This window comes from Sphingomonas phoenicis (assembly GCF_047238005.1).
Taxonomy (GTDB): Bacteria; Pseudomonadota; Alphaproteobacteria; order Sphingomonadales; family Sphingomonadaceae; genus Sphingomonas.
Genome location: NZ_JBDFMC010000002.1, coordinates 3,230,001 through 3,287,671 on the forward strand (window position 1 = coordinate 3,230,001; position 57,671 = coordinate 3,287,671).

The following is a 57,671-nucleotide window of genomic DNA, read 5'->3' on the forward strand; positions in this document are numbered from 1 at the left end:
CGTATAGGGCCTGACGCCTGCCCGGTGCCTGAAGGTTAAGTGGAGGAGTGCAAGCTCTGAAATGAAGCCCAGGTAAACGGCGGCCGTAACTATAACGGTCCTAAGGTAGCGAAATTCCTTGTCGGGTAAGTTCCGACCTGCACGAATGGCGTAACGACTTCCCCACTGTCTCCAGGACATGCTCAGCGAAATTGAATTCTCCGTGAAGATGCGGAGTACCCGCGGTTAGACGGAAAGACCCCGTGCACCTTTACTGCAGCTTCAGAGTGGCATTAGGAAGGAACTGTGTAGCATAGGTGGGAGGCTTTGAAGCGACGGCGCCAGCTGTCGTGGAGCCATAGGTGAAATACCACCCTGTTGTTTTCTGATGTCTAACCCAGATCCATGAAACTGGATCGGGGACCCTCTGTGGCGGGTAGTTTGACTGGGGCGGTCGCCTCCTAAAGAGTAACGGAGGCGCGCGATGGTGGGCTCAGGCCGGTTGGAAACCGGCTGCAAGAGTGCAATGGCATAAGCCCGCCTGACTGCGAGACTGACAAGTCGAGCAGAGACGAAAGTCGGTCATAGTGATCCGGTGGTCCCTCGTGGAAGGGCCATCGCTCAACGGATAAAAGGTACGCCGGGGATAACAGGCTGATAACCCCCAAGAGCTCATATCGACGGGGTTGTTTGGCACCTCGATGTCGGCTCATCACATCCTGGGGCTGGAGCAGGTCCCAAGGGTTTGGCTGTTCGCCAATTAAAGTGGTACGTGAGCTGGGTTCAGAACGTCGCGAGACAGTTTGGTCCCTATCTGCCGTGGGCGTCGAAATTTGAGAGGAGTTGACCCTAGTACGAGAGGACCGGGTTGAACGTACCTCTGGTGTACCTGTCGTCGTGCCAACGGCGCAGCAGGGTAGCTATGTACGGACGGGATAACCGCTGAAAGCATCTAAGCGGGAAGCCTCCCTCGAGATAAGATTTCTCAGAGCGGTCGAAGACCACGACCTTGATAGATCGGATGTGGAAGCGCGGTGACGCGTGAAGCTAACCGATACTAATCGCTCTATTCGCGCCTGAAGAGTCCACACCCCCAACATCAGCGCTGCTGATGCCCCCAACGGGGACAAGGGTGGGATGAATGATCCCAACCAGTGCACGCATCGATTTTAACCCATCTGTCCCTGACCCATGCGCACCGGCTCCATTGCCTGGTGACCATAGCGTCGGTGTCCCACCCGATCCCATCCCGAACTCGGCCGTGAAACCCGACTGCGCCAATGGTACTACTGCTCAAGCAGTGGAAGAGTAGGTCGTCGCCAGGCATTGAAGCCCGTGCGCATGACACGGACAGAAGAACCCATCCACATGTCTCCCCTCCCCCAAGGAGGGGCAAGCCGCTGCCGCCCCCACGCCGCAGCAACAATGTCGCGGGGTGGAGCAGCCCGGTAGCTCGTCAGGCTCATAACCTGAAGGTCACAGGTTCAAATCCTGTCCCCGCAACCAAACATCACGATGCCACAACCGCCCGGGACATCCCGCGGCGGTTTTTTTGTGCGTTTTTTCCGCGCCTTGTGCCCGGTTCAGGGCGCCTCCGGTTGTCTCATCCGTACCCCTGAAATGCCAGAACGTCGGTTTGCATTCGGGGGTATTTTGAGGGGTACTGCCCGGCACTACCGCCGGAGTACCCCCAATGGCCCTGAAGGAACTCGAAGCCCGCTACGCCACGAAGCGCGCGAAGGACTACAAGCTTGCTGACGGTGAAGGGCTGTACCTGCTCGTCCGCGCGAGCGGCTCGAAGCTGTGGCGCTTCAAGTACCGCTTTGCCGGCAAGGAAGCTGCTCGCTTTTGGCGTCTGACCCGCGGTCAGTCTGGCTGCCGCGCGCCTGCGGCGTGCCGAGGCAAAGGTGACGCTAGGGCAGGGCAGGGACCCTTCGACGGGGTATCGATAATCGAGAAAGATCTACTCGTGGTTGCGGCGACCTTTATCATGCCGGTTCCTACGATCTCGGGCTGATCCGCGTCGTGAATGCGGTGGGCAGTTGCACCGCCTGCAGCGTCCACCAGCGGGATCACGAAACGAGGGCGGCAATCCTGGCCATCGCGATGACCATCGTGGATGTTGTCCTTGAACTTGTGGCGTAGAACGATCTCAATGCAAGGATTTGGCCGATCTCACACCCTTGTTACCCTGGTCGCTCATCACTCAAGGAAAATTGGTACATCCCCACGTCGGGAGATTAGCGTCCGATCACGAGGCGCAGCCAGAAAGAGGATCAGGTCATGTTGTCCAGACGCATGTTCGCAGCAGCAGGGTTGGGCGGTATGTTCGCCGGGGCCGGCCTCGGTACCGGTCGAGCAGTCCATGGCCAGACACCGGCCGCGAAACCGGTCGCTCCGACGATGCTGGTCAAGCGGCTGGAGGGTCGTGACGAGCCGATCATCGATCCTGGCTTGCCGATCATCGATGCCCACCATCACCTGTTCGACAAGGGGGCGACCCGATACCTATTCCCGGAATACATCGATGACGTGAATGCTGGCCACAACATCGTCGCATCCGTCTACATGGAGATCAAGGCGTTCGAGCGGAACTACGGTCCTGCGCCCGAGCGCATGCTGGGCGAGGTCGAATTTGCCAACGGCATGGGCGCGATCGGTGCCAGCGGCGTGTACGGGCCGTGTCGCGTCGCGGCAGGCATCGTCGGCGAGGCGGATCTGCGATCGGGCGACGCGATCGCAGACGTGCTGGATCAGGCGATCGCACGGGCGCCGGATCGGTTGCGCGGGCTCCGGCAAGTGTTGAACGACTCACCCAGTCCGCTGCCCTACCGGTTCATGACCAATCCGCCGCCGCGAGGATTGATGCGAAACCCGGCCTTTCGTCGGGGCTTGCGCCATCTCGCCGTGCGCGGACTTTCGTTCGATGCGGCGGTGTTCCACACCCAATTGCCCGAGCTTGCCGGGTTGGCAGACGATTTCCCGACCACCAGCTTCATCCTCAACCATGCCGGGATGGCCTTGGCGATGGAGGGCGGTGCCGCGGAGCGCGCGCGCGTCTTCGGCATCTGGCGATCGAACATCCGATCGATCGCGAAGCGCCCCAACATATCGTGCAAGATCGGAGGCTTCGGCCTGCCTTTCTGGGGCTTCGGGTTCAACGAGCGGGTCGGGCCGATCGGGCATCGTGTTCTCGCCGAGACGTGGCGCCCGTATATCGAGACGTGCGTGGAGGCCTTTGGCGCCGACCGCTGCATGATGGAAAGCAACTATCCGCCGGATGCTCGTTCCTGCGGGTTCGTACCGTTGTGGAATGCGCTGAAACTGGCCGTCGCGGGTGCCACATCTGCCGAGAAGACGGCGCTCTTCTCCGGCACGGCTGCACGCGTCTACCGTCTTCGCCTACCTGTGGCGGATCGAACCAGTTGAGCGGCGACGCCCGTCGTCAAGCTTCCGTTGTTGTTTTCACACCCCCAGTTCGAGAAACACCTTAGCTCGGCGTTCATGAGCCGCCAGCTATTCAGGGTGCCGAACTCCTCGCAGGGGCAGCGCCAGCGATCAGAAGGCGCGGGAGAGACGTGCCGAGAGGCGTGGTTTGCGGTCGCCGGTATCGAACCGATCCTCCCCGATAGGAAATGCCAGTTCGAGCATCGCGTCGACCCGCCCGGCGCCGCCTCGCAGCCCCGCGCCCGCTGAGGCGAGTGTGCCTCCGCCAGTTCCGCCGCGGCGATTGCCGACCGAACCGCCGTCGCCGAAACCATAAAGTTGCAAGCGATCGATCACGCCGGGCAAGATACGTCCGGCGTCAGCGCGCAGCTCCAGCGAACCCATCAGTCCATAGTCACCCGTCCGCTCCGCATAATCATAGGCGCGCGCGAACGAAGGGCCGCCGAGGCCGATCTCTGCCACGGCGAGCAGCGGTCTGGATGCAATCTGACCCGCAGAAGCGAGTGCGATGCTGAAGGGACCGGTTACTGGCACCGTCCAGTCCACCAGATAGGTCACCGCCGAATACTTGCCGCCGGCGTCGATGCGCGAGGCAAGATCTGCCACGTTCGGGATACCCCATTGGGCCGATACCTCGCCGCGGATGGTGCTGGCACCTGCTGTGGCAATCCCGTTGAGCGAGCCCGTCAGTGTCGCCAGCCGATCTCTCCGCAGCGTACGCCCGGCGAGTGCCTGACGGGTCGTCAACGCGCGCAGGTCGATGCTCGCCCAGACGCTGCTCGTCTTGCGGCGGAGCAGTGGCCGTACATAGCCTACCGATACGTCGCCGCTGCGTCCGGTCACGTCGAACCGACGGAGAGACGCACCCGGATGGGACCAGCCATAAGAGCCTGAGACCGCCAATACCGAACCCGCGGCGTCTACCGGCGCGGCATAGCGGGCACGGAGGAAGGTGAATTCGCTGACGTCGATGGGAGTCTGTGCCACGACGATGCCCAGTTCATCGCCATCCTGGACCAGACCGCGGACATTCCCGAGCAGCGTGGCGCGGACCGGGCCAACCTCGTCGGTTCCGCGATTGTCCAACTGGGCGTATGCCGATGCACGATCCTGGTCGATGGTCACCAACAGGATGCCGAAGCCATCCTGCTGCACGAAGCGGCTGTCCTTGACGCGGACGCCAGGCAGGTCGCCGACCAGCAGCAGCGCACGCTCCAGGTCGGCCTGGCGGACGGGCCGATGGGTGATCAGGGTCTTCACCAGGATCGCGTCTGCCGTCGTGTTCTGGGCACCGACGACACGAACCGCGTCGATTCGTCCGCGATCGACCGTCACGCGCAGGATGCCGTCAGCCATGGATTGCGGCGCAATGACTGCCGTGGCGAATGGATAGCCGCGCGAACGGACGATCTGCGCAATCGACGATGCAAGGCCGGCAAGCTCCTGGCGCGACAGCGACCGACCGACCACGCCGGCGATGATCCCGGCATAGGATTGTGCGGGAACGTCGTCGGCGCCCTGGACCACGACAGCGGTGATCGAGCGGACGGCGATCGTGCTTGCCACCGTGCTGCCCTCCCGCGTGACCGCAGGTGTGCTCGTCGGCGTCCGGGCAGCGTCGATCACGGGGGAAGGGAGCGCCTTCTCGGCAATCGTCGGATCGGATTGATCGAGACGGTTCTGCTCCGCCGATACGGGCGACACGATACTGCCCCCGATCAATCCGGCAATTATGGCATTTCGGCAAATCGACTGCATTTCAACCCCTTCGCCCGGCAACGACTATGCAGTGAGTGGTTGGCATCGGGTTAAGGACGCGGTGCGCAAATGAAGTCGCGATTAACCATCGGACCTAAGTGGGCGGCAATGAATCGCTGTCAGCACAAGCGGTTGAGAACAGGAGCACTGTTCATCGATCGGAGAGTTTCATGCGCAAGCCCATCCTCGCGCTATTGGCAGCAACGTGTTCTTCCGCCGCAATCGCAGGACCCGAGGGCTGGCGTCTGAGTGAGGTCAGCGGGTCTGTCCAGATCGCCCATGACGGACTGACCAAGGCAGCGGCGCGCGGGCTTGCCGTGGGACCGGGCGACGCGGTGAGTACCGGCGCATCCGGCCGTGCGGTGCTCGTTCGCGGTACCGAGTTCATGATGGTCGCGCCGAACTCGCGCCTTCGCCTGCCGGCCGCCGGCGAGGAGAAAGCGGGTTTTACCCGTATCTTCGAGGATCTGGGCAACGTCGTCTTCATGATCAAGAAGAAGATGACGCCCCATTTCGAGGTGCAGACGCCGTATCTGGCCGCGGTCGTGAAGGGTACCACCTTCAGTGTTAACGTGGCCGATCGCGGTACGGCGCTCCAGGTGCTGGAAGGCGCGGTGGAGGTCTCGACGCGGGATGGCGGCGCGAAGGACATCATTACGCCTGGAGCGGTCGCGCTGGTATCCGGTGCCAATCGTTTCCGCATGGAGGTCGAGCGCAACGGTGTCCGCACCGTCATCGATTCGCCGGCCGCCAGCGAGCAGGAGGCCTCTCCCGTCGAGCTGTCAGTCGTCGCGGCGGCACCTGAGGGCAGCAGCGAAACGATGGCGTCCGTCGCTCCATCCGCCGAGCCGGTTCTGGCGGAGGCGGTCTATGCGGCCCCGGTGTCGCTGAGCGAGACGACCGGAGGTTTGGTTCAGGGCCAGGTCGGGCAAGAGGCTGCCGTCGCGCTGACCCAGGTCGCCACGGCAGCGCGTATTGCGACTGAAGCGTCGACTTCTGTCGTCAAGACCGTCGAGGTCGCCAGTGCCATCGTGGCCGCTCGCGCCGACGAGGCGGCGAGCGCCATCGCCCTGGAAAACACCCAGGCTCAGGCAGATCAGGCCGGCGCCGTGAAGGCAGCGGCGGACCAGACAGCATCGCAGGCCACCGCCGCAGCACAGGCGTCCGCCGATGCCGCCGCTGCGGCCGAGGCCGATAGGGTCGCCAAGGTGGCCGCACAGGTCCGTGCGCAGGCGGACGCTGCGAATGCCGCCGCCGCCGCCGATGCGGCGCGCAAGGCAGCGTCGGATCAGGCTGCCGCAGAGGCGACTCGCGCTGCCGCAGCGGTCGACGCTGCTGCCAAAGCGGTCGAGGATGCGCGCAAGGCAGAGGAAGCGGGTGCCGCGGCCGACATCGAGCATGCGGCTCGGGAGGCGCAGAGGGCCGCAACCGCCCGGGCAGCCGAAGAGGGCGCCAGACTGGCAGCGCAACTTGCCGAACAGGCCGCGAGCAGCAGCGACGGCAATGTACAAGCGGCGGCTGCCCAGGCGGCACGGGATGCTGCGGCCGCTGCCGATGCGGCGGAGCAGGCACGCGGTGCTGTCGCTCAGGCGCAGGCAGACAAGGCAGCCAGGGAAGCTGCCAAGACGCTGGCGAAGCAAATAGCGGACGCTGCAAAGGACGCGGCAAAAGCAGCACGCGACCTGGCCGAGGGCGCTGCTGCGGACGCAGCAAAGCAGACCGATCAAGCGGCCAAGGATGCCGAAAAGGCTGCGAAGGAGGCGGAAAAGGCCGCCAAGGAAGCCGAACAGGCGCTGGCGGACAAGGCCGCCAAGGATGCCGAAAAGGCCGCCAAGGATGCCGAGAAGGAGGCCGCCAAGGTCGCGGCAGAGACAGCTCGCGCGCAGGAAAAGGCAGCCAAGGATGCGCAGAAAGCTGCGGAGGACCTGGCGAGGGAAGCTGCCAAGGTAGCGGCTGAGTCGACGAAGAACGCTGGCAAGCAAGCAGAAAAGGCCGTGAAGGATCTTGCAGATTTGCTGAAGGGAAAATGAGGCTGACGAACATTCGGTCTTCGACCCTGACGGTCGATGGTTCCGGTTATCGGCCAGGTCATTTGCCGCCACTCGACACGCGATATTAGTCATTGATCGCGCAGGCTTTCGCGATGAGAAGGTTCTTTCGTCCTATCCGTGTGCTGATCCTCGCAGCGGCGCTGTTGCTGGCGCTGGTCATAGGCTCGTCGCCAGCCGGCCGCTGGGCGGAGAGGGCGCTCGACCCGATCCGCTTCGCAGCGGCACTCAGACCCTCCAGCGGCCAGATCGTCATTGTCGAGATGGATGCCGCCAGCGTTGCGGCGATACATCAGTGGCCATGGTCGCGGCAGCACTATGCCGCGGTGGTCGACCGGCTGGTGCATGCGGGGGCCGCTTCGATCGCCTTCGACGTGGACCTGTCCTCCAAGTCGAATGCCGCAGACGATGCCGAACTCGCGAAGGCGCTGGCAAACGCCGGCGGCCGTGTAGTCCTTCCGACCTTCGCCCAGCGTGCGGGAGCGCACGACGTCCGCTCGATCGATACGCTGCCCTTGCCGATATTCCGTGCGCACGCGGCGCTCGCATCGGTCAACGTCGCTCCGGATGACGACGGGATCGTCCGCCGGATGCCGTTCGGAACCGTTACCGACAGCACGCCCCGTCCATCATTGGCGGCCTTTATCGGCAATCGATCGGGCGTCGCGGACAATTCGTTCAGGATCGCCTTCGGGATCGATCCGGCAACCATTCCCCGCCTCAGTTTCATCGATGTGCGCGATGGCAGGTTCGATCCCGCAGCCGTCCGTGGCCGAAACATCCTGATCGGTGCGACCGCGATCGAGATGGGCGATCGCTACGCCACCCCGGTCTGGGGCGTCATACCCGGTGTCGTCATACAGGCGCTGGCCGCCGAGAGCCTGCTGCCCGGCCTGCCATATACCGGGTCTTCCATCCTCTCGCTGATCGTCGGTTTGGCGGTGGGGGCCTTCGTTCTGCGATTGTCAAGGCTGCGCATCGCCGTTCTCGCCGCCATCATCGGGGTGACGGCGCTGCTCGGCATCGTCGTCGTCGCGCAAGTTCGCTACCAGTACTGGGCGTTGCTCGCCCCCGGGTTGGTGGTGATCGCAACGACGGTATTGGGCCGCACCGCGCTGCACCTTGCCAGGAAGTTCGATCATCAGCGCTGCACCGACGAGGTGACGGGCTTGCCCAACCGGATGGCGATGATCCGGGCACCGCTATCCGGGCCGTATACGGTGGGAGTCGCGCTGTTCGCAAACCTCGAACCGCTGCTGACCGTGTTGGGTCAGGCCGCGGAACGGGACCTGGTGATGCGCCTGGCGGAGCGGCTGCGGCTGGCCGCCGGCGACGTCGACATCTTCCGCATCGCCGACCGTCAGTTCGCGTTCACGCTGCCGGTGGAGGGCGATGGCGACGAGCTGCCCGCCCGGCTGCGAGCGATGCTGCTGAAGCCGATCGAAGTGAACGGGCGTCGGGTCGATCCGGCGATCCACATCGGGGTGACCGACGAGCAGGGACTGCTGACCGATCGACTGACCGCCGCCGCCCACGCGGCTGAACAGGCTGCGGAGGCTTCTACATTCTGGCACCATGGCACACTGGATCGTGCGATGCTGGAGCAGAAGGTATCGTTGATGGGCGAACTCGATCACGCCATTGCGACCGGCCAGATCGAGGTCCATTACCAGCCGAAACTGGCACTGGCCGCCGACCGGATCACCAGCGTCGAGGCGCTGGTCCGCTGGCGGCACCCGGATCGCGGGATGATCCGCCCGGACCTGTTCATCCCCTTGGCCGAGCAGGCGGACCGCATCGGGCCGCTGACATTGTTCGTGCTCGACCGGGTCACCCGCGACATCGCCGCCTGGAATGCGATGGGCCTGACGCTCAGCGCCGCGATCAACGTTTCGGCCCGGCTGCTGTCGGACGTCGTGTTCGGCGACGCGTTGCGGGCGGTGCTGTCCGCCGGGCGCATCAGTCCTGCCAGCCTGATTCTGGAAGTGACCGAGTCGGCGACGATCAACGCCCCCGAACGTGCCGCGCAAACCTTGTGTGAATACCGCGACCTGGGTTGTGCCATCTCCATGGACGACTACGGAACCGGCCAGTCGACGCTGAGCTATCTCCAGTGGCTGCCCCTGTCGGAGCTGAAGATCGATCGCAGCTTCGTCCAGCATGCGCACCTGAACCACGCCGATGGATTGATGGTGCGGTCGACGATCGATCTGGCGCACGGACTCGGGCTGAAGGTGGTCGCCGAAGGGATCGAGGACGAAGGCTGCCTCGCTTTCCTGCGCGATGCCGGGTGCGACATGGCACAAGGATATCTGATCAGTCGTCCTCTCCCCCGCAACGCGCTGGAGGAGTTGCTGCTTGCAGGGCGCCTAGCTGCCTGAACGTCAGCGAAAAAGTATGCCGCTTCGCGACCCGCCTTGCCGATGACGTACATGACGGCGAGACACGGCGGCGACATCGTTGATCCCGGCAAGGATCAGGGTACGCTCGAATTCCGTCCGCAATATCGTCAGGAGGCGATCGACGCCGGCCTCACCGCCGGCCGCCAAGCCGAAGAGGTAAGGTCGACCGATCGAACAGGCAGTCGCTCCCAGAGCCAGCGCCTTCACCACGTCAGAACCACGGCGAATCCCGCCGTCGCAGATGACGTCGGGTCCGTCGCCAACAGCGTTCCGCACCGCCTCGATCTGATCGATCGGAGCCGGGGCGCCGTCCAGCTGGCGCCCGCCATGGTTGGAGATCATGACGCCGGTCGCTCCCGAGGCGATCGAGCGGCGCGCGTCCTCGGGCGTCATCACGCCCTTGATCGCTAGCGGTCCGTGCCATTCGCGAGCAAGCCATTCGACATCGCGCCAATCGACGGAGCGGTCGAACTGACCGCCGATGTAATCGAACAGGCTCATCGGCCCCGCCGCCAGCGCATCGACCTTGTGGCTGACGTTCGCGAGGTCGAACTTCGACCCGGTCAGCGCGGGAAGCGACCAGGATGGATGGAGGGCGAAGCTGAGCAACGACCGGAGCGTCAGTGTCGGCGGCAGCGACAGGCCGCTGACGCGATCACGTTCCCGATTGCCGGCCACCGGCGTGTCGACCGTCAGCGCCAGACCGTGAAAACCGGCCTCCCGACAGCGCGCGACGAACTCTGCGGTGAGGCCGCGGTCCTTGAAGATGTAGATCTGGAAGACCTTCGGTCCGGCGAACGCCTGCGCGAGATCCTCCAGCCGCGTCGTACCCATCGTGGAGAGGCTGTAGAGGAGGCCGTGCCGTGCAGCCGCGCGCGCCACGGCCAACTCGGCATGTCCATGGAACATGCGTGTGAGGCCGGTGGGCGACAGCATCAGCGGCCAGCGCGACGGTTGGCCGAAAATCGTGGTTTCCGTCCGGATATCCGATACGTCGTTGAGGACGTCGGGGACCAGCTCATAGTCGGCGAATGCGGTGACGTTCCGCCGCAGCGACACCTCGTCGTCGGCACCGCCATCGATATAGTCGAAGATCGGCCGCGGCAGCCGACGGCGTGCCATCTGGCGCAGGTCGGCCACGTTGTTCGCGCGTTCGAGTCGCATCATGTGCCCCTGCTTCGTATATCGGTTATGGGTCAGTTCGTTGCCTGCATCTAGCGGCTGGGATCGTTCGCTGACAGGCGACAGTGCGGCTGGATCCGGTCTGTCGCACGCCCGGCTGGTTACTCGGTAGTCGATTCGGTTTGCCGCAAAGGGTAAGAGGCTCCTTCGATTGTCCCGGAGCATGCGTTGCCTTTCCTCTTGCGTCCGTTCTCGCTGCTGACGTTCCGCGCGATCCTTTGGCTGCTGGCGATGTTGGCGTTCGCCGGACCCGTTCAGGCACAAGCCGATGATCCGGTCGGCGGCGCGGTCAACAAGCTCGCCGCCGCATCGAACGAGGTACGCGCGGTCGAGCGGCAGGTCGATTCCGCCCGCACCCGCGAGGAGCGGGCAGCGCTGACCGACCGGCTATCGGCGGCCCGCGGTGTCGCGGCCGACATCGACGCCGTGCTGGACACCCAGATGGGGCTGGTCGATGCCAAGATCACCGAGATCGGACCGGCCACGCCGGGCATTGTCGACGCGCCCGATATCGCTGCGCAGCGTAAGCTGCTGAGCCAGCGTAGAGCGACGATCGACAGTGCGATCCGGCGCGGCAAACTCTTGTCCGTCGAGGCGCAGCAGCTCGCCGACCAGATCGCCGCCGACCAGGCCGCGGAGCTGGGACGTAGCTGGGCGACGCGCTCCCCGTCTCCGCTGACGCCGGCATTCTGGGCAACGATCGTGCAGGCGACGCCCCGCGACGTGATCAGGCTTGGTCGGTTCGTCGAGCAGGTCATGCACGACATCGGTCGGGGTCTCGTTGGTGGACGTCTGTGGCTGGCGGTCGTGGGAGCCGTCGCGGCCGTAGCGCTCGGCTGGCCGGCCCGCGTCGCCCTGCGCGAGGCCGGCCGCCGCTACGCCATCGGTGCCGCGCCCGGCCACCGCGTGCGCCGGACCGGCTATGCGATGTGGCGGCTGGTCGCCGGCACCGGGCTGCCCATCCTCGCGGCCCTTTCGCTGGTCCAGGGCCTGCGCTGGGCGGGGCTGACCGGTCCGACGGCGGAGCCGATCCTGTCGCAGTTCGTGTTCGCCGTCGGCATGGGGGGCTTTATCGGGGCGCTCGGCGCTGCGTTGCTGATGCGCAGTCAGGGATCATGGCGACTGCTGCCGATCGGTGACGAGGTCGCGCGCGCCCTGCTGCCTTGGGCCTGGATATTGGCGATCCTGACTGCCGGCGACATCCTGTTGTCGGCAACCGTTGAGACGATCCGCCTGAGCCAGACGGCGGTCGCCGCCACCGACGCGTTGCTGGCCGCAATCCGGCTGATCGCGATCGGCGGGATCCTGTTCACGCTGGGCCGCCTGCGCAGCCGGGCGCGGATCGCCGAGGAGGCGGCACTTGCGGGGCAAACCGAGGTGTCGACCCCCGCCGTCAGCAGTGCCGGCGCGGCGCGTGCCGGTGTAGGCATCGTCACCCTGTTCACGTGGCTGGTGACACTGGCCAGCGCACTGGCCTTGTTGGCGGGCTACACGGCGTTCAGCCTGTTCCTGACCCGGATCGTGATCGAGTGGCTGGCGATCGTCGTCGGCACCTTCTACCTGCTTCTCGCCTTCGTCGACGATGTCGTGACGACGGTCTTTTCTGCTGACAGCCGCGCCGGGCACCTGTTGGCGCGCGGTGTCGGCATCCGGCCGAACGCCATCGACCAGTTCGGCGTCCTGCTGTCGGGCATCCTGCGTCTGGGCCTGGCACTCGTCGCGATCGTCATGCTGCTGACCCCGTTCGGATCGGGTATCGACAGCACGGTCGAACGGTTCGGCGCCGTGGCGGATGGGATCACGGTCGGCGACGTCAACATTTCGCCCGGGGCGATCCTGCGGTCGGTAGCGGTGCTGTTCGTCGGCTTGGCGCTCGCGCGGCTATTCCTGCGCTGGCTGAACGAGCGGTACCTGCCGACGACGAGCATGGACGTCAGCGGGCGTAATTCGTTCGCGCTGATCGCCCGTTATCTCGCGGTTCTGCTCGCGGTGTTGTGGGGGCTTGCCTCGCTGGGTATCGGCATGGAGCGCATCGCCTTGCTGCTGTCGGCGCTGTCGGTCGGCATCGGGTTCGGCTTGCAGGCGATCACGCAGAATTTCGTCTCTGGCCTGATCCTGCTGGCCGAGCGGCCGGTGAAGATCGGAGACCTCGTGCGCATCGGAACCGAGGAGGGCGACGTGAAGCGGATCAGCGTGCGGTCGACCGAGATCGAGCTGGCCGATCACTCGACCCTGATCGTGCCCAACTCGGAGCTGATCACGAAGACGGTTTTGAACAAGACGATGTCGAATGCGCTGGGCCGCATGCAAATCCAGTTCTCGGTTCCGCTGGGCGTCGAACCGCAACGGGTACGCGATATCGTCCTGACCGCATTCGCCGACGAACCCGCGATCCTCGACGAACCCGGCCCGGTCGCCTTTATCGACAACATCGCGGACGGCCGCATCCTGTTCAACTGCTTCGCTCACACCTCCAGTCCGAGGACCGCATACCCGGCGCGAAGTGCCACCCTGCTCGCCATCCTCCAGCGCCTGGGCGAAGAAGGTATCGATGTCGGCACCGTTCCGCAGCAACTGCAATTGCTGCACTCCGACGAGCGTTCCGCCGGCCGTCCCAACGGAGGTCCCCAGCCAGCGTCCGGAAGCCGGCCGGGAGCAGATCCCGGCGACCCGTCCTGAGTCCGGTGGCAGGGAAGCAGAGTTAACTCGGCGCTAAATATGCAGGAGTAACGGCGACCTATGTTCGCTTCGCTTACCGCCCGTGTCGTCGGCATCGGCCTGATCGTCATCGCAGCGCTCACCTCGCTGGCAGGACTGCTGGCCGACGCTTCCTACCGAACGAGCGACAGCCTGCGCTGGGTGATCCACTCCGCCGAGGTGATCGAGACAACCGAGGAGGCGCTCGGCGATCTGCGCGAGGCAGAATCGGGTCAGCGCGGCTTCGTTCTGACCCGCAATCCCGCCTATGCACGGTCCTTTGAGGAAAGGATCGGCAGCTCGGGGCGGAATATCGCGCGAGTGGTCGCGCTGACCGCGGACAGTACGCTCCAGCACAATCGCGCCCGACGGATCGCGGCGTTGATGGCGGAACGGTCGGCGGTGCTGCGCCAGCCGCTCGACCTGGGTCGGCGGGGCGACTTCGCGGGAGCACGGACGATCATCGCGAGCGGCAAGGGGCGCGAACTGATGGATGCGATCGCCGTCCGGACGCAGGGCTTCCTCGAAGAGGAACGCATGCTCCAGACGACGCGCGGGGAAGCGGCCGCCCGACGACTGGCGCGTGGAAAGTGGCTGGCGCAGGCGGGTGCGACGCTGGTTGCGCTGCTGGTGCTGATCGGTTTCGCGCTGCTGATCCGAAGCATACGTCGACCGTTAGACACGATGATGCGGGCGATGAACGATCTAGGCAGCGGCATCGGCAAGGGCCGGATCGTAGACGCCATGGGCTCCAGCGAGTTCGCCAAGCTGGCGCAGGGCTACAACGACATGGTCGAACGGCTGGACATGGCGATCGCCGATCGTACGACGAGCGAGCAGCGGCTGCAGGTCGTCAACGTCGAGCTGCAGCGCAACGGGGAGGCGCTGCGCGAACGCGGCGACGTGATCGAACTGCTCGGCGGGATGGCGCACCGGATGCAGGCGGCGCGGACCGACGAGGAACTCGCCCAGATCATCGGCGTATTCGTTCCGCGCGTGCTGCCCGGCATCCCAGGTGCGCTGTATGCCCACAACAACTCGCGCAACATGCTGGTGCCCGTTGCAGGCTGGGCGGGGATGGAGGTCGCGCATGACGGCTTCGCGCCCGATCAATGCTGGGCATTACGCCGCGGGCAGAGCCACTGCGTCGCGGAGGCCGGTCGCGACATCGTCTGCGGCCATGCGGAGGCGGATCGGGTCTATCATTGCGAACCGTTGTTGGCCGGCGGCGAGGTGATCGGCGTGCTCTATCTGCTCGGCCGGATCGAGGCCGAGAGCCGGTTTCGGCTGGCGGTGCTGGTAGAGAACATCGCGTCCGCCATGGTCAATCACCGGCTGCAGCGGTCGTTGCGCGAGCAGACGATCCGCGATCCGCTGACGTCGCTGTTCAACCGGAGGTACATGGAAGAGGCGCTGACGCTGGAGATTGCCCGAGCGAGCCGTTCGGGAGCACCGCTCAGCCTGGTCATGTGCGACGTCGACCATTTCAAGCGGTTCAACGACGAATTCGGTCACGATGCCGGTGACGCCGTGCTCCAGACGGTGGCTGCGGAAATGAGAAGCCGCTTCCGCGAGGGTGACGTGGTCTGCCGCTACGGGGGCGAGGAGTTCACGGTGATCGCACCGGGTACCACGGCGGAAGCCCTGATGAAGCGGGTGGAGATGGTGCGCGAAGCGATCGCGGCGCTGAACGTGCGACAGAATGGCCGGTTGCTCGGGCCGGTCAGCATGTCGTTCGGGATCGCCACCTGGACGGATGCGATGGCGCGCGACGGATCCACGCTCGTCCACGCTGCCGACATGGCGCTGTATCGGTCCAAGCGGGAGGGGCGCAACCGCGCCTCGATCAGCTCGCTCGCCGCCTAGACCGTTGCCGGGTTGCCGAAGCGGCGCGTTGATGGGAAGACCGCGGCATGCGGATTTCGATAGCAGTCGGTGCGATCCTCGCCCTCTCGGCCTCGGCAGGTGCCCAGGTCGTTCCGCAGCCCTCCGCGAGGGTCTATCAGCGTGCGATCGCCGCCGGGTACAAGGCCGCGTTCTACTGCTCGGGTATCCTCAACGCCGGCCGCACGCCGGCGCAGATCGATGCCGACGAGCTCGGCGGGATCTATCCCGATTATGACGGAATCGTACCGACACTGACGGCGAAGGTGGATGGGCGCCTTCGGTCCGTGACCGTCGTCTTCGATGGCATGTTGCCACCCCGACAGGCCGTCTGGACCGAGGGAAAAGGGTGCGTCACCCTGCCGATCGGCGCGCGGCCGATGCCCAGGCGCCACCAGGCAGGGGCGGGGGCGATCCTGGGTCCCGATGCCCGACCCTGGCCGCAGGGCGATGGCGGTATAGCCCCGCGCCCGTCCGCGACGCTGGCGGGCATCGTCGACGGTGCGTTCAACGATACCTTCGGTCCCGGTACGAAGACGACGGGCGTGCTGGTGGTGAAGGACGGTCAGGTCGTGGCCGAACGGTACCGCGCCGGTTTCGGCCCCTATGTCTCCAACCGCACATGGTCGGTCGGCAAGTCGATCGCCGGCACACTGGTGGGGATGGCCGTCGCAGGCGCGGTCGATGTGCCCGCCGCCATACCGCAGTGGCAGGCGGACGATCCGCGGCGTGCCATCACCCTGAACCACCTGTTGCGCATGGCATCCGGCCTGCACAGCGACACTGCCGGCAATCGCACCGATGCGATCTACTTCGGCGGCACTGCGGTCGACGAGCAAGCAACGGGATGGCCGTTGGAGGCGGTGCCGGGCACTCGTTTCCGTTATGCGAACAACGACATCCTGCTCGCGATCTACGCGATTCGTCAGCGGATTGGGGAGGGTCGCTATCGCCAGCTGCCGGCCGATCTTTTCGGGCCGCTCGGCATGGCGCACACCGTCGCGGAAGCGGACTGGCATGGCAACTACATCCTCTCCAGCCAAGTGTGGTCGACCGCACGCGATCTGGCCAGACTGGGGCTGTTCTGGATGCAGGATGGCGTCTGGGCGGGCAAGCGCCTGCTGCCGCAAGGTTGGGTGCGGACGATGACGACGCCGAGTGGCCCGCAACCGGCGACCGGCCCCGGCTATGGCGCGACGATGTGGTTGTTCGGATCGGGGCAGGGGCTGCCCGCCGGAAGTTTCGCCGCTCAGGGGAACCGCGGCCAGTACGTGATGGTGATCCCGTCGCAACGGCTGGTGATCGTCCGCCGCGGCGAGGATCCCGGCGCGGCACGGTTCGACATCGCCCGCTTCGCCGCCGGCGTCGCCGCTGCGGCGCAGTAGAATTCGAGGCGGATCTACCGCGGCTCCGGCCGGCGGCAAAGGGAGATCGGATGATGAAGGCAATGACGAAGCTGCTCGGTGCGGTTGCCGCGCTCTCCCTCGCCACGGCCGCGCCGGCGCAGGATTACGCCAGCTACTCCGATGCCGCGATCGAGCGGGAATTGGCGCAGAAGGCGACGGTCGAGATGATCGCGATGGTGCCGATGCGCGACGGCATCGGGCTGGCGACCAACATATATCGGCCGAGGGACGCGAAGGGCGCCTTGCCCACGATCCTGTGGAAGACGCCGTACAATGAACTTGCCTATAAGGTCGCGACCAGCCGCCGTGCTCTGGAGGCGGTGAAGCGCGGCTATGCCTTCGTGGTGCAGAGCGAGCGTGGTCGGTACTTTTCGGAAGGCGCCTACGAGATACTCGGCCGTCCGCAGACCGACGGCTACGACACGCTGACCTGGATCGCGGCGCAGCCCTGGTCGAATGGCAAGGTGGGTACGCTGGGTTGCTCGTCCTCGGCGGAATGGCAGCTCGCGCTGGCGGGAATGAACCATCCCGCGCATGCCGCGATGGTGCCGATGGCGTCGGGCGCCGGCATCGGCAAGGTGGGCGCTTTCGAGGAGCAGGGTAACTGGTATACCGGCGGCGTGCCGCGGACGCTGTTCCACGTCTGGCTGTACGGTGTCGACAACCCGCTTCGGGCGCAACTGCCGACCGGGCTCGATCAGCCGGTGCGCGCGCGCATCGCCCGCTACAACGACCTGGGCGCGAAGAAGCCGGAGGTGAACTGGCCGTCGCAGATCCGCCATCTGCCCTATGCCGATCTGCTGAAGGATCTGGGAGAGCCACCGGCCACCTTCGAGCAATTCATCGCCCGTCGCGGCCCGGCCGACCCGGCGTGGCGGAGTGGGGGGCTGTATCACGACAACATGGGTTGGGGCGTCCCGGCCTTGTGGTTCAACAGCTGGTATGACGTGTCGATCGGCCCGAACATGGCGCTGTTCAACCATGCCCGTGCGGTCAGGTCGGATCCGGAAGCGAGCGCCAACCAGTATGTCGTGGTAGCGCCCAATACGCATTGTGCCTTTGCGCGGCTGGGACCGGACTTCCGATCGGGCGACCGTGATCTGGGCGACGCAAGTTTCGATGTCGACGGACAGGTATATGGGTTCTTCGACCGATGGCTGAAGGGTGATCGGGCGGCGTTTCCGTCGAGCACGCCGGCTGTTCGCTACTATAACATGGGTGCGAACCGCTGGTCGCAGGCGAAGCAGTGGCCGCCAGCCGGTGTTTCGACGATGCGGCTGTACCTGCGATCCGGCGGCCAGGCGAACGGACTGACCGGGGACGGGCGGCTCGACGGTGCGGCTCCTCCGGTCGGGGAAGCTGCGGACGGGTATAGCTACGACCCCGCGAACCCGGTCCAGACGGTCGGCGGTGGCGACTGCTGCAACGGTGGCCTCGTCACGGCCGGCGCATTCGACCAGCGTGGGATCGAAGCGCGCGACGATGTTCTGGTCTACACCAGTGACCCGATGACCCAAGCCACCGACGTGACGGGCTTCGTGCAGGCGGTGCTGAAGATCTCGTCCGACGCGCTGGATACCGACTTCGCCGTCAAGCTGGTCGACGTCGCGCCGGACGGAACGGCGTACATTCTGGGCGATACCATCCTGCGCGCCAGGTACCGCGACGGCTTCGACAAACCCGCGCCGATGGTGTCGGGACAGATCTATACGTTGCGACCGACACCGATCACCACCAGCAACACCTTCCTGCCGGGTCATCGTATCAGGGTCGAGGTGACGTCGTCCAACTTCCCCAAATTCGTCCGCAACCTGAACACCGGCGGCGACAACGAACGCGAGACCCGCATCGTCGTGGCGCACAACCGCGTCCATCACGCAGCAGACGCCGCGTCCTATATTGAGCTGCCCGTCGTGCGGCGGTAACCGTCCGGTGTTGCGAGGAGCCTGGCCGCTTCGCTAGTCGGCTTGGCCTCGATCGAGGCGCTGATCGACAACCGCCTGCCGTGTCAGTGTGGCAGGGCGAAGGCGATGATCGATCCGCCCGGGCGACGCTTGCGATCCTTGCCACCACCCGCAGCGATGGCAACGAACTGTCGGCCGCCGACCGCATAGGTCGCCGGTGTTGCCAGTCCCGCCGCGGGCAGCTCGGTCGACCAGAGCAGCCGCCCGTCGCGCTTGTCGAATGCGCGGAAGCGGCGGTCGTAGACGGTCGCGGCGATGAACAGCAGCCCACCCCTGGTCACCACGGCGCCGCCGTAATTCTCGCTGCCCGTCTCCTCCGGCCCGAGTTCCGGATAGCGGCCGAGCGGCTTTTTCCAGACCCACTTGCCGGTGTTGACGTCCAGCGCCGCGAGCGTTCCCCATGGTGGGGTCAGGGCAGGATAGCCGTCGGGATCGAGGAGCCGGTGATAGCCGTCGAAGACATATGGTTCGTTGAATGTCGCCTGCGCAGCGGCAGGTCCGGCATCAAGCTCGTTCCCGCGGTCGACCGGTGCCTTGGCCTCGCCGCGTAGATAGGCGACGAGTTCGGCCACCTCTCCCCGGGACAGTACGCCACCGAAGCCCGGCATCCGCCCGCCGCCGCTGGTGATCTGGCGGTCGAGCTGTTCGGCGCTCAGTCGCGTGCCGACGTCGCGCAGCCCGGGGATCTGGGGCGGGTCGCCGGCGCGATCGGTGCCGTGGCAGGCGGCACAATGATTGGCGTAGAGCGCCCCGCCGCCCGCACCCGCGACACGGGCCGGCCGCGGCTTCAGCCGCAGCGTCCACGCCATCTCGTTGGCGTTGACGTACAGCAGTCCGGTATCGGGATCATAGGCGCCGCCGCCCCACTCCGCGCCGCCGTCCATGCCGGGCAACAGCACCGTGCCCTGGATGGATGGAGGATCGAACGGGCCGCGATTGCGCAGCTTGGCGAGCGTGGCCGTAACTGCGGCATGGGCGGCCGGCGTCCGCCGCGTAACGATGTCGGGGGTGAGCCGCTGACGCGCGAAGGGTGCGATGGCCGTCGGCATCGGCTGGGTCGGCCACGCCTGCTCGCCGGGCATGTCGCTGGGCGGGACCGGCCGCTCTTCGATGGGATACAGCGCGCGTCCGTCGCGGCGGTCGAACACATAGACCAGACCCGACTTTGTGGTCTGCGCGATCGCCGGTACGCCCCGCACCGTCACCAGAGTCGGTTGAGCCGGAAAGTCGCGGTCCCAGAGGTCGTGATGGACGCTTTGGAAATGCCAGCGCCGGCGGCCGGTCCGGGCGTCGAGCGCGACCAGGCTGTTGGCGAAGAGATTGGCACCAGGCCTTGTCGGTCCGTAGAAATCGCGGTCGCCCATGCCGCTGGAGGCGACCGGGAGGAACACCAGCCCGCGAGCGACATCGATGGTCAGCCCGGCCCATACATTGGCCCCGATCTCCGTCTTCCACGCGTCGCGTGGCCAGGTCTCGGCACCGGGCTCGCCGGTGTGCGGGATGGTGTGGAACGTCCATCGGATCGCGCCGGTGCGCACGTCGAAGGCGCGGACGTCGCCGGGTGTATGCCCCGTCGAGCCCATGATGATCAAATCTGCGAACACCGCGCCGGGCGTGACGTTGTTGACCGTGAGCTGCTCCAGCGGCCGGCCGAAACCTTCCCGCAGATCGACCCGGCCACGGCGGCCGAAGCCGGTATCGGGCCTGCCGGTGTCGGCGTCGATCGAGATCAGCTCCTGCCCGAAGGTGAACAGGATGCGGCGCGCGGACCCGCCGGCCCAATAGGATACGCCGCGCAGGCGCTGGCGCGTCGCGACGGGGGTGACGGCGGGATCATAGGTCCACAGCTCACGTCCCGTAGCCGCGTCTAGGGCGACGAGCCGCCCCTTCGGCGTGACGATGTACATCCGCCCCGCGACGACGATCGGGTTCACCTGCATGTCGGATTGCGACCCGCCCTCGCCGAAAGCGTCGCCGCTGTCATATTCCCAGACTTTCACCAGTCGCGCCACGTTGCGTGCATTGATCTGGTCGAGCGTCGAGTAATGCGTGGCACCGGGATTGCCGTGATAATATGGCCAGTCGGCGCCAGACTGCGTCGCCGCTGCCATCCTGTCGGGCGGCGATGCAACGCCGCCCAGTGTCAACATCGCGGCGATTGCGCCCACTGCTTTGCCGTACCGGGCCGGTCGCAATCCCATGGTTTCTCCAAATCGCGACGATGTCATCGCTCGCCGTGATCACAGCCTAAGGACGTCCGGGCCCCGGCGCCAGCGTTGGGATGATCCGGAGATCGCGATATGACCTAGGCGGCCGGTCCGGATCGTCACAGAGCAATCAGCCGTGAGTTTCGGCGATGCAGGGCCACTGCTCGCGTCCACGGATGCCAGCCGAGTTGCCCGCCCGCGCCAGCCGTATTGGCCGTCGTCTGCGAATCTGCGTCTGCCCGACGTTATGGCCCTTTACTGCTGGTCGTTGGTTCCGATCGCGAGTACTCCGACGTCGGACGCTCGCCGCGGCAGGTCCAACCCGGAGCCGACAATGCACTGGTCTGAGACGCATCTTCTGGTTGGCGCGGCTCGCATCGGCCTCGCATCAGCTAATCGACCTTCGCGAGGAATCGCTGCGAAACCTGTTCGGGCGCGTCGGATTTGCCGACGATGACGTGCAATCCGGCGCAGCGCGGGCCGCGATGACCTCGCGGGATCAGGGAACCAGCCTGCTGTTGGCCGCAGCCATCGGGCTGGCATGGTGCGCCATTCACGTCGGTGGCATCTTCTTCTGGGAGTGGAGCGTCGCATCCGGCGTGCTGGCGGTACTGCTGGTCATGCTTCAGGCCTGGCTGAGTACCGGCCTGTTCATCATCGCCCACGATTGCATGCACGGATCGCTGGCGCCGGAGCAACCCGCGCTCAACAGAGCGGTCGGCACCATCTGCCTGGGGCTCTATGCCGGGCTGTCGTACCGTGCGTTGTATCCAAAGCATCACGCTCACCATGCGGCGCCCGGCACCGATGCCGATCCGGATTTCAATCCGGCGGCACCCAGCGCCATCGGATCATGGTTCCTGCGCTTCTTCCGCAATTACTACACGCACGCACAGATCGTTCGGATCACCTTCGCGGCCGTCGTGTACATGCTGACCGGCGCGTCGTTGCTCAACATCATCGTTTTCTGGGCGGTGCCTGCATTGCTGGCGCTCCTTCAGCTTTTCCTCTTCGGCACGTATTTACCGCACCGGCACGAGGCCAGACCCTTTGCCGATGCACACAACGCCCGCGGGAACGATTTCTCGCCGCTGGCATCTCTGGCCACCTGCTTTCATTTCGGTACCTATCACCACGAGCATCATCTCAGCCCCATGACGCCGTGGTGGCGGTTGCCGGGGATGAGGCGTTCACCTAAGCGGCGCGTCGATCCACGAGGCAGCGGCGGCGTGCATCTCCGCCGCTAACCGGAACGTATGGTGGGGAACGCGATTCCGTATCAGGAACGGCGCGACATATCTTGTTAGTGCACTGGCAGGCTGGGCATTGATTAGCCGACAGGGTAGGCACCGAGGCCGGTCGAGATGCCACAATCCTGCCGTCACCTCGCCCAAGCCAGCAGACCCCATCTGACGTGGGACGCCGTCGCTTCAGGAGAGGGGGGCGGGCAACATCCTGCCCGCCCCGACAGTCACTTCTTCTTTGGAGCCCGCTTCGGCGCGGCGGCTGCCTCGGCGTCTTCCTCCTCGTCCGGCTGGTCTTCACCCGCCTCGGTCAAAGCCTCGCCCAGCGCCTTCAGCTTGTCCTGCGACTTATCAGCCTTCTCGGCGATCTTGGTCGTGGCGGCTCCCAGGCGATGAAGGAGCGCGTGGACGCGGTCGGCATCGGGTTCGTCCTTCTCCAACTGCTTGCGCAGCGAGCCGAGGTCGCGAAGGATGCCCTTGGCACCCGTCACATCGACGTCCGACAGTGCGGCCTCCCAATCCTCGACCATGTCGGCACCCTTGGCGGGCTTGGTCTCGTCCAGTCCGCGATTGATCGCATTCATCGTTCCGGCAAATTTCACGGCCATCAGGATCGTCCTTCCGAAGTGCAGGCAAACGCCGGCGCTGGTCAACGATGCGGTCCCACCGGATATCCTCTCGCATCGGGGCGGGGGATGATCGATGTTACCGTTCCTACGTTTGCCATCCGACCAAGGGTGTCGGACGAACAACTCACCGCGCCGGTCGACCATCGCGGCATGCACCGTCGGGCGGCGGGAGGCAGTTGTGCGACGACAAATACTTTATGCACGCCGGCCCGGCTTTCTGACTGGTCGTGTTACAAGGGCATGCCCGCCGACGGCACGGCGTGAAGCCGCTCGATATCCTGACGCGGCGGCGCACCGAACAGGCGGCGATATTCGCGGCTGAACTGTGACGGACTCTCGTAACCGACTGCGAAGCTGGCTGTCCCTGCCGTCGCGCCCCCGGCCATCATCAGGCGGCGAGCCTCCTGCAATCGCAACTGCTTCTGATATTCCAGCGGCGTCATCCGCGTGATCGCCTTGAAGTGCGCGTAGAGCGACGAGGGGCTCATTCCCGCCTCGGCGGCGACCTCGTCGATGCGGATCGGCGCATTGAAGCGGCGGCGTATGGCGGCGATGGCGCGGCTTACCTGATTCAGGCGGCTTCCTGCCGTCGCCATGCGGCGCAACATGGGACCGTGCGGGCCGGTGAGCAGACGATAGAGGATTTCGCGCTCGATCAGCGGCTGCAGCGTCGCGATCGTCTCGGGCCGGTCCAGCAGTCCGATCAGCCGGCAGGCGGCATCGATCAGGTCCGGGTCGCCGGGATAGACGCCAAGCACCGGCAGGTCGTCGCGCGAGGCCGCTTCCCCGTTGCCCTCTGCGGTCATCAGGTCGGCCAGCGCCGCGATGTCGAGGTCGATCTTGCAGCAAAGATAGGGCCGCCCGGGGCTGGCATCGATGACGTGGCCGACCAGTGGCAGGTCGACGGAGACGAGCAGGTAATGCGCCGCGTCATAGGTGACGCTGTGATCGCCGATCGACACCTGCTTCGATCCTTGGGCGATCAGGCAAAGCGAGGCCTCGTAGACGGCGGGTGTGGGTGTGCTTGGCTGATCGGCGCGGATCAGCGAGACGCGTGGCATCGTCGTGGTGCAGATACCCGCGCCGCCGACGTGGCGGTCGATGGTGCTGGCGAGTTCGGTGATCCTGTCCATGGCCACTCGATCGGCCAAGTCGATCGGCTCCGCAAGCGCGCCGCCTGCATGTTCGGAGGATCGGGCAAAGCGTTCGGACGATCCGCCTATCACTGGACGTGACCGCCGGGCCATCTGGGCTTCGTCACATATTGTGGACAGGAAGCACCATGACGCGGAACATCGACAAGGTGGTACTGATCACCGGCGCATCGAGCGGGATCGGCGAGGCGACCGCGCATGAACTGGCTTCGGGGGGAGCGCGGCTGTTCATCGGGGCGCGCCGCGGCGACCGACTGCAGGCATTGGCGAGCAGGCTGGGGGAGAACGTCGCCTGGCGGGAACTCGACGTTACCGACGGTGACGATTTCGACGCCTTTGCCGCCGCCGCGGAGCAGCGCTTCGGCCGTATCGACGTGCTGGTGAACAATGCGGGTGTGATGCCGCTTTCCCCGCTCGCCAGCCTGAAGCGGGACGAGTGGAAGCGGATGGTCGACGTGAACATCCACGGCGTGCTCAACGGTATCGCCGCGGTGCTGCCACGCTTCGTCGCGCAGAAAAGCGGACACGTCGTCAACGTCGCATCGGTCGCCGCACACATGGTGATGCCCACCGCCGCCGTTTATTGTGGCACCAAGCATGCGGTGCGCGCCATCACCGAGGGATTGCGCCAGGAGCATGACGAGATCCGCTCCACCCTCGTCTCGCCGGGCGTCGTCGCCACCGAACTTGGCCACGACATCACCGATCCTGCCATTGCTACCGCATTGAAGGGATGGCGCCAGAAGTCGCTGACGCCGGACGCGATCGCCCGCGCCGTTCGCTACGCGCTCGAACAGCCGGAGGGCGTCGACATCAACGAGGTCATTGTCCGCCCGACGGCGGCCGACATGTAGCATCCTCGCCGCGCCAGCCTTGCCAGTACAATGACCTGCAGGGCTGGCTTTCGTCCGCCGATCGACTGTCCGCGAAAGCTCAATGCTCGCCGCGGACATGCTCCCATACGGCCGAGATGACGACAGAACCCTCGCCGACGGACGATGCCACCCGCTTGGTCGATCCCGCCCGCACATCGCCGACGGCGTAGATGCCCGGTCGCGACGTGGCATAGGGTGACGAAGCCTGCGCCGCCGCGCCCGTAAGGACAAAGCCTTTTTCATCCATTGCGACGAGGTCGGCGAGCCAGCCGGTGTTGGGAGCGGCGCCGACCATGACGAACATGGCGCAGGTATCGATCGTCCGTTCGCCATGCACGTTCCGGATCGTCACGGCCTCGAGAGCATCGGCGCCGTGCAGTGCGGCGACGTGGGCGCCGTACTCGATGGTGATCGCCGGATCGGTCTCCAGCCGGCTGGACAGATAGTGCGACATCGACGTCGCCAGCGTATCCGACCTGACCAAGAGGCGCACATGGCGGGCGATGCGGCTCAGGAACATCGCCGCCTGACCGGCCGAATTGCCGCCGCCGATCACCACGACCTCCGCGTCGTGGCAGAAGCGGGCCTCGTTCTCGGTTGCGGCGTAGTAGATGCCCGCGCCCTCCATCTCCTCCAGTCGCGCGAGGGAGAGGCGGCGGTACTGGACCCCTGTCGCGACCACGACGGCACGGGCGCGAATGCGCTGGCCGTTGCCGAAGGTGGCGCAGAAATCACCCTCAGCCATCTGTTCGAGCGTCGCGACACGGCGTGGCATGACGAAGCGCGTGCCGAACTTCATCGCCTGGATCTCACCGCGCCAGACCAGATCGGCGCCCGAGATGCCGGTCGGAAAACCCATATAGTTCTCGATCCGGCTCGACGTGCCCGCCTGGCCGCCGATCGCGATGTCGTCGACGACCAGCGCCTTCAGCCCTTCGGCTCCCGCATAGACGCCGGCCGCGACGCCCGCCGGTCCGGCGCCGACGATCAGCACGTCGAAGGCACCGTCTTCCGGCAAGTCCTGATCGAGGCCGAGCAGGCGCGCGACCTTCTCCGGCGTGGGGTCGGTAACGATCAGATCGCGGCCGAACACGACGACGGGAGCATCCGGGCCGGTGCCGCAACTGCTGGCGACCGCCGCGGCCTCCTCACTCCCGATCCCATAGGATCGATAGGGCACCCGGTTGCGCGCGGCGAACTCCGCTATCCCTCGGATCGAACGGTCGACATCCTCGCCCACCAAAACGAGCATGCCGTCGCCGGATTCCAGCTGACGCCGACGGCGCGCGGCCAGGACCGTGATGATGATGTCCGACATCTCCGGCACGGCCGACATCAGCCGCAGCATCGCGCGCCGGGGCACCTCGGTCACGACCGTATCGCGGGCCGCCCGCATCGGCATCGACCAACTGCCGCCGGACAGGAGCGATATCTCGGCCATGAACTGGCCCGGGCCCAGCGTCGACGGCACCAGCCGCTCTTGCGTGAACGGATTGACGACCTCGATCTCGCCCTGCTCGACATAGACGAAGCAGTCGGCCGGTGCGCCTATCTCGGCCATCGACGCGCCCTTCGCATAGTGCGCCTGCCGTCCGGCGGCGCGGATGGCCGCGACGTGATCCGGCGCCAGGGGAATTCGCTGCATCTCGCGCAGATCGCGCCCGATCGTTTCCATCGTCACCTCTCGCCCCGACGACTGGCTACCGTGCCCGTCGGCCGCGGGCAACCGGCCTGGACCATGTGCGCCCCGTCGTTGACGCCGTCCGGGCCAGCTTGCACACAGCCCCCGGACGAGCGGGCAAGGGGGACGACTTCGTGCATGCGGCGGCGAATTTCGAGCTGATCATCGGCATGTTCCTGGTGGTGCTGGCCCTCCACTACCTTGCAAGCCGGCTGGCACTGCCGCCGGCGGCGGCGCTGATCGTGGGTGGTTGCGCGGTCGCGTTCATGCCGGGGCTGCAGGGTATCGCGATCGATCCGGAGCTGGTCCTGGTCCTGTTTCTGCCCCCCTTGCTGATGGATGGTGCCTGGTTCACCGCGATCGCACCGTTCCGCCGCCACATGGCGGGCATCCTGTCGTTGGCGGTCGGCGCCGTCCTCTTCACCACGGTGATCGTGGCGCTCGTGGCCAGGTTGCTGATGCCCGAGCTGCCATGGGCGGCCTGTGCCGCGCTGGGTGCGATCCTGTCGCCGCCCGATGCGGTGTCCGCCCGCGCCGTGTTGCAGCGGGTGACACTGCCGCGGCGCCTGATGACCCTGCTGGAGGGCGAGAGCCTGTTGAACGACGCTGCGGGACTGGTCCTCTTCCGGTTCGCGGTCGCGGCAGCGGTCACCGGCAGCTTCAGCCTGGGCGCGGCGACCGGCACCTTCTTCATGCTGGTGGCCGGCGGCATCGCCGTCGGTGCCGCGATCGGCAGCCTTTGGGTGTTCCTGCTTCGTCGGCTGGGCGACGATACCCTGATGATCGCGGCGACCGTGCTGGTGTGCTGGACCGCCTACATCGCCGCCGAACTGTTGCACGTGTCCGGCGTCATCGCCGTCGTCACCGCGGGCCTGACCTGCGGCTGGTATCAGCACGTCGTGTTTAGTGCGAGCGTCCGCATCCGGGCATTGGCGTTCTGGCAGGTACTGGTCTTCCTCCTCGAAGCCGCCGTCTTCCTGCTCATCGGCCTGTCGCTCCGCAGCCTGTTGGACCGGGTCGGTGGACTCGGCATGGTCGTGGACACGATGGCTCTTCCTGTGCTGCTCATCGTCGCCTCGGTCATCGTCGCGCGGTTCCTCTGGATATTCGGTGTCGATGCCGGCTTCGCCGCCGTCCGCCGACTGGGATGGACGCGGCAGCATCCTCTCGGCCCGCGGGCCGCGCTGGTGATGAGCTGGGCGGGGATGCGAGGCGTGGTAACACTGGCGGTTGCGCTGTCATTGCCGGAAGCCATGCCGGCGCGAGACCTGATGCTCGTGACCGCCTTCGTCGTGATCCTCGTCACCGTGCTGTTGCAGGGAACCTCTCTCGCGTGGGTCATACGATGGGCCGAGCCGCCCGAGGACGGCAGCACGCATCCGCCGCTCGATCTCCATGCCGCGGAGACGATGATGTTCCGCGCCCAATTAGTGGCGGTCGAGCGCGAGGCATTGGATGCCGAAGGCGCGGTCATCCATCCCCAGCTGCTGCGACGCTATCGCACGCGGGCGACGGTTGGTGACGCGTTCGACGGGACGGCGGAGGAGCGGAATGCTGCGATCGCCAGCCACTTCGACGTGATCATTGCCGCGGTCGCCGCCGGCCGGGCCGAGCTTGTCCGCCTGCACCGCACCGGCAGCATCGACGACGAGACGCTTCACGACCTGGAGCATGATCTCGATCTGGAAGAGCTGGCCGCCGTGGCGGCGAAGGGCTGATCTGGGTCTAGATGGGTGCGGGATAAGGCTTCCGGCTTGTCCGCATGACGGCAGCCTGTACCCTGTGGCGATGAAGTGCTTCTACAATGGGCACAATCACGGCGGGAGGGATGGCGATGCGCACGATCAGGATGACTCTCGCAGCGGGTGCCGCAGCGATGTCCGTCGCAGCGTCCGGTCAATCCGCACCCGTGCCCGCCAAACGCTCCGGACCGCCGCCAATCGAGGATTACGCAAGGCCACTGACGTTCCCGAAGGAGGATCGCGCGGAGGCGGCCAAGCATTTCAACCGCGCCCGGATCCTCGCCGGTGACGACCTATTCGTCGATTTCGCCCACCGCTGCATCCTCGATGCCCGCTACAAGGCGCGCACGGCGGGCGAGCAATATTACGGCTTCGTCGAACCCCATGCGGTGTTCGACGACCTGTTTTCGGTCGGCCAGATGCTGGTATCCTCCTGGGCGCTGCGTACCAGCGCCGGCATCTTGCTGTTCGACGCGCTGAACAATGAGACCGAGGCTCGGGAGATCATCGTCCCCGGCCTGCGGCGCATGGGCCTGAAGCCGGAGGACGTTAAGTACCTCGTTCTCACCCATTCCCATCCCGATCATTATGGCGGTGCGCGCTATTTTCAGCGGACCTACGGTACCCGGATCATCTCGTCGGGGATCGACTGGAACGCGATGGAAGCGCCGGACCGGTTGAAGGTGCCGGGCTGGGGCGATCCGCCCACACGCGACATCACCGTCGTCGACGGGCAGACGATGACGATCGGCGGCACGCCCATCACCTTCTACATCACCCCGGGGCACACCGTCGGCACGGTATCGACGATCTTCCCTGTCACCGATCGGGGCCGCAAGCATGTCGTCGGCTTCTATGGCGGGCTCGGCCTGCCGATGACGGCGGAGCTGCGTGCGCAACAGGTCCGGTCCATCGCACGCTGGGTGGACATCGCGCGAACGGCGGGGGTCGACAGCCAGATCGGCAACCACCCGCTCCATTACGAGGGGCTCGAGCGGCTCGAGATCCTCCGTTACCGCCAGCCGAACCAGCCGAACCCCTTCGTCGTGGGCGCCGACACCTACCGACGATACATGCAGATGCAGTCCGAGTGCGTCCGCCTGTGGGTCGCGCGGAACGGGGAGTCGCAGCCCTGACCCGATACCCGCGTTCTGCTCATATCCTCGTGACACGGTAGGACGATAAGCATAAGCCTCTGTGAAGAAAAGAAGAACGGGAGGGTAGAGAGCATGTCGACGTTGCGACGAACCGCCGGCTTTACGTTGGCCGCCATCACCCTGCTGGGGGCGGCGCCGGTGCCGCCATCCCGACCGCCGATCACCGGCATCTCGCATCTGGCGGTCTATGCTCGCGATCTCGACAAGGCCGATCATTTCTACAGCCACGTGCTCGGCGCCAAGAAGGGGAGCGATCCGGAGAACCCTGCCGGCGTCCGCTACTATCTGAGTGGTCGCCAGTTCGTCGAGGTTCTGCCAGCCGGAGTGCGGCAAGGCCCGAGCATGCTGGCGCATGTCGCCTACACGACGACGGACGCGTCGGCGCTGCGGGCGTGGATGGCCGCGCGCGGGCAGGGTAAGCTGGGCGCGATCATGCGTGGGCCGGAGGGCGACCTGTGGTTTGCGACAAACGACGCGGAAGGCAACGAAGTCCAGTTCGTCCAGCCGGGCCGCAGGAGCGCTGCGGCGGTGCCCGGTGCGATCAGCGGCCGCATCATCCATGTCGGCTATGCCGTGCATGATCGTGCCAGGCAGGACGGATTCTATCGGCAGTTGCTCGGTTTCCGCCCCTATTGGTTCGGCGCGTTCCAGCCAGACAAGGTGGACTGGGTGTCGCAACAGGCACCGAACGGGCGTGACTGGCTGGAGTACATGATGATCGGACCGGGTTCGGACGTGCCGCTGGAGAAGGTCGATGCGCGGCAGCTCGGCGTCCTCAATCACCTGTCGCTGGGCGTACCCAACATGCAGGCGGCGGTGACGACCCTGTACAAGGAGGATCGGTTGAGCCCGCGCCACGACGGACCGCAGATGGGCCTGGACGGCAAGTGGCAGGCCAACCTCTACGATCCCGACGGTACCCGTGTGGAACTGATGGAGTTCCAGCCCGTAACGAAGCCGTGTTGCTCATCGTTCACGGCCGAGAGCCCGACGGAATAGATGCACGCTTTCGGCACGGACGGTGCGCCCGCCGTCCGTGCGGCTCACCGTTGCAACCAGTAGGTGACGACGAAACATGCGATCGTCAGCACGATCATGGCCACGATGAAGCAGGTGTCGGCCACCCGCTCCAGCCAATGCAACCGCATCACCGACTGCACCCGCAACGCGAAGTAGGACGACAGCATCGCCGCGAGGAACAACACCGCATCGATCGTCAGCAGGTCGTCGGCCAGAGTGTGGACATGCCGGGCGCTGATCGCGACCTGGATGATGCCGATCGCCGTCAGGCAGACGCCGACCATCGCCGCCGCGATCGGGCAGATCAGCCGGCACGTCCGGTCGTCCAGAGAGGTCCGGCGGCGGCCGTGGCGGGCGGGCGTGGTCACCGGCCCGTCCCGGCGGTAGCGGTCGTGCTGCTCGTCATGCCGGTGCCATGACCGATGTGGCGATACCCGGCACTGGCCGGTTCGTGACGGATCGGTAATGTGCCGCCCACCCGCCCGGTACGGCCGGCACGCTATGGGTGATCGTCGCGCCGGTGGCGGCGCCCGCCTGTGCGGTCACGAGCACCAGGGTCTTGGCGGGTACGCGCGAGGATGGGAGTGAGGCGATGACGAAGATCTTGGTGGTCGAGGACGATGCGGCGACCGCCGACTTCATCGCGAAAGGGTTGGAAGAGGCCGGCTTCGTCGTAGATCGGGCCGCCACCGGTCGCGACGGGCTCTTCCTGGCAACCGACGGCAGCTATGGCTGCATCGTGCTCGATCGCATGCTGCCGGGAATCGACGGAATGGCCGTGCTCGCCGGCATGCGCGGGGCCGGCATCGTCACGCCGGTCATCATCCTGTCCGCGCTAGGCGCGCCCGAGGATCGGGTCCGGGGGCTGACCGAAGGCGCCGACGACTATTTGACCAAGCCCTTTACCTTTGCCGAGCTTCACGCGCGCATCGCGCTTCTCGTCCGCCGCGGCGCCGCCGCGACCGGTGGCGTACCGCAGACTGTGTTGCGCCACGACGATCTGGAGATGGACCTGCTGTCGCGCCGGGTCCGGCGGTCTGGCCGACCGGTCGAACTGCAGCCGCGCGAGTTCCGGCTGCTGGAATTCCTGCTGCGCCATGCCGAACAGGTCGTCACCCGCACCATGTTGCTTGAGGGCGTGTGGGACTATCACTTCGATCCGGGCACGAACGTCATCGATGTCCATCTCAGCCGCTTGCGTCGCAAGGTCGACGACGGATTCGGCTACCCGCTCCTCCACACCGTCCGCGGCGTCGGATACCGGCTTGGTTCGACGGCATGAGGCGCACCGGCACGACCACCCGGCTTGCCATCCTCGTCTTCGGTTTCCAGGTGGTCACCGCCAGTCTGCTGCTCGCGGGGCTGGGCGCCTATGTCCGCTGGAACGTGACCGCGCGGGCAGATGCGGCTGCGCAGCTGCTGCGCGACGATCTGCTGTCCGTCTACGCGCGGGACGGACTGCCGGCGCTGGCCAGCACGATCGTTGGCCGCACTACGCGTCGCTCCACACCGGGCGCGGTTATCCTGCTCGCCGATCGCAACTATGTTTTGATCGCGGGCACACTGGCCGATTGGCCAAGCGGGGTAAGAGTGTTCGGGCCGCCCATCCGCGCCACCCTCCATCGCACCGGCCGGAACGAAGCGGCGATGCGTGTCATGGCCACCCGGCTGCCTGATGGCTCCCACCTGCTGACCGGCATGGTGATGGAAGGAGAACAACGCGCCTTGGCGGTCGTCGGCGAGGCCAGCCTTGCCGCACTGGCGCTGGCCGTGCTGCTTGCGCTGGGCACCGCGCTGATCGCCGCCCGCCTGTTCGCCGCGCAGCTGGCAGAACCGGTGGAGGCACTGGAGGCGGCCCGACGTGGCGACCTATCCCACCGGGTCGTGGACGATGGCGGGCGGGACGCCTTCGCCTCGCTCGGCCGCGTGGTCAACGCCACGCTCGACCGGCTACAGGGCCTCATCGCCGAGCTGAAGCTGGCGACCGATGCGCTTGCGCATGACCTGAAGTCGCCGATCACCCGGTTGCACGCCGCGCTCGACCATGTCGGCCGCGCGCTGGATGATCCCGACCGGGCAGCAGCCGCGCTGCGCCGCGCTCAAGATGAGGGCATGCGGTTGCTGGGCGTCGTCGAAACCGCCCTCAGCATCAGCCGGGCCGAGGCGGGGATCGGCCGGGAAGGATTTCGGCCGGTCGATCTCGCCGCGATGATCGACGATCTTGCCGAAATCTACGGCCCGCTGGCTGAGGATGCGGGGCGCGCGATCACGGTCGATCGTACCGACGCATTTGAACCCGTGTCGATCCATCGCGAGTTGCTCGGGCAGGCATTGGGCAACCTGATCGACAATTCGCTGAAATACGGTGGCGGAACGATCCGCCTGACGCTGGATCGCTCGCCCGGCGGTGTCCGCGTCGGCGTCGTCGATCGCGGCGGGGGTATCGCCGGGAGTGACCGGGCGGCGGCGTTGCGCAAGTTCGGCCGGCTCGATTCCGCACGGGGCGGCACCGGTGCCGGGCTTGGTCTCTCACTCGCCGCGGCCGTCGCGCATCTCCACAACGGCGATCTCACGCTGGACGATGCCGATCCGGGGCTGGCTGCGTACATCGTGCTGGGCGCGCAGGGATAGGGGCCGGCGGATTAGCGCACGTCTCCGGCGGAGCACGGCCGAAGATACGGGGTGGCCGGAGGCGGCATACTCATAAACGAGCCGGTACGCCGGCTCACTCGGCGGCGGCAGAGCGGAAGGCGAGCGGCTTTGTCCAGGTGGCGATGGGCTGCAAAGTGTGCTTGTCCGCCAACGTCCGCCCGTTCAATCTCACAGTCATCGAGCGTCGCGGTCGGTTGACTGGCAACGCCTCTCGCCGTTTGCATTCGGCGAGGTCCGGGATTGGCGGGCGGTCACAAGGAAGGATGCCGTCATGACGATCACGCGCCGTACCGTTTTGGCTGGGACCGCAGGTGTCGCCGGAGCCGCAACGACGATTGCCTCGTCGAATGTCGCCGCCATGGCGAAAGGAGCCAACCCGGCGGGTCTGCGCCTGCTGACTTCCACCGACGGCGCGTTCACCCCGCCCCGTGGGACGCCGGTGATGAAGTTCAGCTTCTCCAATCCCGAGCCATCGATCGAATTCGGTGGTTTGTTGTTCGGGTTCGAGGTCATCACTTTCGAGAATAATTATGGCATCGATCCTGCGCTGGTAACTGTGCAGCGGACAGGCGACCGGTTGCTGCTGACGGTCAGCGGGCTGACCTGGGCGGGGGGGACCCGCAAGCGATCGGGTTCGCTGACCGCCACGCTGATCAAGACTCCGGCGGGCGCGTTCGAGTGGCAGGTGTCTGCCACGATGGATCTACCGATCAAGTCGATCAAGACGATCGTACGCGGCCTTCCGCGCGGGCGGCTCTCCATGTCCGCAAACGAGTGGAGTGAACCGGACGAGAGCGACCACGTCTTCGAATATCCCGCCTTGATGGGCGGAATGGCGACGCCGCTGGTGGCGATCGAAGCGCCGGACAAGCGCGTCTGGGGTATTTCCGCGCTGCAGACGGAAGTCCGCCCGGCACGGTTCGCCTTCCTCGCCGGACCAAATGGATACAAAACGGAACTGCTATACGAGCAGGCGGGCTGGGAGCGGAGCGGACAGGTGACGACCTGCCGCTGGCGTATCGCCGTGGCAAGCGACTTCGCGGGTGTGGCGCGTCCACATTTCGAGATGGTCGAGGCGGCCTGGCGCATCCCCGCGCTGCTCGAGCGCAGGGACGCGCCCGAGTGGGTCAAGCACCTTGGGCTGGTGCTGGCGCTGCACGGCGAGCATTGGACGGGCTATGTCCTCAACGATTTCGATCGTCAGCTGGAGATCCTGCGCTGGACGGCCAGGCAGATCGACCCGCGTAATGTCATGGTCTTCCTGTCGGGTTGGGACGGACGCTATTACTGGGACTATCCCAACTTCACCATCGGCAAGGCCGTGGGCGGCGAGGCTGCATTCCGGCGCCTCGTGACGGAGGGGCGGAAGCTCGGTTTCCGCTTCGCACTGATGTTCGGAACCAACATCGCCAATCCCGCCTGGTCCGATTTCGATCGGATCGCCGACGCGCAATTGCGAACCATCTACGGCGTTCCGTTCGCGTCCGATTACGTCGATTGGGACGGAGACCGGAAAGGCGATGCTTACATGGTCTTCATGAACGTGGCGGTGAAAAGCTGGCGGGATCACCTGAGGTCGCGAATCTCGGGCATGCTGTCACGGTATCCGATCGACGCCTATTTCCTCGATATCTGCGGTTTGTGGGAGAATAATCTGCAGGGCGATCAACAGGTTGGTACTCGGATGCTGGTCGAAGAACTGGCCATCGCACATCCGGGCGTCATGCCCATCGCCGAGATGGCCTATGACGCGATGATGGGATTTATCCCGATGAACCAGGTAGCGCGGTATCCGCTGTTCCCCGAGGCGAGCTTCGGCAAGGTCGCATCGTTCAGCCATCTCAGCCGCGCGGCACCGGGGCGTGGCTCCAGCGGCGTTCACGAGATCGGCTTCACGACCTATCGCCCGGTGACGATCGACCAGCGCCAGATTCCGACGATAACCTTCGTGGACGATACGTTCACTGCACAGCGCGACCTGGTGATGAAGGAAATCGCGACGGCGAAGTTGCGGTTCGCCGCTCGCCGACAGCGAACGTAATTATCGCATCGGCTGCAATCGGCCGCCGAGCGCTTCGGAGGCACGCCTTGAGATCAAGATCTCCATGCCAAGTCAGTTAGTTATAAAGAGGGTGAATGGAGTGTTCACTTACTTGTAGAGCCAAGCGTTAAGGCGTTTTTTACCGACGTCCGATTAGGTGATCCCGAACCTGCCATCGGGATAACACCATTGACCGTCGATTTCTTGCGTCTCGGAGCACTGCGTGGCTCCTCAAGGCTCCCGGGTGCGCTGCGAGCCGCTACCCTGCTCGGATGCGTCGTACTGTCCGCCTGCGGCGGAGGTGAGGCGGCCACGACGGATGCGGGCATCACCGTCGTCTCGGCGGAGCCGGTACCGGTCGCGACTCCAACTCCTACGCCGACCCCATCGCCGACATCGGGCACGTTCGCGTGGTGTTCGGTTGAGGGAGGCAAGTGCGAGTTCGAGGGTACTGGGACGGTACGTTTCGGGACGGATACGCAGTACATCACGGCGACGGCGACCGGATCGATGGCGTGCACGAACGCGGCGTTCGGGACGGATCCGGCACCGGGAGTGGTCAAGCAGTGCTGGGCCAGCACGAAGGTATTGGGAGCGACGGCAGGTGTGTCGCGTCCATTTCAGCTGGGTGTGAACCTGGTGAGCGGGGTGTACTGGTCGGGCGAGCAGGTGTTCGCCAACCTTGCGACGTCCGACGAGTGGGCAGCGGAGTTCAATCCCGACGAGTTCGGCAACATCACCATCCCGGCCGGCCGGACGGCGCGGCGCCTGCTGCACCCGCCTGTCGAGGTGCTGAACCATACGGCCAAGGTCGATATCGTCTGTACATGGAACGGCGGTGCGAAGGCTTTCCTGGATGGCATGCACCGTGGCACGAAGCCGTGGAGCACGGTGCCGGGCAAGCTGACCTTCGAGTGGAACGGCCTGGCCCCTGATGCCGGGAACAACACCTGGATCGACTTTCGGGAGGGTAATGTCGCCGATCTGAAGTGCCTGGACATCAAGGCGGACCCGAAGCAGGTCTTCAGCGCGGAGTTCCGCGAGAGCATCAAGCCATTCTCGGTTTTGCGTAACCTCGACATCAGCCCGGCCAACGGCAATCCGCGAGCCGATCAGATCGTCTGGAACACCCGCACTCGTCCCGAGTCGATTGATCAACTGCGCAACGGCCATGTCAGCTACGAACTGTTTGTCGACCTGAACAACAGCAACAAGTCGTCGCCGTGGTTCACGCTGCCGTATAACGCCAGCTCGGCCTATCTGCGCAGCTTCGCGCAGATGGTCCATGACCGCCTCGACCCCAGCCTGCCAGTCTATGTCGAGTTGTCCAACGAGGTCTGGAATTCGCAGTTCGGCGCCAATGCCGATGCACGGCGGGAGGGCATGGCGGCCAAGCTCAACGACAACGAGTGGATCGCCGGCCACCTCGCCTATGCAGCGAAGTTCAAGGCGGCGATGGCGGTGATCGCCGACGTGTTCAAGGATCGGCCCGGCCAGCTGGTCCGCGTCTATGGCGCGTGGTCGCCCAGCCCGTGGCATACCGAACTGGCGTTCAACGAGGGCAAGATCGCCGGTTCGGTCGATGCCGTCGCGATCGCACCCTATTTCGGCCATGACCTGCCCAGGGAACTGGCCGGCGTCACCGACCGGACCCAGCGCATCGCCGCGCTCAATCGTGCCGTCGACAAGTCGCTCGGCGAGATGGCCGCGCAAAAGGCCATCACCAACAAGTACGGCGTGCGCCTCATCACCTACGAGGCCGGCCAGCACATCGTCGGCGGCGACAACAACCTGATGGCCGATCTGAACCGGGACCCGGCCATGTACGACGCCTACAAGCGCTACATCGGCGCCTGGCGCGACACCGTCGGCGACCTGATGACGATGTACAACACCACCGGCAGCATCAGCCAGTACGGTGCCTGGGGCATGCGCGAATATGCCGGGCAGCCACTCGCCCAAACCCCCAAACGACGCGCCGCACTCGAGTTCGGACGCAAGTAGAACAGACAAGGGGCCGGCAATCGCCGGCCCCTTTTACTTTAAACCAAATGGACTTATTTCCGATACGTATACATCCGACGACTCATTGCCGAAGGTGTGCCGGCTGGCCCGATTTGAACTTACCTAAATTTATCCACCTTGGGCAGGACCGCCTAGCGCGTGCACTCGTAACCTAGGGAAAATCTCGTCGAGTGGCTTCGTATCGGGCATGATGTAGACATAGCCACCCTTCTTCTGAAATAAAGGCTTCAGAAACTTGCCGTAGAACATCTTCGGCACGTTGATACACCCGAAGGTGATCCTGTTGTCATCCGAAGTAGGAGAGAGCATCCGTTCGCGGCGATTTTCCCTCTTGGCCGAGTCAGCGGGTATCGGGTGGATCGCGACAGAGGTGGCGTAATCAACCCAGAGAATTCGTTCGCGGCCGAATGCAAGTCCGAACTTCGCCAAAAATCGGCCCGCCGGCGTTGTCTTCTCGGCAGGTCCTATCTCGCCAAGCTTTTTGCTGCCTATGCCTGGGCTCGCCTCGTCCCCCATAGCTATGCCAACCAGCGCCGGCACACTGGCCAGTAGCCGTCCACGCGCGTCAAAGAGGAACACCGCGCCGTTCACCTTGTCGACGATGGCATAAGGCATAGCGTGGTTATCGCTGGAGCTTGCAATCCAATCGGCCACCTGCCGTGCCGAATCCGCCAAGGCAATCGACGGAGGGACATCGGTCGCAACAGGCAGAATTGAGGACTGCGCGGAGACTGGCCCGGACATCACCGTACAGACAAGCCCAACAATGATCGACAACCCCCGCGTCATCTACCCTCTACATATTACCATTGCTGGTCGTTCCTTATGGAAACGACCAGCACGGCTGATAGATACTTAATCACTGATCGAAGATTGTCGTTCAGTTGCGCGGACGCTTGCGCCTGGACTCCTGCGCTTGCAGCCGCTGCTCGACCCCGTCCATGCGACCATTCAGCTGATCAAGCCGCTGTCCGCTGTTCTGCAGTTGTCCCGATGCCGCCTGTGCTTCCGCCAGTGCGGCCTTGGCCGTGCCGTCGGTTTCCTGCAACTTCGCCTCGAGCGTGTCGACGCGCTGGCTTACCGGCGCGATCTGCTCGCGGACATAGGATTTCGACGCGCAGCCGCCGAGACCCATCGCTGCCATCAGGATAACCCCAGAAGCTGCCTTTGATACCAACGGATGCATGATGCTGTTCCAATCGTTAACCATTCGGAACAACCAAAGCCCAGGATAGATGTTCCCACAATCGATTCCGGATCGACGGTGCATCTTCCCCGATCAATGGACGCGAGCGGATGTGCCGGTATTGCGGCTGACCCTACGGTGAACGCTATTTTCTGCCACGCTGGGGGGCAAATGGATCGAGCGGGATACCGCTGGCTTGGTTCTTCTTCCCGGATTGCCACAGCCCGCTCGTTTGCTTGGCGACGCAGCCCCGCAAGGCTGCCACCGCGACGCCGCTGCCGTCCAGCGCCAGCCGTTCCACCGGAACGTTGCCGCGCGAGATGCTCAGGGTGCGCGAGCCGGCGAAATATGCAGGAAACTTCGATTCGAAGGTCGAGACGAATCCCTGCTTGCCGTTGGTTGCTATACCGACCGCGAAATGAGCCGGATACGCTCCAGTGGAGAGGCGGAAGGTCAGCTTCAGCCGATCGCGTGCCTCGATCGACCAATTTGCATTGAGGACAGACAGGTGGTTCGTGCCATCGGTGTCGAGACCCAGCAACAGCGTCGTCTCTCCGGCATGGTCGTATTTCCTGCTGAGGAAGCATCCTTTCCCGTCCTTGCTCTCCGCCACCGTCCAGCCGCTCACATTCCGGGAGACATAATCGCGTCCTGCCGCAGCCGTCGTGAAGCTTATGGAAAGCAGGCAGGTCGCCAGCAAGACGGCGCTCTTCATGACGCTATCACCCCTATGATCGATCGCTGCGAAACCGGCACGGGCGATGTCCTTTCGTGAATGTGACGAGCAGCGGCATTCAAGGCTTAGGAACGCTTTCAACGACCGGGCTGCGTCAGCGCATCCGTCATATCCATCAATCGCCTGGCCGCATCCCGATCGGCAGGGTCGTTGAACGTGACGTCGACATCGGGGGCCGCGTTCAACGTGTAGAGCAACGTCCACAGCGCGAACCGCCGTGCACGGTCGCGTTCAAGCCCCAGATCGACCTGCATATGCTCTATTCCGGCGACGATAGCCGGCTCGGGTACGGTGCCGAGATCGTCGGTGCCGAAATAGCGACGCATCTGATCGGCGAAGTCCATGGCTACCGATCGTCTACGCGTCGCTGAAAAGCGGCATCGTCATCGCACGCCAAAACCAGCGACGCTTGTCTCGCCGGCGTCCGTACGCTCACGACCGGCCAGGACGTTCTCCAGTTCCTCGAGGGTGTGCGGCACATCCACATATTGTCCACCCAGAAAAAGGCGAGTGCCGTCACCTTCCGGCAGGGCGTGGGTAAGCTTATCGATATCGATCAGTGCCTTGCCCGACGGCAGCATTTCCATCTGAACGAAGCGCATCGCCTTCTCCACCCTTGAGCCATTTCGCCGGCGGCCACCGGCGCTGGGGCGGCATGCCTCCAAGCACCAGCGGCTACCGTTCGCCGAAATCAGGCCTTCTTCATCGACTTGACCGCGTGATCGGCCGCACGGGCGGTCAGCGCCATGAAGGTAAGGGATGGATTGACGCACGACACAGATGCCATCTGCGCGCCGTCCGTCACGTAGAGGTTGCTGGCCTCGTGCGCCTGACTCCATCCGTTGAGGACGGAGGTGCGCGGATCGCGTCCCATACGTGCACCACCCATTTCGTGGATCGCGTCGCCCGGGACGTGTTCATCCTCGTTGCTCTTCACGTTGGCGAGGCCGGCGCCCTTGAGCATCGCTTCACCCTGAGCCCGTGCATCCGCCATCATCTTCAATTCGTTCTCACGGAACGTGACGTCGAACCGCATCAGCGGCACGCCGAACCGGTCGACCTTCGTGGGATGAAGCGATACGCGGTTGTCGGCATAGGGCAGGCACTCACCGAAAGCGGTCATGCCGAATTTCCAGGGACCGTATTTGCGCATGCCGTGCTTCATCGACGCACCGAAACCGACGGGGCCGGCGGGTTCACGGCGAGCACTGCCCTGATAGCCATAGCCGCGCTTGAAGCCGACGCCCTCGTCACCCCCGATATTGCGAAACCGCGGGATGTAGACGCCGCCGGGTCGACGACCATATTCGATCAGGTCCTGCATGCCCGGCATGTCGCCGGTGATGCCGACGCGGAAGATGTGGTCCATCACATAGCGGCCCAGCGTGCCGCTGGTGTCGAAATGGCTCCGACCGCCGCCAGGTGCCCGCGAGTTCATCAGGATCTGCGTCGAGGCGATCGCCGATGCGCACAGGAAGACGAGATCGGCCGGTACCATCTCTGCCTGCCCCGTCTTGGCATCGATGAACCGCACCCCGGTGACCCGCTTGCGCTTTGCGTCATATTCCAGGTTGGTGACCACCGCATCCGACCGCAACGTCAGTCGGCCAGTCGCCCTGGCAGCCGGCAGCGTCACTGCCTGAGTGGAGAAATAGGCGCCGAACGAGCAGCCGTTGCTGCATTGATTGCGGAACTGGCACTTGGTGCGGTTCTGGTCCGGCTTGTCCTCGGTCATGTTGGACAGGCGCGTGTTGATCAGCTTGCGTCCGGGGAACTGGGTCTCCAGCCGCTGCTTTAGCCAAGTCTCGGCCACGTTCATCGGGATCGGGGGCTGGAACTCGCTGTCGGGCAGGTATGGCAGGTTTTCGCGCGAGCCCGACACGCCGATGTACTTCTCGACATAGCTGTACCAGGGCGCGACGTCGTCGTACCGGATCGGCCAGTCGCCATCGATGCCGTCGCGCTTGTTCGCCTCGAAATCCTCCGGGCTCCAGCGAAACGACCAGCGTCCCCAGATCAGCGATTTACCGCCAACCGCGGCAGGGCGGATCCAGTAGAACTTGCTGCCCTCGTCGAACGCATAAGGGTTCAGACGATCGTCGTTGTAGAAGCCCTGGTTGCTGGGCGAGACATAGCCGTGCTTGGCGATGAAATAGTCGCTCTCCATCAGCTGGGGCGGCATCATGTTGCGTGCCGGCACCTCATAGGCGGGCTTGCCGTCATACGGATAGCCCTCGCCATGCTCTACCATCTTGCCACGGTCGAGCATGAGGACGCGCAGACCCTTCTCGGTCAATTCCTTCGCGGCGAAACCGCCGCTGACGCCCGAGCCGATGACGATCGCGTCGAATCTGTTGGTCGCAGCCATGATATTCCTTCCCGCGGAGTTGGTCAGAAACGCAGCGCGCGGAGCGTCTGGAAGCTGGTGGTGATATCGGGAAGATAGGGCGCCGGCGCCTCATCGTTCTCGACATAGAAGTGGCGGACGCCGGCACCGCCCTTGCGCCTGAAGAGGGCTGCGAAGTCGGTCTTGCCTGCGCCGACCGCGGTCATGCTGCCGTCAGGACGCGCATCCTTGACGTGATAGGCGTACAGCCGGCTGCCGAGGCGATCGATCAGCGCGCCGGGATCGACGCCTGCATGGCCAACCCAGTAAAGGTCGAGCTCAACCTTGACGAGGGCTGGATCGGTTTCCTTGAGGAAGCGATCGTACAAGCTGACGCCGCCCGGCTTGATCGTGAATTCGAAATCGTGGTTATGATACGCGAATCCCAGCCCCGCCTTCTTCAGGTCGGCGGCGAAGCGATTGAAGTTGGGCATGGCCGCCTGCCACGCGGCTTCACTGCGATGCTGGTCGGTCATGTAGGGCAGGACGACGGTGTCGGCGCCGAGCGTCTTGGCCATCGTGACCGACTTGTCGAAATTCTGGAGCAGCGCGTCATAGCCGATATGAACCGACGGAGCGCGCAGGCCCAGGCGGTCCATCGTCTTGCGCAGCATCGCGTGATCCATGGCGTCGTAGCCGCCACCGCCGAACTCGACCTCGCGATAGCCGATCCGTGCGACCGACTGGAGCGTCGCGACCGGATCCTTCTGGAACAGCTCGCGCACCGTGTAGAGCTGCAAGCCGATCGGGCCGAGGCGGGCGGCAGAGGCGATCCCGGCGAAACCGAGGGCGGCGACGCCGCCGGCACCGGCGAGCAGGTTCCTGCGATTAAGGATCATGCGCTGTATACCTTGTTGACCTGGGAGTAGGGGAAGGCACCGTTATATTCGCCCGGCACCGGCAGATACTCGCGTTCCTGCGTGATGCCGATCTCGGACGTGTAGTAGCCGGTGATGACGAGCTGGCGGAACGCCTCGAAGAACGCGGGGGCGGATGCCAACTGGCGGTTCATCGCCAGCGTCAGCAGCGCGTCCTGCTGTACAGGGGTCGCCCGTGCCGCTGGGACCTTGTAGTCCTGCAGGCTGCGCGCCTCGATTGCGTCCAGCCCCGCAAGGATCGGAACCCGATCGGCGGGCAGCGACCAATCGGCCAGCAGCTTCTCGATGAACGCCGGCACACCGGCGGCGATGGCACCCGGCGTGTCGGTGGTGGGGATGATGCGCTCGCTCAGCGCGGTCATCAACGTGCGCTGGGCCGGGGTGAAGACCGCGACGGTCGGTGGCCCCTCGCTGATGGGCGGTATGCCGGCGGCGGGGGCGACACCGGCGGCGCGAGCGATCGGCGCAAACAGCGCCGTACCGAACATCGCCGCCACGCCGGCCAGGGCAGTCCTGCGATCGATCACTTGGCGTTTTCCTTCAAATCCTGCGCAATGGCCGCGGCGGCCAGCGGTCGAACCCATATGTTGCGAAAGGCGACGGGGGAATCATGGTCCTGCAGCCTGATCGGGGCGGCATCGGCATGCGCCTCGTAATGCGCCACCTGCCGCCAGATCGTGGTGCCGAGCATCGCCTGATGGTTCTGCACGACGACGCCGTTCAACAGCGCGGTGACATAGGCCGGGCGGAGCAGCTTGCCGTCGGTACCGAAGCGGGGACGCTCGAACACGATGTCATAGGTCTGCCATTCGCCTGGCTTGCGCGCGGCATTCACCAGCGGCGGTTTCCAGCCATAGACGGCACCCACGGTGCCATCGGCATAGGTCGGGTTCTGGTAGCCGTCGAGGATCTGCACCTCGTAACGTTGCATAAACCAGATGCCGCTGTTGCCACGATCCTGCGAGGTCTTGGTCGGCGGATTGGGCGAGCGGAATTCCAGATGGAGCTGGACGTCGCCGAAGCTCGCCTTCGTGTTCAGATTGTTCTCGCCGCCGCTGCTGGCGCGCGACGGGATGACGAGCGCACCGTTCTGGACGGGCCACGGCTTCCGTTCCGCCTGCCAGGCGTCGGTGGAGCGACCGTCGAACAGAATGGTCGCATCCGCCGGCGCTCCGCCCGGCTGGCCGGCAGGGGTGACGACGGCCGGTGCGGGGCGATCGGCGTCATGTACCCGCCACTCGCCGCCGGGCAGCATCGGCGTGTCCTTGAAGCCCGGCTTGTCCTGCGCAGTGGCGGACAATGCCAGCAGCGGAGCCACGACCGCCGACAGCCCGGCGATCCTGCGGATGATTGTCATGCTCTCCCCCTTCTCATACCTGGTCGATCGCGCGGTAGGCAGCGATCAGCCGTTCTTCGCCGACCCGCCCGTCCGTGGCGTTGCCATGTTCCATGCCGATCACCCCGGTATACTTCCTTGCGCGCAACCATTTGACGATGGTGGCATAATTGATCTCGCCTGTCGTCGGTTCGTTGCGTCCGGGATTGTCGCCGAACTGAATGTAGCCGATCTCCGCCCAGCATGCCTCCAGCGCAGGAATGAGGTTCCCGGACTGAATCTGCTCGTGGTACAGATCCGCCAGGATCTTCACGGCCGGGCTGTTCGCACCGCGAGCGACGGCGTAACCCTGCGCGATCGTCTGCATGTACACGCCGGGATGATTGGTGCGGGTGTTGAGCGGCTCCATCACCATCGCGATGCCGTGCGGCGACACGATATCGCCGGCACGGCGCATCACGTCGATAACACGTGCCGTCTGGATATCGATCGGCACCTTCGGGTCTAGGAAACCGGTAACCACCGTCATCCTGTTCGCGTTCAGTCGTTTGGCGACGGGAACCGCATTGCGGATATCCGCCAGAAATGCCTCACGCTCCGACCCGTCGTTCGCACCCAGGAGCGGCCGCGATCGTGCCCATTGCGGCATGCTCGCAACGAAGACGCCCATCGTCATCCCGCGCTGGGTCAGCGCCTTGGCCATCGCCTCCTGCTCGGCCACGGATCGGCCGGCAGCCTCGTTGTCTTCCCAGGCGGTGAAGCCCTGATCGGCGGCAAAGGCGATTTGCTCGAGACGGCCACCGCGGCTGGCAAAGCTGCCTTCGTGGGGCGCATATCCCAGAGAGAAATGCGCCGCGTTGGACCGGCGCCCCTGCGCAAACACCAGCCCCGACGCTGCGGATGCGGCAGCGCCAGCCGCGATCAGGGAGCGGCGCGACACCTTCACCGCATCACCACAGAGGCCGCCGATCGGCTCACTTCGCGCCTTCGGCCTTCAGATACGCGATGATCGCTGCCCGCTTGACAGGATCCGGCATGGCGATCGGCATGCGGGTGCCGGGTACCTTCTTGGACGGAGCGGTGAGATACTCGCCCAGCGTCTTTTCGTCCCAACGCAGCTTCGACGCCTTCAACGCCGGCGAGTAGTTGAAGCCGGGTGCAGCGGCCGCCGGCCGTCCGACGACGCCGTACAGATTGGGGCCGATACCGTTGCGACCGCCCTTGTTCACCGTATGGCAGGCGCGACATGCCGCGAAGGCGGGCGGGGATGCCGCCGGTGCCGTCTGGGCGATGGTGGGCACGGCAACGGCGAGCAACGTCGCCGCGGCAGCGCTGCCGACAGTCAGTCCGATCATCAGCTTCATTCACACTCTCCCGGATCGACGTCCGTCCACTTGCGATCGGACGCCGCATTCTCGATAACGGCCTCGATAAAGGCCATGGTACGCAGCCCGTCGGCAGCGCCCGGATACCAGCTGTCGCCGTCCTCGTCACCGCGAATAGTGGCGGCGAAGGCACGGTAAAGGTTGGCGAAAGCCTCGATATACCCCTCTGGATGACCCGCAGGTGTACGAAGCAGGCCGACCGTTCGCGCATCAAGGCCTGGCCCGCCGGCCCGCACGACCTCTGCCGGGCGATCGAGCCAGCGCAGCGTCAGGCTGTTCGGTTCCATCTGGGCCCATTCCAGTCCGCCACGCTCGCCATGGATGCGCAGCTTTAGCCCGTTCTCCTCGCCGGCCGCGACCTGGCTGGCCTTCAACGTACCGCGCGCGCCGCCTTCGAACCGGAGTAGCGCGCTGACATCGTCGTCGAGCCGACGGCCGGCGACATGGGCGGTCAATTCCGCAGCTACCGATGCGACCTGAAGGCCCGATACGTGCTCGGCCAGCTGGAAGGCGTGGGTACCGATATCGCCCAGGCAGCCGCCCAGCCCGGCACGTGCGGGATCGGTCCGCCATTCCGCCTGCTTGTTGCCGTCGGTGTCGATCGGCAGGCTGAGCCAGCCTTGCAGATACTCGACCTGCACCAGCCGGATCTTGCCCAGGTCACCCCGCGCGATGCGGATCCGGGCCTCTTCCACCAGCGGGTAGCCGCTATAGGTGAAGGCCAGGGCGAAATGGCGGCCGCTGGCGGTCGCGGCGCTGGCAATGGCACGCGCTTCGGCCGCACTCATCGCCATCGGCTTTTCGCAGAAGACGTGGAATCCTGCCTCAAGCGCGGCAATCGCCATCGGTGCATGCAGATGGTTGGGGGTGACGATCGCCACCGCGTCGATCCGCTCCCCATCGGGCAGCGCACGCTCGCCGGCGATCATCGCGTCCAGCGAAGCATAATTGCGAGCGGGGTCGAGGCCGAGCAGGTCGCCGCTCCGGCGGCTGCGGTCGGGATCGGTGCTGAACGCACCGGCCGTCAGCCGCCAGTCGCCGTCCAATGCCGCAGCCTTTCGGTGGATGGCGCCGATGAACGCGCCTTCGCCGCCACCGGCCATGCCAAGGCGAAGCGGATGCCGCACCATCGTTATGCCTCGTCCGCCGGCAGACCCAGGATCGATCGGATGGCACCCCGATCGATGCCGCTCTTCGCGAAATCGTCGAACGGGTGATCGGTCAGGTGGATGATGTGGTCGCGAATGAAGGGCGCACCTTCACGGGCACCGTCCTCACTGCGCTTCAATGCGCATTCCCATTCGAGCACCGCCCAACCGTCATAGCCATACTGTGCCATCTTGCTGAAGATCGAAGAGAAATCGACCTGTCCGTCTCCTAGCGAGCGGAAGCGGCCAGCCCGATCGACCCAATCCTGGTACCCGCCATAAACGCCCGACCGACCTGTCGGGTTGAACTCCGCGTCCTTGACGTGGAAGCAGGAAATGCGGTCGTGATATCGATCGATGAAGTCGAGATAGTCGAGCTGCTGCAGCACGAAGTGCGACGGATCGAAGAGCAGGCGCGCGCGCGGATGCTCGCCAACGGCGGCGAGGAACCGTTCCCACGATGCACCGTCATGGACGTCTTCGCCGGCATGAACCTCGAACGCGCAGTCGACGCCGGCTTCCTCGAACACGTCGAGGATCGGCACCCAGCGACGGGCGAGCTCCGCGAACGCCTCCTCGACCAGCCCGGCGGGTCGCTGCGGCCAGGGATAGACATAGGGCCAGGCGAGCGCGCCGGGGAAGGTGGCATGGGCGGTCAGGCCCAGATTGGCACTGGCACGCGCCGCGAGCTTGACCTGCTCGACCGCCCACGCCTGGCGCGCGGCCGGCTTGCCGTGTACCTCGGGCGGGGCGAAGCCGTCGAACAGCGTGTCGTACGCGGGATGGACCGCCACCAGCTGACCCTGAAGGTGGGTCGACAACTCGGTGACGGCGATGCCGTGCTTCGCCAGCATGCCCTTCAGGTCGTCGCAGTAACCGCGGCTCTCCGCTGCCTGACGCAGGTCGATCAGCCGGTCGTTGCAGGGGATCTGAACCCCGACATAGCCCAGGGCCGAGGCCCACTCGGCCAGATTCTCCAGCGTATCGAACGGTGCCGCGTCGCCCAGAAACTGCGCCAGGAAGATACCCGGTCCCTTCATTGCCGTCATGCTGCGGCCTCCGTCTTTCCATTGTCCTTGAAGGTGAGCTGGAACAGGAGCGCGATGCACGCCGCGGCGATCGCGGGATACCACCACATGCCCTGCCAGTCGGCGATGGTCGGCGTCGCCGGCAACTGCGCATAGAGCGCCGCGCCGATCTGCGAACCCAGCAGCATGCCGACGCCGTAGGTGAACAGGGTCAGCATGCCCTGCGCCTGCGCATTGACGCCCTTCGGCGTAGCGATCGTTCCCGTGTAGATCGCACCGGCGACGAAGAAGAAGTCGTAGCATACGCCGTGCAGGGCGACCCCCAGATACACGGCCCACAGCCCCGATCCGCCGTCCCCGATGGCGAACAACGCATACCGCAGTGCCCAGGCGGCCATGCCGACGAGCAGCAGCGGCTTCACTCCAAAGCGGCGATACAGCCACGGCATCGAAAACATGAAGACCAGTTCGGACATCTGCCCGATCGCGAGCGTCCCGCCGACGTTGGTGATGCCCGCCGCCCCGACATATGGCGAGGCATAGGCGTAATACATCGCCAGCGGGATCGAGATCAGGGTCGCGCACAGGATGAAGATCAGGAACGAGCGCTGCTTCAGCAGTCCGAACGCCTCGACGCAGAATACCTGGCGGATCACGCTCTCGTCGCGCGGGGCATCGGCCTCGACGTTGGGCAGGGTGAAGCTGTAGAGGCCCAGCACGATCGAGACCACGGCGGCGACCTGGAAGATCGCCGGACTGGCGGACAGACCGGCCCAGCCGATAATCAGGCCAGCCGCGATCCAGCCCAGCGTGCCGAACGCCCGCACGAACGGGAAGTTGTCGGTGCGCTCGCCGAAACTCTTCAGCGCGATCGTGTTCGCGAGGCCGACGGTCGGCATGTAGAGGATCATGTAGCCGAGCAGCAGCCAGACGAAGGTCGTGCCGTTCTCGGGCGTCACCAGGGTCGGCAGCATGAACAGGATCGCGCCGCCGAGCAGATGGAGGATCACCATCAGCATCCGGGGTGCGACATAGCGAGCGGCGGCCATGCCGAGCAGGAACGACCCGACGATCGACGCGATCGGCCCGACCGAAAAGGCGTTGCCGATAAGGTTGCCGATGCCGACCGTCTGCATGACGAGGCCGAGCGTGACGTTCCACGCGCCCCAGATGAAGAACTGCATGAACATCAGCGCACTGAGACGCGCCGTCAGCCGGCCGTCAGTCGCAACTTTCGCCGTGTGCACGGCACCTTCCGCAATGGCCATCCGCCATTCCCCTCCGTCGCAGTTGACCTGCTTAATGGGTGCAAGGCTAGGCAGGTCGTTGGACGATGTAAAGGATTACATTGACCATCCATCGACTTCGCTGACGATCCGATCCATGAAGCCGCGATGCCGACGATCATCGACGTCGCCGCAAGGGCAGGGGTGTCGACCGCCACCGTGTCGCGCGTGCTCAGCCGGCCCGATCGCGTGGCGGAATCGACGCGTCACCGCGTGATGGAGGTGGTACGCTCGCTCGGCTATCAGCCCAACGTCGCCGCCCGCGCGCTGCGTACCTTGCGGGCGGCCAAGATCCTGCTGACGGTGCCCGACATCTCCAATCCGTTCTTTGCCAGCGTGATCTGCGGCGCGGAAGAGGCGGCGCGCGACGCGGGTTATGCACTGGTGGTCGGCGATACGCGGCACGATGCGGGGGTGGAGGAACAATATGCCGACATGCTGTCGCGGCGCGAAGTCGACGGGTTGATCTTTCTCGGGCATCGCCTGCCCGAGAGCCTCAGGCCGTTGCTATCCCGGCAGGGAACTCCCGCGCCCATCGTCAACGGATGCGAGTACAGTTCCGATCTGGGCGTGCCGAGCGTGCATATCGACAACGCCGTGGCGAGCAGCGATGCCATCGAACACCTGATCGGCTTGGGTCATCGCGACATCGGCATCGTTACCGGACCGGCGATCAGCCCGATCAGCCGCGATCGCCTCGAAGGCGCGCTCGGGGCCGCGCGACGACATGGGCTGGGCGAGCGCATGCACGTGCGCACCGGCGATTATTCGGCCAGGTCGGCGGCCGATCATGCCGGCGACCTGCTGCAGCGGCGGGTGACCGCCCTGTTCTGTTTCAGCGACGAGATGGCGCTGGGTGCGATCAGCGCGATCGGAAAGGCAGGCCTTTCCTGCCCGCGCGACGTCTCGGTGGTCGGTTTCGACGACCTGCCGCTCGCCAGCTTCTTCCAGCCGGCGCTCACCACCATCGCTCAACCGCAGTCGATGATCGGCCGCCGCACGGTCGAGCTGCTCGTGCAGATACTTGGCGGTGTCGAGGTCGCGCCCCGCCAGGTCACCCTGCGGCACGAGCTGATCGTCCGCGGCAGCACCGGGGTTGTAGCCGAGCGAAGCGGATCGTAGCCGCCGTTCTACAGGTGCATGCTCGCGAGGATCGGCTGAAGTATTCCGGCCATCGCGTCGTAGCCCGCTTCGGTCGGATGCACGCCGTCGGTGGCGTAACCGGGCTTCATCGCACCGTCGGCGGTGGACAATGCTGGCGTGTAGTCGACGAAGCGCGCGCCCAGTGTGTGGGCATGATCGCGCAACCAGGCATTGATCGCGCGGATCGGCGTTACAGTGTCCAGACCCGGCCGCCACGGGAAATTCGCTGCGGGCGGCACCGACGCGAGCAGGACGGTGATCCCGTTGGCGCGCGCGATCTGGCAAATCGCGGTCAGATTGTTTTGCGTATCCGCCTGCGTCATCAGACCGGTGTTGCCGGCGATGTCGTTGGTGCCGGCCATCAGATGCAAGGCGCGCGGGCGCAAAGCCACCACATCGGCCATGGTGCGGACGAGCATCTGCGGTGTCGTCTGCCCGCCGATTCCGCGATTGACCCTGCCTGTGGTGAAGAAGGCCGGACGCTTGCCGATCCATCCTTCGGTGATCGAGTCTCCCAGAAAGACGATGCCGGTCCGCTCGCCTGCCGCGATCCGACGCCGGTTGTCCTCGGCATATCGACCCAGCCATGGCCAATCCTCGCGTAGTCGCTTCGCCGCCGCATCTTCGGGGGTCTGGGCGCGTGCGGCCGTGGACAGGCCGAGGAGCGTGGCGGCGGCGAACAGGCTGCGGCGATCGATCATAGCTGCTCCGACAGGGTACAGGGTTCCTTCGCCGCGACATGCGGCCGGGCGCCGGCGGCGTCCAGCGTCAACAGGCTGCCGGCCGCGTCGAAGCGGGGCCAGGCCGGCAGTCCGGCCCCGTTGGGATCGCCGGTCTTCACGAAATTGGCCCAGTAATCCATCAGGTGCAGCGAGCCCAGACGACGGTCGCCGTATATGTAGGAAAGTTCTATGGCATGGCGCGTCATGCCGCCCCCGGGTGCGGCATCGAAAGCATAGGACCAGATGCGATCGCCGCGCCCGGCCAGCAGTGTCGCGAGGCGGAGCGTGGGGCAGCGGAACGTGGCGTCGGTGGCGATCTGCTGGTCGCGCGTTCCCCGGCGCGGGTCGGCAGGCGGGTCGGCCCGGCCCAGTTGGTAGAAGTCCCGTGCCGCCTCTTCGGTCCGCGGGTAGGACAAGGCGACGAATGCGTCGCGCCGGGTCGGACCGCCGGGCAGGTCGAGTTCGAAGACGTTGGAGCCGATCAGCACGTCACGTGCCGGTGCCGCCGCGATCAGGTCGCGGGGTTCCGCCGGCAGGACGACGCCATCGATCGTGGTGCGCAACCAGCGGTAATCGTCGTCGGTCAACTCCGGATCGTGCAGCTGTTGACCGGCGGCGACGACCGCAGCGGCTGAGGCGGCCTGCAGCTTTGTGACGTCGCCGGCCGTACCCAGCAGCCGATCCAGCTGGTCACCGATTCGAAGCGCCTGCCCCCGGCTACGGGTCGGCAGGCCGAACTGCGGCGTACCACTGCCCAGGATCGCACGTCGGAACAGGCCTTTTGCCGCGGGCGTGCCGAGCAGGAGCCCGACATCCTGTGCGCCTGCGCTTTCGCCTGCGATCGTCACCTGTTCCGGATCGCCACCGAAACGCGCGATGTTGTCGCGTACCCAGCGCAGGGCCGCGACCTGGTCGAGCAGCCCCAGGTTGCCACTGCCGGGAAAACCACGGTGCATCATGAAGCCGAGCGCGCCCAGCCGGTACCGGACGCCCACGAGCACGATGCCCCTGTCGACGATCGGCGATCCGGTCATGTCGCCGGGCGATCCGGCGATGTTGCTGCCACCGTGAATCCATACCAGGACCGGACGGCGGCCGGTCAGCGCCGGCGAGCTGACGTCCAGGGTCAGGCAATCTTCCGACTGGAACACGAAGTCGTGATGGTTCCAGCCGAAATCGGCCTGCGAACAGGCGGGTGCCGGCGTGGTCGCGGCCCGGACACTGCGCCACGGCGTTGGCGGCACCGGCGGCGTCCAGCGGCGTGCGGCCAGGGGCGGGGCGGCAAAGGGGATGCCACGGAAGACGGCACGCCCGTTCTCTTTCTCGCCATTGACCGGTCCGGCGGTGGTACGCACGGTCTGCGCCGCAACAGGCAGGGTGCAGATGGCCAGCGAAAGGGCGAGCAGCCGGGCGATCATCGGAACGGCACCTTGGCTTCGGGCACGTTCCAGCCGCGCAGGTTCAGGCCGGGAACCGCCGTTACGCTGGCCGGATAGCTGATGGTGATCGTCTTCTTCTCGCCGGGGAGGAGCGACACATAATTGTCGCTGTAGAAGGCAGGCAGGATGCGCTTGCCGCCCTCGTCGACCAGTGTCAGCTTCGCGTTCAGCGCGGGTACCGCCGTTTCGTTGCCGAGGGTCACCGTGATCGTCCGGTCCTCCGCCTGCGTGACGGGTGAGGTCGCACCGGCCGTCAGGACTACCGGTGCCAGCTGATTGAGCGCGCGATAGGCAGCCGTATCGCGTCCGCGCCAATAGAAGTTCTCCGACACCGGCTTGCCCGTGGCATCGCTCAGCGTCAGGCTGACCAGCAGCATCGGATTGGCGGCGAACAAGCTGTCGAGCGGTACGGCCGCGAGCGGCGTCGCCCGGTTGGCCAGCGCGTCGAGGCGATCGGTCCGGGCGAAGAGCTCGGCATTGTCGAGGCCGACGACCCGCACTTTCGCCGTCAGGCCACGTGCGTCGTCGCGGGTGGTGTTCAGCACCACCAGCTCGTTGCCGGGCAGGTTGAGCTGGACGTGCAGCGGCTCCACGGCCTTCTTCGCACCGTAATACGCGGCGTGCGTGTCATAATCCCACGAGTAGATCTGCCACGCGTTCGATGGCCATGCAGGATGCGTCATCCAGAGCAGGCGGCCCGAGTTCTTCGTCCAGAGATGTCCCTGATATCCCTCGAACATCGCCTTGTGCGTTTCGAGGTTCATCATCTGCGCCTTGCGCTCGAAATCGGCGAAGTCGGTGCCAGCGCCGAACATGGTGTCGAGCGTCTGCATGAACGTCTTGGTGTCGCCGTTCCCGGCGAAATGCCAGTCGTGATAAGCCAGCACGTCGCCCAGCGGCCAGCGGTCGCCGGCCGGGGTATAGGACGCGATCGACTCTGCCGTGGACAGCGACGGCGTTCCGGTTTCCACCGAGAAGCCGGTCGCCAGGTCGGTGAAATAGCCGGCGGGCGGGCGGTAGTTGTACGGCCCCGACCCCTGAAGATTGACCGAGTTGGAGCTGCCGGTGAACCAGCGCGTGCCGTCCAGTTCGAACACCGCCTTGTCCAGCCCCTCGTTCAACGTCGGGTAGGGGACGCCTTCGTTGCGGCCGAACCAGAGGATGATCGAGGGATGGTTGCGATACCGTGCGATCGTGTCGCGGGCATTGGCCAGGAACAGCCCGGCATCGTCTGGCTCGATCTGGAAATTCTGCGTCGACTGCCAGAAATCGTTCAGGACCATCATGCCGTTTTCGTCGGCCAGGTCGTAGAATTCTTCCTCTGAATTGTTGCCCATCCAATTGCGGATGATGTTCATGTGCGCCTCCTTCTGGAGGCGGAAGAAGGGCTTCAACCAGTCGTAGCTGACGCGCTTCATGGCGTCGTCCATGCCCCAATTGCCACCACGGGCCGCGATCTTCACGCCGTTGACGCGGATGGTGAGATGAGGCTCCGGCAGGACCTCGTCGATCGCGGTGACGCCCTTCGACGTCTCACCGGCAGCCGTCAGCGACTCCGCCCAGCCGCGCGGGCTTTCCTTGATCGCGGCGTGGCGAACGTCGATCAGGCGGGTGCCGGCCAGCCCGCCATCGGTGGTCTGCACATTGACGCGCCGTAGCGCGCCTTTGGCATCGAACAGCGACAGGTCGTAACTCACCTCGCGGATGCCGAACCGGTCCTGCCTGGTATCGGACAGACCGCCGGCGTCGCTGACCTGATAGGAGACGTCGTACAGGTGCGGGTCGCCATAGCCGTTCGGCCACCAGAGTTTCGGGTTGGCGACGGTGAGTTGGCGGAACTCGGCAGGCGTGAAAGCGACCTCGCTGCGCCCGGCAGGTGCGGTAACGGTCTTGTCGATCGTGACGCCGTCGAACGCCACGCGAACGGTGACCGGCTTGGCCACGCCGTCGTTCTGGATCGGCACGGTGATGTAAACGTCGGCCCGGTCGGTACGTGGCAGCGGCAGGTCGGTGACGATGTGCGGATCGAGGATGCGGATATCGCCATGCGCCACCAGCTCGACGGGGCGCCACAGCCCGGTGTTCCGATCGCGGATACCGGGGATCCAGTCCCACCCCTCGGTCGCGACGAACGTAGGGCCGTCGATCGCCAGCTGACCGCCATTCTCGCCCACGCCGCCCTTGACCGACTGTTCGTGCGGAATACCGGGGTGCGGCGGCGGCGACACGCGAACGGCGATGACGTTCTCGCCCGCCACCGGCACGTAGTCGAACTGGCCACGGATGAAGGCGCCGCGCGTGTCGCCTAAGCGACGGCCGTTCGCCCACATCTCGGCGGCATAGTTCACGCCGCCGAACACGATGGTCAGGCGTTTGCCCGCCGCGTTAGCCGGCACGGTGAAACTGGTGCGGTACCAATAGTCCTGCCGGGCGAGACTTTCGGGGATCTTTAGGTTGTTCAGGCCGTAATACGGATCCGGATAGACGCCGCGATCGACGAGCGTCTGGAGCACGGTGCCGGGGACGGTGGCGACGCGCCACGCGCTGCCACGCACTCCGGGACGAGAAAGGGTAGCGCCGTCACCTTTCACATCGGGGGCGGCGGCGAGCTGCCATCCGTTGATCTGCCAGCGGCCGGTGGCGATCGGCTGCATCGTCGGGGTGGCCGACACCGGCCTGGCAACCGGTGCGGTATAGGCGCCGTCCACGCTCTGCGGCAGCGTCCACGGATCCTGCTGCTGGGTCAGGCCGATATTCGCCTGTTTCTGGAACGGCCAGCCGACACCGACCTGCCACAGCTGCACCAGGTCGAAGTCCGGACGCGTACGAGCCGCCGTGCCGATTTCCGCTGCGGTCAGTGCCGTGTCGTGAAGGGTCGCGCCAACCAGGGTACCGCCCAGATGGGGACGGTTCGGCAGGGCGGGGGCGAGTGACAGGGTTGGCGCGACAGCCATCGACGCCCCCCGTCCGGTGCCGACACGGCGGCCATCGACGTACAGCGTCAGGGTGCGGCCGTCCGATACGGCCGCGACATGGGTCCAGCGACCGGCGGCCAGAGTGCTGCCGCGGACTACGTCGCGACCATCGCGGAACGCCAGCCGACCCTCCTCGACGATCAGCGCGCGGCCGTTCTCCGGTGCGCCGAGCGCCATCAAGATGATCGTGCCCGAGCGGCGATCGTCGGTTCTGACCCAAGTGGTCATGCTGTACGGCGCACCGGCCGCCGCAACACGCTCCGCACCCGGCAAAGGTCGCTCGATCCCTACGCCACCCGACAGGAACCTGGCATTGTAGGGTCCGCCATTGACCGGCACGGCGGCCGATGCCGTCCATGCCAGCGCCGATGCCGATATCGCAGCCATATAGCCTGCGCGCTTCGTCCAGACCGTCACGCCATCCTCCCCGACATCGTTCTTCGTTGTCACGGCACCAGATCGCCGCGGTACTGTGTGGATGAATTAAGACATCAATTTGTATAAATCGGCAAGCTACTTCCTGCCGACAGTGCCAGTGCAATTGGACCGAGGGGACCTGCCGCGCTTCCCAGGCCGGGCGCCCGGACATATTGGCTGTCGCGCGCCGGCAGCATGAAATAGGCTCCCACAAGGGCTCGGACCCGATCGTCGATCGCCGGGATCAGATACGGTCGATCGGCGACGACACCCCCGCCGATCAGAATGCGCCGCGGACCGGTGGCGAGCACCAGCGCCTGCACCATCTGAGCGAGCGCTTCCACGACGCTGTCCCAGACCGGGTGATCGGCCGGCACGCGCTCGCCCGTGCCACCCAGGCGCGCCGCGATGGCGGGACCTGCGGCGAGCCCCTCGACGCAGTCGCCGTGGAAGGGGCAGGCTCCAGCCCACTCGTCACCGGGAAGGCGGGCGACGCGCATGTGACCCGCTTCACAATGGCCAAGCCCCCGGGTCGCTGCGCCGTTGACGATCAGGCCCACGCCCACGCCAGTGCCGACCGTGATATACGCATAATCGTCGAGACCCTGCGCGGCACCCCAGCGTCCTTCGGCCAGAGCGGCGCCGTTGACGTCCGTGTCGAACGCGACCGGAACCGGGTAGCGTGCAGCGAGCCGGTCGGCGACCGGAGTATCGCGCCATCCGGGCTTCGCGGTGGATGTGATCCGGCCATAGGTGGCGGATACAGGATCCAGATCAACGGGACCGAACGAGGCGACGCCCAGCGCTTGGAACGATCCGGACTGCCACCACGCATCCAGGACATCCTCAATGCCCGCCAGCGTCGCGACCGGAGTGGTCGTCCGGACGGAGTGCTGCGACAGGATCGTGCCATCGGCGTCCGCCAGCACGACCACGCACTTCGTGCCGCCCAGCTCCACGCCGGCAATGCCGGCGCACCTCCCCTCGTTGTGCATCACATCCTCTTTTATCGTTCTCGGATCAGGAAATGGTCGGCACCGCTTGTGGAAGCGCGCGCGCAGATTGACGGATCGCCGGCGAGTCAGCGGGCAGCAGCAGGTGACCGAACGGCAGCAGTGCCGCGCCGACCGCGGGAGAGTCCTCGGCCAGCGCGCCCATTTCGATGGGAGCGAGAGCGGGGGCATGCTGGCCCTCCTTGCGGACCAGGCTATCCGTCCGCCGGGCAAGCTGCTCGACCAACGCGATCGGCAGTCGGCCGCCGATCAGGACGGCGCCGGGATTGAGGAGGCAGTTGAGGGCGATCATGGGTTGGACCAGCGCCCGCGCGGCGCGCTCTATCCAGACGTCCGCCGCCGCGGCGATCGACGGATCGCTGAGGTCGAGCGCGTGGACGCCGATCCCGTCCAGTCCGGCATCGGCGAACACCTGATAGAGCCCGGCGAGAGAGACGATGTTCTGCAACTGGGTCCGCCCGCCGACGCCATCGTCGACGATCAGAAAACCGATCTCACCACTACGCCCCGCGGCACCGCGATCGTACAGCGAGTTGACCACGACACCCCCGCCCAGGCCGAAGGTGACCAGCAGATAGAAGAAACTTCCGAAGTGCTGGCCCAGCCCGAACTGCATCTCGCCGATGGCCGCCGCCGCCGCATCGTTCTCGACGAATACGGGAAGGTCGAACGGATCGTCGAACAGGGCGCTGATGTCGGTTATCGACCATCGGTCGTAATCGGCGGGTCGGCCGGGCAGGTCGACGGCGCCGAGATCGTCGGGCAGCGCGACGCCGATGCCGGTAATCGCGTGGGACGGCATCCCCGCTCTATCGAGCAGGGTGCGCACTTCCTGTCGAAAGAATTGGCGCACATCGTCGGGCATGGGGAAGCTCATCTCGCGCGTGACGCGCGCGCGGACGCTCCCACCGAAATCGACCGCCACCATCGTGAGGTGATCGCGGTCGATGTTGACGCCGATCGAGAAGGCACCGCCCGGATGGATGACGAGGCGGGTGGCAGGCTGGCCGCGGCCACCGCGACGTTGGCCCGCCCGCTCCAGCAGGCCCTCATCAAGCAGCCGATTGGTGATGTTCGACACCGTCGCGGGTGTCAGCCCGGTGACCTCCGCGATCTCGGCCCGGGTGGCGGGGCCGGCGACGCGGATCGCGTGTAGGACCACGCGTTGGTTGTGCTGGCCCGCATGCTCGATATTGGCGCCGGTCAGCCGTGCCGTGTCGCCGCCCCGTGATCGTGCCCGATGCTGTTCGGCAGATGCGGGTGGGGCGGCGTTGCTGACCATGGTTGGACCACATCCTACGACGTAGACAGAATAGATCAATCGTTTTACCGATTTATCCGATAAGGGTTTGCAGACAAATGGCGAAGGAGTTGAGGATGCGGGGCGCGACGTGGTTGC

General features: G+C 65.5%; 45 protein-coding genes, 1 tRNA gene and 2 rRNA genes (2 of these 48 cut by a window edge). 22 read left to right on the plus strand and 26 right to left on the minus strand.

The window, feature by feature from the left end; genetic code table 11:
• The 5 genes from ABC319_RS16330 to ABC319_RS16350 all read left to right on the plus strand — a co-directional run.
• Positions 1-1,060, plus strand: a 23S ribosomal RNA gene (locus tag ABC319_RS16330); it begins 1,765 nt to the left of the window's first position.
• 129 nt (positions 1,061-1,189) lie between these two features.
• A 5S ribosomal RNA gene (rrf, locus tag ABC319_RS16335) occupies positions 1,190-1,304 on the plus strand.
• Between the two features lie 104 nt (positions 1,305-1,408).
• Positions 1,409-1,485, plus strand: a tRNA-Met gene (locus ABC319_RS16340).
• A gap of 187 nt (positions 1,486-1,672) precedes the next feature.
• Positions 1,673-1,996, plus strand: a complete 324-nt coding sequence (locus ABC319_RS16345) for an Arm DNA-binding domain-containing protein (RefSeq protein WP_413071236.1) — start codon at positions 1,673-1,675, stop codon at positions 1,994-1,996.
• 266 nt (positions 1,997-2,262) lie between these two features.
• Positions 2,263-3,408, plus strand: coding sequence for an amidohydrolase family protein (locus ABC319_RS16350; protein WP_413071237.1), 1,146 nt, complete (start codon positions 2,263-2,265; stop codon positions 3,406-3,408).
• 129 nt (positions 3,409-3,537) lie between these two features.
• On the opposite strand, the gene ABC319_RS16355 is transcribed toward ABC319_RS16350, so the two are convergent.
• Positions 3,538-5,130 carry a ShlB/FhaC/HecB family hemolysin secretion/activation protein gene (locus ABC319_RS16355; RefSeq protein WP_413071238.1) on the minus strand — a complete coding sequence of 531 codons (1,593 nt, stop codon included), beginning with the start codon at positions 5,128-5,130 and terminating at the stop codon, positions 3,538-3,540.
• A 224-nt stretch (positions 5,131-5,354) separates the two neighbouring features.
• Here ABC319_RS16355 and ABC319_RS16360 point away from each other — a divergent pair, with 224 nt between their 5' ends.
• Positions 5,355-7,214 carry a FecR domain-containing protein gene (locus ABC319_RS16360; protein WP_413071239.1) on the plus strand — a complete coding sequence of 620 codons (1,860 nt, stop codon included), beginning with the start codon at positions 5,355-5,357 and terminating at the stop codon, positions 7,212-7,214.
• Positions 7,215-7,327: 113 nt separating this feature from the next.
• The gene (locus ABC319_RS16365) at positions 7,328-9,613 is read left to right on the plus strand and encodes a putative bifunctional diguanylate cyclase/phosphodiesterase (RefSeq protein ID WP_413071240.1); all 2,286 of its coding nucleotides are present in this window, start codon (positions 7,328-7,330) and stop codon (positions 9,611-9,613) included.
• Positions 9,614-9,616: 3 nt separating this feature from the next.
• Here ABC319_RS16365 and ABC319_RS16370 read toward each other — a convergent pair whose 3' ends face one another.
• Entirely contained in the window at positions 9,617-11,080 is a 1,464-nt protein-coding gene (locus ABC319_RS16370; protein ID WP_413071241.1) for an alpha-hydroxy acid oxidase, read from the minus strand.
• Between ABC319_RS16370 and ABC319_RS16375 the strand changes: the two genes are divergently transcribed.
• The 4 genes from ABC319_RS16375 to ABC319_RS16390 are packed head-to-tail and all read left to right on the plus strand — an operon-like array spanning position 11,048 to position 18,728.
• Positions 11,048-13,495, plus strand: coding sequence for a DUF3772 domain-containing protein (locus ABC319_RS16375; protein WP_413071242.1), 2,448 nt, complete (start codon positions 11,048-11,050; stop codon positions 13,493-13,495). The genes ABC319_RS16370 and ABC319_RS16375 overlap by 33 nt on opposite strands.
• Positions 13,496-13,555: 60 nt before the next feature.
• Positions 13,556-15,379 (plus strand): diguanylate cyclase, encoded by a 1,824-nt coding sequence (locus ABC319_RS16380; RefSeq protein ID WP_413071243.1) that lies wholly within the window; start codon positions 13,556-13,558, stop codon positions 15,377-15,379.
• A gap of 47 nt (positions 15,380-15,426) precedes the next feature.
• Positions 15,427-16,782 carry a serine hydrolase domain-containing protein gene (locus ABC319_RS16385; RefSeq protein WP_413071244.1) on the plus strand — a complete coding sequence of 452 codons (1,356 nt, stop codon included), beginning with the start codon at positions 15,427-15,429 and terminating at the stop codon, positions 16,780-16,782.
• Positions 16,783-16,835: 53 nt separating this feature from the next.
• Positions 16,836-18,728, plus strand: a complete 1,893-nt coding sequence (locus tag ABC319_RS16390) for a CocE/NonD family hydrolase (protein WP_413071245.1) — start codon at positions 16,836-16,838, stop codon at positions 18,726-18,728.
• A gap of 83 nt (positions 18,729-18,811) precedes the next feature.
• Here ABC319_RS16390 and ABC319_RS16395 read toward each other — a convergent pair whose 3' ends face one another.
• The gene (locus tag ABC319_RS16395) at positions 18,812-20,968 is read right to left on the minus strand and encodes an outer membrane protein assembly factor BamB family protein (protein WP_413071246.1); all 2,157 of its coding nucleotides are present in this window, start codon (positions 20,966-20,968) and stop codon (positions 18,812-18,814) included.
• A 368-nt stretch (positions 20,969-21,336) separates the two neighbouring features.
• Here ABC319_RS16395 and ABC319_RS16400 point away from each other — a divergent pair, with 368 nt between their 5' ends.
• On the plus strand, positions 21,337-22,221 hold the full coding sequence (locus ABC319_RS16400; RefSeq protein ID WP_413071247.1) for a fatty acid desaturase: 885 nt from the start codon (positions 21,337-21,339) through the stop codon (positions 22,219-22,221).
• 224 nt (positions 22,222-22,445) lie between these two features.
• Here the strand turns inward: ABC319_RS16400 and ABC319_RS16405 are convergent, their stop codons facing one another.
• On the minus strand, positions 22,446-22,826 hold the full coding sequence (locus ABC319_RS16405; protein ID WP_413071248.1) for a hypothetical protein: 381 nt from the start codon (positions 22,824-22,826) through the stop codon (positions 22,446-22,448).
• Positions 22,827-23,077: 251 nt separating this feature from the next.
• Entirely contained in the window at positions 23,078-23,980 is a 903-nt protein-coding gene (locus tag ABC319_RS16410) for an AraC family transcriptional regulator (protein WP_413071249.1), read from the minus strand.
• Between the two features lie 149 nt (positions 23,981-24,129).
• Here ABC319_RS16410 and ABC319_RS16415 point away from each other — a divergent pair, with 149 nt between their 5' ends.
• Entirely contained in the window at positions 24,130-24,855 is a 726-nt protein-coding gene (locus ABC319_RS16415; protein ID WP_413071250.1) for an SDR family oxidoreductase, read from the plus strand.
• A gap of 79 nt (positions 24,856-24,934) precedes the next feature.
• Here ABC319_RS16415 and ABC319_RS16420 read toward each other — a convergent pair whose 3' ends face one another.
• Positions 24,935-26,551 carry an FAD-dependent oxidoreductase gene (locus tag ABC319_RS16420; RefSeq protein ID WP_413071251.1) on the minus strand — a complete coding sequence of 539 codons (1,617 nt, stop codon included), beginning with the start codon at positions 26,549-26,551 and terminating at the stop codon, positions 24,935-24,937.
• 140 nt (positions 26,552-26,691) lie between these two features.
• Here ABC319_RS16420 and ABC319_RS16425 point away from each other — a divergent pair, with 140 nt between their 5' ends.
• The 3 genes from ABC319_RS16425 to ABC319_RS16435 all read left to right on the plus strand — a co-directional run bounded on the left by ABC319_RS16425 (position 26,692) and on the right by ABC319_RS16435 (position 30,455).
• The gene (locus tag ABC319_RS16425; protein ID WP_413071252.1) at positions 26,692-28,275 is read left to right on the plus strand and encodes a Na+/H+ antiporter; all 1,584 of its coding nucleotides are present in this window, start codon (positions 26,692-26,694) and stop codon (positions 28,273-28,275) included.
• Between the two features lie 116 nt (positions 28,276-28,391).
• Positions 28,392-29,435: an MBL fold metallo-hydrolase gene (locus ABC319_RS16430; RefSeq protein WP_413071253.1), complete on the plus strand. Its 1,044-nt coding sequence runs from the start codon at positions 28,392-28,394 to the stop codon at positions 29,433-29,435.
• A gap of 93 nt (positions 29,436-29,528) precedes the next feature.
• Complete coding sequence (locus tag ABC319_RS16435) at positions 29,529-30,455, plus strand: VOC family protein (RefSeq protein ID WP_413071254.1); 927 nt, start codon at positions 29,529-29,531, stop codon at positions 30,453-30,455.
• 44 nt (positions 30,456-30,499) lie between these two features.
• On the opposite strand, the gene ABC319_RS16440 is transcribed toward ABC319_RS16435, so the two are convergent.
• The gene (locus tag ABC319_RS16440; RefSeq protein WP_413071255.1) at positions 30,500-30,844 is read right to left on the minus strand and encodes a hypothetical protein; all 345 of its coding nucleotides are present in this window, start codon (positions 30,842-30,844) and stop codon (positions 30,500-30,502) included.
• Between the two features lie 224 nt (positions 30,845-31,068).
• Between ABC319_RS16440 and ABC319_RS16445 the strand changes: the two genes are divergently transcribed.
• The 4 genes from ABC319_RS16445 (at position 31,069) to ABC319_RS16460 (ending at position 37,173) form a co-directional block, all read left to right on the plus strand.
• Complete coding sequence (locus ABC319_RS16445; RefSeq protein ID WP_413071256.1) at positions 31,069-31,758, plus strand: winged helix-turn-helix domain-containing protein; 690 nt, start codon at positions 31,069-31,071, stop codon at positions 31,756-31,758.
• Positions 31,755-33,107 (plus strand): sensor histidine kinase, encoded by a 1,353-nt coding sequence (locus tag ABC319_RS16450; protein WP_413071257.1) that lies wholly within the window; start codon positions 31,755-31,757, stop codon positions 33,105-33,107. The genes ABC319_RS16445 and ABC319_RS16450 overlap by 4 nt, the downstream gene beginning before the upstream one ends.
• Positions 33,108-33,399: 292 nt before the next feature.
• Positions 33,400-35,169, plus strand: coding sequence for a hypothetical protein (locus ABC319_RS16455; RefSeq protein ID WP_413071258.1), 1,770 nt, complete (start codon positions 33,400-33,402; stop codon positions 35,167-35,169).
• Between the two features lie 510 nt (positions 35,170-35,679).
• The gene (locus ABC319_RS16460) at positions 35,680-37,173 is read left to right on the plus strand and encodes a hypothetical protein (protein ID WP_413071259.1); all 1,494 of its coding nucleotides are present in this window, start codon (positions 35,680-35,682) and stop codon (positions 37,171-37,173) included.
• A 129-nt stretch (positions 37,174-37,302) separates the two neighbouring features.
• Here ABC319_RS16460 and ABC319_RS16465 read toward each other — a convergent pair whose 3' ends face one another.
• The 14 genes from ABC319_RS16465 to ABC319_RS16530 form a co-directional block, all read right to left on the minus strand.
• Positions 37,303-37,938 (minus strand): hypothetical protein, encoded by a 636-nt coding sequence (locus ABC319_RS16465; RefSeq protein WP_413071734.1) that lies wholly within the window; start codon positions 37,936-37,938, stop codon positions 37,303-37,305.
• 136 nt (positions 37,939-38,074) lie between these two features.
• On the minus strand, positions 38,075-38,338 hold the full coding sequence (locus ABC319_RS16470; RefSeq protein ID WP_413071260.1) for a hypothetical protein: 264 nt from the start codon (positions 38,336-38,338) through the stop codon (positions 38,075-38,077).
• Between the two features lie 187 nt (positions 38,339-38,525).
• Positions 38,526-39,095: a hypothetical protein gene (locus ABC319_RS16475; RefSeq protein WP_413071261.1), complete on the minus strand. Its 570-nt coding sequence runs from the start codon at positions 39,093-39,095 to the stop codon at positions 38,526-38,528.
• A 98-nt stretch (positions 39,096-39,193) separates the two neighbouring features.
• Positions 39,194-39,460 carry a hypothetical protein gene (locus ABC319_RS16480; protein ID WP_413071262.1) on the minus strand — a complete coding sequence of 89 codons (267 nt, stop codon included), beginning with the start codon at positions 39,458-39,460 and terminating at the stop codon, positions 39,194-39,196.
• Positions 39,461-39,499: 39 nt separating this feature from the next.
• Entirely contained in the window at positions 39,500-39,718 is a 219-nt protein-coding gene (locus ABC319_RS16485; RefSeq protein ID WP_413071263.1) for a hypothetical protein, read from the minus strand.
• 89 nt (positions 39,719-39,807) lie between these two features.
• Entirely contained in the window at positions 39,808-41,484 is a 1,677-nt protein-coding gene (locus tag ABC319_RS16490) for a GMC family oxidoreductase (RefSeq protein ID WP_413071264.1), read from the minus strand.
• Positions 41,485-41,507: 23 nt separating this feature from the next.
• Positions 41,508-42,341, minus strand: a complete 834-nt coding sequence (locus tag ABC319_RS16495) for a sugar phosphate isomerase/epimerase family protein (protein ID WP_413071265.1) — start codon at positions 42,339-42,341, stop codon at positions 41,508-41,510.
• Entirely contained in the window at positions 42,338-42,907 is a 570-nt protein-coding gene (locus ABC319_RS16500) for a gluconate 2-dehydrogenase subunit 3 family protein (protein ID WP_413071266.1), read from the minus strand. The genes ABC319_RS16495 and ABC319_RS16500 overlap by 4 nt, the downstream gene beginning before the upstream one ends.
• On the minus strand, positions 42,904-43,737 hold the full coding sequence (locus ABC319_RS16505) for a 3-keto-disaccharide hydrolase (protein WP_413071267.1): 834 nt from the start codon (positions 43,735-43,737) through the stop codon (positions 42,904-42,906). Before ABC319_RS16505 ends, ABC319_RS16500 begins: the two co-directional genes overlap by 4 nt.
• Positions 43,738-43,750: 13 nt before the next feature.
• Positions 43,751-44,656: a hydroxypyruvate isomerase family protein gene (locus ABC319_RS16510; protein ID WP_413071268.1), complete on the minus strand. Its 906-nt coding sequence runs from the start codon at positions 44,654-44,656 to the stop codon at positions 43,751-43,753.
• Positions 44,657-44,690: 34 nt separating this feature from the next.
• On the minus strand, positions 44,691-45,080 hold the full coding sequence (locus ABC319_RS16515) for a c-type cytochrome (RefSeq protein ID WP_413071269.1): 390 nt from the start codon (positions 45,078-45,080) through the stop codon (positions 44,691-44,693).
• Positions 45,077-46,231, minus strand: coding sequence for a Gfo/Idh/MocA family protein (locus ABC319_RS16520; RefSeq protein WP_413071270.1), 1,155 nt, complete (start codon positions 46,229-46,231; stop codon positions 45,077-45,079). The genes ABC319_RS16515 and ABC319_RS16520 overlap by 4 nt, the downstream gene beginning before the upstream one ends.
• 2 nt (positions 46,232-46,233) lie before the next feature.
• On the minus strand, positions 46,234-47,298 hold the full coding sequence (locus tag ABC319_RS16525) for a sugar phosphate isomerase/epimerase family protein (RefSeq protein ID WP_413071271.1): 1,065 nt from the start codon (positions 47,296-47,298) through the stop codon (positions 46,234-46,236).
• Positions 47,295-48,524, minus strand: a complete 1,230-nt coding sequence (locus ABC319_RS16530) for an MFS transporter (RefSeq protein WP_413071272.1) — start codon at positions 48,522-48,524, stop codon at positions 47,295-47,297. Before ABC319_RS16530 ends, ABC319_RS16525 begins: the two co-directional genes overlap by 4 nt.
• Before the next feature lie 147 nt (positions 48,525-48,671).
• Here ABC319_RS16530 and ABC319_RS16535 point away from each other — a divergent pair, with 147 nt between their 5' ends.
• Positions 48,672-49,685, plus strand: coding sequence for a LacI family DNA-binding transcriptional regulator (locus ABC319_RS16535; RefSeq protein WP_413071273.1), 1,014 nt, complete (start codon positions 48,672-48,674; stop codon positions 49,683-49,685).
• Positions 49,686-49,693: 8 nt separating this feature from the next.
• Here the strand turns inward: ABC319_RS16535 and ABC319_RS16540 are convergent, their stop codons facing one another.
• Genes ABC319_RS16540 through ABC319_RS16560 form a run of 5 tightly spaced genes read right to left on the minus strand, consistent with a single transcriptional unit; the run spans position 49,694 to position 57,554 of the window.
• Entirely contained in the window at positions 49,694-50,407 is a 714-nt protein-coding gene (locus ABC319_RS16540) for a GDSL-type esterase/lipase family protein (RefSeq protein ID WP_413071274.1), read from the minus strand.
• Positions 50,404-51,846, minus strand: coding sequence for a carboxylesterase family protein (locus ABC319_RS16545; RefSeq protein ID WP_413071275.1), 1,443 nt, complete (start codon positions 51,844-51,846; stop codon positions 50,404-50,406). Before ABC319_RS16545 ends, ABC319_RS16540 begins: the two co-directional genes overlap by 4 nt.
• On the minus strand, positions 51,843-55,292 hold the full coding sequence (locus ABC319_RS16550) for a glycosyl hydrolase 2 galactose-binding domain-containing protein (RefSeq protein WP_413071276.1): 3,450 nt from the start codon (positions 55,290-55,292) through the stop codon (positions 51,843-51,845). The genes ABC319_RS16545 and ABC319_RS16550 overlap by 4 nt, the downstream gene beginning before the upstream one ends.
• Positions 55,293-55,333: 41 nt before the next feature.
• The gene (locus ABC319_RS16555) at positions 55,334-56,254 is read right to left on the minus strand and encodes an ROK family protein (RefSeq protein ID WP_413071277.1); all 921 of its coding nucleotides are present in this window, start codon (positions 56,252-56,254) and stop codon (positions 55,334-55,336) included.
• A 25-nt stretch (positions 56,255-56,279) separates the two neighbouring features.
• On the minus strand, positions 56,280-57,554 hold the full coding sequence (locus ABC319_RS16560) for an ROK family transcriptional regulator (protein WP_413071278.1): 1,275 nt from the start codon (positions 57,552-57,554) through the stop codon (positions 56,280-56,282).
• Positions 57,555-57,649: 95 nt separating this feature from the next.
• Between ABC319_RS16560 and ABC319_RS16565 the strand changes: the two genes are divergently transcribed.
• Positions 57,650-57,671, plus strand: the beginning of a protein-coding gene (locus ABC319_RS16565) for a glycoside hydrolase family 3 protein (RefSeq protein ID WP_413071279.1). It continues 2,477 nt past the right edge of the window; the window shows 22 of its 2,499 coding nt (coding positions 1-22); its start codon is at positions 57,650-57,652; its stop codon lies beyond the right edge, outside the window.

Coding starts and splice junctions, on each gene's coding strand:
- ABC319_RS16540 (WP_413071274.1), bottom strand. CDS start 50,407: ATGATCGATCGCCGCAGCCTGTTCGCCGCCGCCACGCTCCTCGGCCTG.
- ABC319_RS16460 (WP_413071259.1), top strand. CDS start 35,680: ATGGCGTGCACGAACGCGGCGTTCGGGACGGATCCGGCACCGGGAGTG.
- ABC319_RS16490 (WP_413071264.1), bottom strand. CDS start 41,484: ATGGCTGCGACCAACAGATTCGACGCGATCGTCATCGGCTCGGGCGTC.
- ABC319_RS16495 (WP_413071265.1), bottom strand. CDS start 42,341: ATGATCCTTAATCGCAGGAACCTGCTCGCCGGTGCCGGCGGCGTCGCC.
- ABC319_RS16420 (WP_413071251.1), bottom strand. CDS start 26,551: ATGGAAACGATCGGGCGCGATCTGCGCGAGATGCAGCGAATTCCCCTG.
- ABC319_RS16465 (WP_413071734.1), bottom strand. CDS start 37,938: ATGTCCGGGCCAGTCTCCGCGCAGTCCTCAATTCTGCCTGTTGCGACC.
- ABC319_RS16515 (WP_413071269.1), bottom strand. CDS start 45,080: ATGAAGCTGATGATCGGACTGACTGTCGGCAGCGCTGCCGCGGCGACG.
- ABC319_RS16360 (WP_413071239.1), top strand. CDS start 5,355: ATGCGCAAGCCCATCCTCGCGCTATTGGCAGCAACGTGTTCTTCCGCC.
- ABC319_RS16385 (WP_413071244.1), top strand. CDS start 15,427: ATGCGGATTTCGATAGCAGTCGGTGCGATCCTCGCCCTCTCGGCCTCG.
- ABC319_RS16525 (WP_413071271.1), bottom strand. CDS start 47,298: ATGACGGCAATGAAGGGACCGGGTATCTTCCTGGCGCAGTTTCTGGGC.
- ABC319_RS16410 (WP_413071249.1), bottom strand. CDS start 23,980: ATGGACAGGATCACCGAACTCGCCAGCACCATCGACCGCCACGTCGGC.
- ABC319_RS16560 (WP_413071278.1), bottom strand. CDS start 57,554: ATGGTCAGCAACGCCGCCCCACCCGCATCTGCCGAACAGCATCGGGCA.
- ABC319_RS16380 (WP_413071243.1), top strand. CDS start 13,556: ATGTTCGCTTCGCTTACCGCCCGTGTCGTCGGCATCGGCCTGATCGTC.
- ABC319_RS16375 (WP_413071242.1), top strand. CDS start 11,048: ATGTTGGCGTTCGCCGGACCCGTTCAGGCACAAGCCGATGATCCGGTC.
- ABC319_RS16415 (WP_413071250.1), top strand. CDS start 24,130: ATGACGCGGAACATCGACAAGGTGGTACTGATCACCGGCGCATCGAGC.
- ABC319_RS16435 (WP_413071254.1), top strand. CDS start 29,529: ATGTCGACGTTGCGACGAACCGCCGGCTTTACGTTGGCCGCCATCACC.
- ABC319_RS16390 (WP_413071245.1), top strand. CDS start 16,836: ATGAAGGCAATGACGAAGCTGCTCGGTGCGGTTGCCGCGCTCTCCCTC.
- ABC319_RS16455 (WP_413071258.1), top strand. CDS start 33,400: ATGACGATCACGCGCCGTACCGTTTTGGCTGGGACCGCAGGTGTCGCC.
- ABC319_RS16485 (WP_413071263.1), bottom strand. CDS start 39,718: ATGCGCTTCGTTCAGATGGAAATGCTGCCGTCGGGCAAGGCACTGATC.
- ABC319_RS16545 (WP_413071275.1), bottom strand. CDS start 51,846: ATGATCGCCCGGCTGCTCGCCCTTTCGCTGGCCATCTGCACCCTGCCT.
- ABC319_RS16405 (WP_413071248.1), bottom strand. CDS start 22,826: ATGGCCGTGAAATTTGCCGGAACGATGAATGCGATCAATCGCGGACTG.
- ABC319_RS16505 (WP_413071267.1), bottom strand. CDS start 43,737: ATGACAATCATCCGCAGGATCGCCGGGCTGTCGGCGGTCGTGGCTCCG.
- ABC319_RS16470 (WP_413071260.1), bottom strand. CDS start 38,338: ATGGCAGCGATGGGTCTCGGCGGCTGCGCGTCGAAATCCTATGTCCGC.
- ABC319_RS16535 (WP_413071273.1), top strand. CDS start 48,672: ATGCCGACGATCATCGACGTCGCCGCAAGGGCAGGGGTGTCGACCGCC.
- ABC319_RS16345 (WP_413071236.1), top strand. CDS start 1,673: ATGGCCCTGAAGGAACTCGAAGCCCGCTACGCCACGAAGCGCGCGAAG.
- ABC319_RS16430 (WP_413071253.1), top strand. CDS start 28,392: ATGCGCACGATCAGGATGACTCTCGCAGCGGGTGCCGCAGCGATGTCC.
- ABC319_RS16445 (WP_413071256.1), top strand. CDS start 31,069: ATGACGAAGATCTTGGTGGTCGAGGACGATGCGGCGACCGCCGACTTC.
- ABC319_RS16350 (WP_413071237.1), top strand. CDS start 2,263: ATGTTGTCCAGACGCATGTTCGCAGCAGCAGGGTTGGGCGGTATGTTC.
- ABC319_RS16555 (WP_413071277.1), bottom strand. CDS start 56,254: ATGCACAACGAGGGGAGGTGCGCCGGCATTGCCGGCGTGGAGCTGGGC.
- ABC319_RS16365 (WP_413071240.1), top strand. CDS start 7,328: ATGAGAAGGTTCTTTCGTCCTATCCGTGTGCTGATCCTCGCAGCGGCG.
- ABC319_RS16475 (WP_413071261.1), bottom strand. CDS start 39,095: ATGAAGAGCGCCGTCTTGCTGGCGACCTGCCTGCTTTCCATAAGCTTC.
- ABC319_RS16450 (WP_413071257.1), top strand. CDS start 31,755: ATGAGGCGCACCGGCACGACCACCCGGCTTGCCATCCTCGTCTTCGGT.
- ABC319_RS16395 (WP_413071246.1), bottom strand. CDS start 20,968: ATGGGATTGCGACCGGCCCGGTACGGCAAAGCAGTGGGCGCAATCGCC.
- ABC319_RS16480 (WP_413071262.1), bottom strand. CDS start 39,460: ATGGACTTCGCCGATCAGATGCGTCGCTATTTCGGCACCGACGATCTC.
- ABC319_RS16520 (WP_413071270.1), bottom strand. CDS start 46,231: ATGGTGCGGCATCCGCTTCGCCTTGGCATGGCCGGTGGCGGCGAAGGC.